Genomic DNA, 56,850 nt, shown 5'->3' on the forward strand with positions numbered 1-56,850 from the left:
GGCATCCGCCTCGCCCGGTCCCGCGTCGCGTACCGCACCGGAGGCCCCTGCGGTGTCGGGTACTTCGACGGCGTCCCCGGCCGTGCCCGGGTTCGGCGTGGCCGGGCCTGCCTCGGCCGGTGCCGTGTCCGGTGCGCAGACGGTGGCCCGGGCGGGGGCCGCGCCCGGCGCAACGCCTCGCCCCTCGGCGGTGGCCGCCTCCCGTACGGGGCCGACCGCGGCTGCGTCCGGTGGGCCTGCGGCTTCGGTCCCGGCGGGCCCCGCGGCCGGTTCGGATGCCGTGCCTTCGACCGGGGCCGGGCCCGGCGCCACTCCGGGTCCCTCGGCGGGGGCCGGCTCCGGCTCGGTGCCGGGTGGGTCCGATACCGGTGCGGCCTCGGGCCGGCCGGCCGGGGCTGCCTCCGGCACCACGACGGGGGGACCGGCCCCCGGTGACGAGACCGCGCTCGACTTCGGGCGGATTCGTGAGGCCCGGGTCGCATCCCTCGCCGTGCCCGTCGCCGGCGTCGTGCGGGTCGCGCGGCGGAAGAACGTGATCGGGTCCGAGACCACCGGCTCCATCCCGGTACACCTGCTCTTCCGGGACGAGCCGGGAAGCCCCGTCGCTGCGGGCGACGACGGGGGCCCCGACACCATCGCCATGGCCGCGCCCACCCCGCCGCCGGCGTCCGCCCGCCGGGCCGCCATCCCCGCCCCGTCGAAGGTCCAGGCCCTGGCCACGCCGGACCCGCAGTCCGCGACCAAGTCGAAGTCCAGGGCGCAGGGCAAGTCCCAGGCCAAGGCGCAGCCCAAGGCGCCGCCCCAGCCCAAGAACGTCTCCCGCCCCGCTCCCACCGCCGACCCCGCTCTCGTCGAGCGGCACGGGCCGGTGCTGCCCGGGTGGGTCGGCGTGGTCGTCGGCGCCCTGGCGGTCGCCTGGTGCGCGGCGGTCGTGTGGTGGACCGGGGCGGTGCCCGCCGAGGCGGCGCGGATGCTGCGGCTGCCGGCGCGCCCGTACAACGGCATCCCTCTCGGACAGTGGGCCCTTCTCGCCCTCGGCGTGGTGCTCGCCCTGTTCTCGCTGGGCGGTCTCGGCCGCGGCCGGGTCGGCTACGCCTGGGTGCTGACCCTGTTCGGCGACTACCGCGGCACGGTCCGCCGTACGGGCCTGCTGTGGGTCAGCCCGCTGCTGCTGCGCCGCCGGGTGGACGTCCGGCTGCGGCACTGGCGCAGTGAGCCGCTGTCGGCGGTGGACGCGAAGGGCACCGCGCTCGACGTGACCGTCCTGGTGGTGTGGCGGGTGCGGGACACGGTCCGGGCGTCGCTCGGGGTCGACGGGCACGAGGACTATCTGCGGGAGCAGGTCGAGGCGGCGATGGCCCGGGTGCTGTCGCAGCTGCCGGCGGACGCGTTCCACGAGGACGCGCCGACGCTGCGGGACGCGGAGGCGGTCGGCGAGGCCCTGACGCGGATGCTGTCGGCGGAGTGCGCCCCGGTCGGCGTGGACGTGTTCTCGGCGCAGCCGACGCGCATCGAGTACGCCCCGGAGGTGGCCGCGGCGATGCGCCGGCGCCGGATCGCGGCGATCGACGCGAAGCACCGGGACAGCGTCCTGACCTCGGTGGTGGACGCGGTGGACGACGTGGTCCACCGGCTGACCAGTCGTGGTCTGGTGGAGCTGGACGACTACGAGCGCAAGGCGCTGGTCAAGGACCTGACGGTGGCGTTCTACACGGGCAGGACGGGGCCGGTCGAGGGCGCCTGAGGGGATGGACAGCGTCAACTTCCGTCCCTACCTTGATACTTGGTCCAGACCAAAAGCAGTCCCCAGGCATCACCCGTACGCGCGCGCACGGCCCCACAGAACTCCCCACGTTCTCCAGGAGCGACAGCATGCGCAACAAGGCACTCGGGGCGGCGGTGGTGGCGCTCGGCATAGCCGGCGCCACCGTCCTCGCCACCGGCACCGCCGGCAGCCATGGTTACACCGACTCGCCGATCAGCCGTCAGAAGCTCTGCGCCAACCGCACCGTGACCAACTGCGGCGACATCCAGTGGGAGCCGCAGTCGGTCGAGGGGCTCAAGGGCTTCCCGGCCGCGGGCCCCGCCGACGGGAAGATCTGCGCCGGCGGGAACTCCCGCTTCGCGCAGCTCGACGACCCCCGCGGCGGCGCCTGGCCGACCACCCGGCTCACGGCGGGCCAGAGCTACAGCTTCCGGTGGCAGTTCACCGCTCGCCACGCGACCACGGACTTCCGCTACTACATCACCAGGAACGGCTGGACCGGCACCAGGGCGCTGACCCGGGCCGACCTCGACCCCCAGCCGTTCCTGACCATCCCCTACAACAACCAGCAGCCGCCGTCGACGCTCACCCACTCCGGGACGATCCCGGCGGGCAAGACGGGCCGGCACCTGATCCTGGCGGTGTGGACGATCGCGGACACCGCGAACGCCTTCTACGCCTGCTCGGACGTCTCGTTCTGACCGTTCAGTTCTGACGGTACGTCAGTTAAAGTCCGGCCCATGAGGAGCGCGGACACCGTCGCGGAGCTCGTACGGCGCCAGTGGGGCGACCACCGGACCGGCCTGAGGGACGAGCACCACACCCTCACCCACCACCAGGTCGCCGCGGGCGCCGCCGCGCGGGCCGCACTGCTCGTGGACCTGATGCCACCCGTGCCGGGGGGCGAGCCGCACCTCGGCATCCTGCTCGACAACACGCCGGAGTACCCGCTCTGGCTCAGCGCGGCGGCCCTCGCGGGGGCCGCCGTCGCCGGGATCAACCCCACCCGGCGCGGCGCCGAGCTCGCCCGCGACATCCGGCACACCGCCTGCCGGGTCCTGGTCACCCAGCGCGCCCACCTGCCGCTCCTGGACGGGCTCGCGCTGCCGGGCGTACGGATCCTGGTCACCGACACCGAGGCGTACCGGGAGCTCCTCGCCCCCTACGGGGACGCCCGGCCGGGAGACGCCGTCCTCGGTCCCGTACGCCCCGACAGCCGCTTCCTGCTCTCCTTCACGTCCGGTTCGACGGGCGCGCCGAAGGCCGCCCTGTGCAGCCAGGGGCGCCTGGCGGCCGCCGGAGCGTCACTCGTCACCCACTTCGGGGTCGGCCGGGACGACGTCCACTACATCTGCATGCCGATGTTCCACGGGAACGCCGTGATCGCCGACTGGGCGCCCGCACTGGTCGCCGGTGCCGGGGTGGCGCTGCGGTCCCGCTTCTCGGCTTCCCGCTTCCTCCCCGACGTACGCCGCTTCGGCGCCACGTACTTCACCTACGTGGGCCGGGCCGTCCAGTACCTGCTCGCCACCCCGCCCGGCCCCGACGACCGCGCGCACCCGCTCCGGCTCGGCTTCGGCACGGAGGCGGGGGCGGTGGACGCGGCCCGCTTCCGGGAGCGGTTCGGGGTTCCGCTCGTGGAGGGGTACGGCTCCTCCGAGGGCGGCGCTGCCATCCAGCGGACCCCGGACACGCCGACGGGCGCGATCGGGCGGGCGGCACCGGGGGACGACCTGGCGGTGATCGACACGGAGTCGGGCGAGGAATGCGCCCCGGCCCGCTTCTCGCCCACCGGCCGGCTCCTCAACGCCACCGAGGCGGTCGGCGAGCTCGTCAACCGGGGCCGCTCGCCCTTCGAGGGGTACTGGCGGAACCCGGAGGCGCAGGCGGCGCGGCTGCGCGGCGGCTGGTACTGGACGGGCGACCTCTTCTACCGGGACGCGGACGGCTTCCTGTACTTCGCGGGCCGTACGGACGACCGGCTGCGGGTCGACAGCGAGAACCTGGCGGCGGCGATGATCGAACACATCCTGGCGCGCTGGGACCAGGTCGCGGGGGTCGCCGTCTACGCGATACCGGACCCCGTGGCGGGGGACCAGGTGATGGCGGCACTGGCCCTCCGGGAGGGCGCGGTCTTCGACCCGAAGACCTTCGCGGCCTTCCTGGACGCGCAGGCGGACCTGGGCACGAAGATGCCCCCGCGCTTCGTCCGGGTCATGCGGGACCTTCCCCTCACGGCCACGAACAAGATCCACCGCGTGGCCCTCCGCCGATCCGCCTTCCACTGCGAGGACCAGGTGTGGTGGCGCCCGACCCCAGGGGCCCCCTACGAGCCCCTGACACCCGAGTCCAGGGCCACCCTGGAATCCCTGTACGCCCACCACGGCCGCTCCCCCCGGGGGTAGGTCCAGCACCACCCCCGGTGCGCCCGCCAGGGCCATGGCAGGGGCGCGGGTCCCGGCCTACCGTTGGCCCCCATGGACCCCCGTACCCCCTGGCAGGCCCTCACCCGCCCCCGATTCCCCCTCGGACCCTGGCCCTGGCGCGCCGGTGGATACCTCCTGTCCGGCGGGCTCCTCGGGGCCGCGGTCGGGTTCGTGTTCCTGGTGCTCGGGGTGTTCTCCCTCTTCCTCGTCGGGCTGCCGCTGCTCCTGCTGTCCGGGATCCCCCTCGGCCGGGTCGAGCGGCTCCGGACGAGGATCGTCGAGCTCGACCCCGTCCCCGACCCGCACCGCCTCCCCACCGCGCCCGGCCTGGCCGCCTGGCTCCGGACCCGGGCGACGGAGCAGGCCACCTGGCGGGAGTTCGCGTACGCCCTGCTGCTCGCCACCGTCCTGTGGCCGCTCGACCTCCTCGCCCTCGCCGTCGGCATCGGCCTGCCCGTCGCCCTCCTCAGCGCGCCCTTCCGGCTGGCCGTGGACGGCCACGAGACCAAGGTCGTCAAGGCGTACCTGGTCACCTCCTATCCGGAGGCCCTCGCCACCGCCCTCCTCGGTGCCGTCCTCCTCGTCGCCCTCGCCTATCCGCTCGCCGCCGTCGCCGGTGCCCGCGCCGCCCTCGCCCGGGCCCTGCTCACCCCCCGCGAGAGCGAGCGTCAGGACGGCATCGGCGAGGTCATCGCCTCCCGCGCCCGGCTCGTCGACGCCTTCGAGGCCGAGCGGCGCCGCATCGAGCGCGACCTCCACGACGGGGCCCAGCAGCGCCTCGTCGCCCTCACCATGACCCTGGGCCTGGCCCGCCTCGACGCCCCGCCGGGCGGCCCGCTCGCCGAGCAGCTGGCGAAGGCCCACGCGGAGGCCGGGCAGGTCCTCACCGAGCTGCGGGAGCTGATCCACGGCATCCATCCCCAGGTCCTCGCCGACTACGGGCTCGGCCCGGCGCTCGCCGACGCCGCCGACCGCTCCGCCGTCCCCGTCGACACCGACACCGACGCGCTGCCCCGGCTGCCCCGTGCCGTCGAGAGCGCCGCCTACTTCGCCGGCTGCGAGGCCCTCGCCAACGTCGGCAAGCACAGCGGCGCCCGCCGGGCGCGGATCACGGCCGGGCACACCGGCGGCGTCCTGCGCCTCGACGTCGAGGACGACGGGCGCGGGGGCGCCGATCCGGCCCGCGGCTCCGGCCTCACCGGACTGGCCGACCGGATCGCCGTCCTCGATGGCACACTGACGATCACGAGCCCGCCGGGCGGGCCGACCCTCCTGCGAGTGGAGATCCCGTGTCCCGCACTGCCGACAAGCTCCGCGTCGTCCTCGCCGAGGACAGCGTCCTCCTCCGGGAGGGGCTGATCGGACTCCTGGCCCGTTTCGGCCACGAGGTCGTCGCCGCCGTCGGTGACGCCGACGCCCTGCGCGAGGCGGTCGGGGCGCACGAGCCGGACATCGTCGTGACCGACGTCCGGATGCCGCCCGGTTTCCAGGACGAGGGCCTGCGCGCGGCGGTCGCGCTCCGCGCCGAGCGGCCGACCCTGCCGGTCCTGGTCCTCAGCCAGTACGTGCAGCGCAGCTACGCCGCCGACCTCCTCGACGCGGGCGACGGCACCGGCGTCGGCTATCTCCTGAAGGACCGGGTCGGGCAGGTGGAGGAGTTCGCGGACGCCCTGGCCCGGGTCGCGGCCGGCGGCACGGTCGTCGACCCGGAGGTCGTACGGCAGCTGCTGCGCCGGCACCGGGACCCCCTGGAGGCGCTGACCCCGCGCGAGCGCGAGGTCCTGGGCCTGGTCGCGGAGGGCCATTCCAACGGGGCGATCGCCCGCCGCCTGGTCGTGACGGAGGCCGCCGTCGGCAAGCACATCGGCAACATCCTGGCGAAGCTGGATCTGCCGCCGGCCGAGGACACCCACCGCCGGGTCCTGGCCGTCCTCACGTACCTCCGGGCGTGACCGCCGGGCCACGCACTCAGGGCAAGCAAGAAGGCCCCCTCACCGAAGTGAGGGGGCCTTCCCTGTCTGTGCGCCGCCAGGGACTCGAACCCCGGACCCGCTGATTAAGAGTCAGCTGCTCTAACCAACTGAGCTAGCGGCGCCTGCTGACAGAGAAAATACTACCTGGTCCCGAGGGGTGCTCATGACCACCCCGCGGGACCAGGTCCGTCGACGGCCTCAGATCGCCAGGGAGAGCACCACCGGAGCGGCCCGACGGTTCAGCGTGTCGGCCGCCGCGCGCAGCCGGTGGGCGTGCTCGATCGGCAGGGACAGCGCCAGGCAGCCCACGGCCGAGCCCGCCGTCAGCGGGACGGCCGCGCAGACCGTGCCCACCGCGTACTCCTGGAGGTCGAGCACGGGGACGGTGGCCGGCTGGCTGTCGAGCTTGGAGAAGAGGATCCGTTCACTGGTGATCGTCCGGGAGGTCAGCCGGGCGATCTTGTGCCGGGAGAGATGGTCCCGCCGGCCGTTCTGGTCGAGCTGCGTGAGCAGACACTTGCCGACCGCGCTGGCGTGCGCGGCCGAGCGGAAGTCCACCCACTCGTTGACTTTCGGTGTGCGCGGGCCGTCGGCGAACTGGGTGATCTTCACTTCGCCGTCGATGTACCGGCTGATGTAGACCGCTGCTCCGACGGAGTCGCGGAGCTCGGTCAGGGTCTCCTGGAGCTTGGCCTCCAGGGCTTCGCGGCGGGTCAGGCCGGAGCCGAGGAGGACGAGGGAGTCCCCGATTACATACGCCCCGTCGGCGACCTGCTCGACGTACCCCTCGCGGCGAAGCATGAGGAGCAGTGAGGTCAGGTGGGCGACGGGTAGGCCGGTCTCGCGCGCGATCTGGACGTCTGTCACTCCGCCACCGTGCCGTGAGACCGTCTCGAGGACGCGAAGGGCGTACTGCACCGAATGGAACGGCGCGGTGGGCTCGGGCTTCAGCGCCACGGTTTCCCCCTACCAGGTTGTGACCGCAAGCTTTCGTACCACGATAGCCGCCAAGGACCCTTTACGGGGCGGCTGTTGGCAAGAATGATGCGGAGGACCGGGCCTCTGGGCTGGGCTTCGCCACTCTGGCATATGCCCATGTCATGGGTGGTGCGCAGAGCATCAGGTCAGGGGCGTGCGCCGGGGTGCCGGGCGTCGGTGTTCGGCCACGGGCCGGGTGCAGAAATTTTCGCCGGAATAAGCGGAGACACCCTCCTGTTGTTGCTCGGATGTATCTGGCCGGATGTATCCGGACGCATCTGCCCGTGTGCCGAGGAGGGTCCCGACGGTGACCGACGCTATTCGAGGAGAGGCGCGGGGGACCGCGCCCGTACCCCTGTCCGTACTGGACCTGGTGACCGTCGGCAGCGGGCGGACCGCGACCCAGGCGCTCGCCACCAGCGTCGAGCTGAGCCGGCTCGCCGAGCGGCGCGGCTTCCACCGGCACTGGGTGGCCGAGCACCACTCCATGCCCGGGGTCGCCTCCTCCTCCCCGGCCGTGATCCTCGCCCACCTCGCGGCGCACACCCGCCGCATCCGGCTCGGCTCGGGCGGCGTCATGCTGCCCAACCACGCCCCGCTCGTCGTCGCCGAGCAGTTCGGCACCCTGGAGGCCTTCGCCCCCGGCCGGATCGACCTCGGCCTCGGCCGCGCGCCCGGCACCGACGGGGCGACGGCCGCCGCCCTGCGCCGCAGCGACACCCTCAACGAGGGCGCATTGGGGTCTCCCCTGCTCGAGCGAAGCCGAGAGCTTGGGGAAGACTTTCCCGAGCAGCTCGCCGAGCTGACCCGGTTCCTGGACGACGACTTCCCGGACGGGCACCCGTACGCCCGGATCCACGCCGTGCCGGGGCCGGTCCAGGGCCCGAAGGGGCGCCCGCCGATCTGGCTGCTCGGCTCCTCCGGCTTCAGCGCCCGCCTCGCGGGCCTGCTGGGGCTGCCGTTCGCCTTCGCCCATCACTTCTCGGCCAGGAACACGATCCCGGCGCTCGACCTCTACCGGGACTCGTTCCGGCCCTCGGGGGTGCTCGACGCCCCGTACGCGATGATCGGCGTCTCGGCCTTCGCCGCCGAGGAGGCGGCGCAGGCCCGCCGCCAGGTCCTCGCCGGCGCGCTCGCGATGCTGCGGCTGCGGACCGGCCGGCCCGGTCTGGTGCCGACGCCGGAGGAGGCGGCGGCGTACGGATTCAGTCCCGCCGAGCGGGAGTTCGTGGACGGCTGGCTCGCGAACATCGTGTACGGCACCCCGGACGAGGTCCGCACGGGCCTGGACGACCTGCGGAAGCGGACGGGCGCGGACGAGCTGATGATCACGGCCAACGGGCACGGCGGCGCGGAGCGGGTGCGGAGCTACGAGCTGATCGCCGACGCGTACGAGCTGCCGGAGCTGCCGGAGGTTCCGGAGCCGTAAAACCCTGATTTCGGAGGCCGGTTGGTTCACTCCCGAACGAACCACCGTCCTCCCCTAAGTGAACCTTAAACCGCTCGTCACCGATGGTGGCGAGCGGTTCCGTTTTATGCTTCACGGCTCTGACAAGGGCTTTCTTGCTCAAATTGGTCTAGTCCTCAATCTGGTTCAGACCATTGACGCGCTGTTCATGCGGCGGATATCACTGCTCCAACTTCCGTACCGCCACCCCCTTCCGGAGGCAGCACGTGCACCCCCGTAAGCCCTTGATCGCCGCGCTCCTCAGCTCGGCCCTCGCCGCCGGCGCCCTCGCCGCCACCGCCGGACTCGGCTCCGCCCAGGCCGCCGAGACCACCACCACCGCCTCCACGGGCGGCGTGAAGATCGCGTACTACGACCAGTGGAGCGTCTACGGGAACGCCTTCTACCCGAAGCACCTCGACGAGCGGGGCATCGCGGCGAACCTCGACGTCATCAACTACTCGTTCGGCAACATCCACCCCACCGACCTCACCTGTTTCGAGGCCAACAAGGCCGCGGGCGACGACAACAACCCCAACGCGGGTGACGGCGCCGGCGACTCGTACGCCGACTACCAGAAGTCCTTCTCCGCGGCGGACAGCGTCGACGGCGTCGCCGACAAGTGGGACCAGCCGATCGTGGGCGTCTTCAACCAGTTCAAGGAGCTGAAGGCGAAGCACCCCCAGCTGAAGATCAACATCTCGATCGGCGGCTGGAGCTACTCCAAGTACTTCTCGGACGCGGCCAAGACCGACGCGAGCCGCAAGAAGTTCGTCGCCTCCTGCGTCAAGCAGTACATCCAGGGCGACCTGCCCGTCGAGGGCGGCTTCGGCGGCGCCGGCTCCGCGGCCGGCATCTTCGACGGCATCGACATCGACTGGGAGTACCCCGGCTCGGCCGACGGCCACCTCGGCAACCACTACGCCCCCGAGGACAAGCAGAACTTCACGCTCCTCCTCGCCGAGTTCCGCAAGCAGCTCGACGAGTACGGCGCGGCCCACGGCGGCAAGAAGTACCTCCTGACCGCCGCGCTCCCGGCCGGCCAGGACAAGATCAAGAACATCGAGACGGACAAGATCGGCGCGTACCTCGACTACGCGAACATCATGACGTACGACATGCACGGCGCCTGGGACGGCGACGGGCCGACGTACCACCAGTCCCCGCTCTACTCCGGCACGAACGACCCGACCGACGTCATCAAGCCGGGCACCGAGAAGTACTCGATCGACAACGCCATCGACTCCTGGATCGACGGCAAGCCCGCCTACGGCATCACCGGCGGCTTCCCGGCGAACAAGCTGACCCTCGGCTACGAGTTCTACTACCGCGGCTGGAAGGGCGTCCCCGCCGGGACCACCAACGGCCTCGCGCAGACCGCCACCGGCGGCTCCAACGCCCGCCCGCTGAGCCAGGCGGCCGGCATCGCGTACTACAAGGAGCTCGGCGGCATCGTCGACAACGCGGCCAGCACCTTCTGGGACGGCCAGGCCAAGTCCGCGTACTTCTACAAGGACGGCGAGTTCTTCACCGGTCTGGACAAGCGCACCATCCAGGCCCGCGCCGACTACGCCCACCAGCGTGGTCTCGCCGGCGCGATGATGTACTCGCTCCTCGGCCTCGACGCCAACGCGACCCTCTTCAAGGACATCGTGACGGCGGTCGGCTCGTCCCCGACGACCCCGACCACGCCTCCCACGACCCCGCCGACGACGGAGCCCACGACCCCGCCGACCACCACGCCGCCCACCACCCCGCCGACGACGCCGCCCACCGGCTGCACCGCCCCGGCGTACGTGGCCGGCACCGTCTACACCGGCGGCAGCCTCGTCTCCCACAAGGGCCACACCTGGAAGGCCCAGTGGTGGACCCAGAACGAGGAGCCGGGCACGACCGGCGAGTGGGGCGTCTGGAAGGACCAGGGCGCCTGCTGATCCTCCGCTGAATCCCGTGTGACCACTGCCCCCGCCCGGAATGTCCCTCCGGCCGGGGGCAGTTCCACGCCCGCGCGCCTCACGCCGGCTGCGGCTCCGTGCCGATCAGTTCGGCGATACGGTCCGGGGCCACCGCCCGCGAGTACAGCCAGCCCTGCCCGGTGTCGCAGCCGATCCGGCGCAGCCGGCTGGCCTGCCCGGCGGTCTCCACGCACTCGGCGGTCACGGTGAGACCGAGCCGGTGCGCGAGGTGCACGAGCGCCTCGACGATCAGCTCGTCCGCCGGGTTGGCGTGCTCCTCGTCCTGGAAGCCGCGGACGAAGGAGCCGTCCAGCTTCAGCACCGAGACCGGCAGCCGGCTCAGATAGGCGAGGTTCGAGTAGCCGGTGCCGAAGTCGTCGATCGCGATCCGCACCCCCATGTCGCTCAGCGCCTGGAGCGCCTGGATCGGCCGGCCGTTCGAGCCCATCACGGCGGACTCGGTCAGCTCCAGCTGGAGCAGGTGCGGCGCGAGACCGGTCTCCGCGAGGATGCCGGCCACGTCCGCGACCAGGTCGGAGTCCCAGACCTGACGGACCGCCACGTTGACGCTGACGAAGAGGGGGCGCTCGCGCGGATGGTCCTTCTGCCACTGCCGGGCCTGCCGGCAGGCGGTGTTGAGCACCCACCGCCCCAGCTCCACGATGGAGCCGTCCTCCTCGGCGATCCCGATGAACCGATTCGGCGAGAGCGCGCCGAACTGCGGGTGGTTCCAGCGCACCAGCGCCTCCACCCCGCGCACCGCCCCGTCGGCCAGGTCCACGAGCGGCTGGTACTCCAGGGCGAACTCCCCGCGCTCCACGGCCGGCCGCAGGGTGGAGGAGAGCGCCTGCCGGGTCATCCGGTGGGCGTTGCGCTCGGGGTCGAAGAGCGTCCAGCGGGCCTTGCCGTCCGCCTTCGCCCAGTACAGCGTGGTGTCCGCGGCCTGCATGAGGGCGGTCGCCGTCGTCCCGTGACCGGTCCGCTCGACGACGCCGATGGAGGCGGAGACCGAGAGCCGCCGGCCGCCCAGGTCGAAGGGGCGCTGGAGCGCGTCGAGCACCGAGCGGGCCAGGTCGGCCAGTTGTTCCGTGCCGGTGGAGTCCTCGACGAGGATCGCGAACTCGTCGCCGCCGAGCCGTGCCACGAGGTGGCCGCCGTTGCGGGTGTAGCCGTCGCTGTCGGCGCACTCCGTCAGACGGGTGGCGACGGCGGCGAGGAGCCGGTCGCCGACCCGGTGGCCGAGGGTGTCGTTGACCGCCTTGAAGCCGTCGAGGTCCAGATAGCAGAGACCGATCCGCCCTGTTCTGCCATAGCCGTACGACTCGTATGACTCATGGGATTCATGTGACGGGAGGACCGGTTCGGTCCGCGCGGCGGCGTCCTGGGCCGCGGCCTCCAGGGCGGCGGAGAGACGCTCGAAGAACAGTGCGCGGTTGGGCAGCCGGGTCACCGGGTCGTGCATCTGGAGGTGACGCAGCCGGGCGTGGAGCTCGCGCCGGTCGCTGATGTCCGCGATCGACAGCAGCACGCGCCGGCTGTCGGGCACCGGGGCGACGGTGACCTCGGCCCACAGCGAGCGCCCGTCGGCGTGCTTGAGGCGGCGGGTGCAGCGGAAGCGGGAGCGGCGGCCGCCGAGCACCTCGCGGTAGGCGTGCCAGGTGCGGCCGTCGGACGCGAGGTCGACGAGGTCGGCCGCGGCCTGCTGCCGGAGCGCCGAGGGATCGGCGCCGAGGAGGGTGCCGAAGGAGTCGTTGGCGAGGACGACGACGCCGTCCTCGTCGACGACGGCCATGGCGAGCTGGGCGACCCGGAAGGCGGCACGGCAGTCGCTGAGTTCGGCCGCCCGGCGCGCGGGGTGACGCTCCGTGAGTGCGGGCTCGGCCGTGTGTGTCTCCGCCGGCTCTGGGTGCACCGGTCCTTCGGGGGTTCCGTTCACCGCTCGCTCCCGTGTGCAGTCGGGCCGGTCACATGTGGTCGGGATGGTCGGCCAAGGAAGAGTGAGCCGATCATAGAGCCAGCCGGGGGAGCGTTCCAGCTCCGAGACCGCGGTGAGGGGGCCCGGCTGCTGTGAGGCCGCCCACCGGGACAGCCCGCCCGATCGTTTCTGCGCAGGTCTGACACGGGCCGTCGAGGGCATGACCGAATGTGACTTTCCGTGAGTTGAAGCGCGCCCGTGTCGCGTCGACCCCGTGCAGGGCCCTCACCCGACCGGGGCAGCGGAAACATGCGAAACGCCGCGAACCGTCACAAGGTGGGTGGGGTATCCCGCATTCCCGATCCGGAGGTCCACGTGAGGGCTCAGCAGCCACCCGGGGGAGTGGAACGCCCACGGCTGCGTGCCGGCGCGGCGGCCTTCACCTCGCTCGCCGCCCTGGCCGCCACCGGGCTCGTCGCGGGCCCCGCCGTCGGCGCGTCCTCGGCGAGTCCCTGCGCCCTGCCCCGTACCGCCGCCCACCACTCGCTCGGCCTCGACACCTGGAACGGCGCCTACACGCGCCCGAACCAGACCCTCGACGCGGTCATGATCTTCCTGTCCTTCCCGGACTCCGCCCCGCTCACCGAGCCGGCGCAGCTCGCCGCCGACCACTTCCCCGCCACCAGCGAGTTCTTCGACCGCGCCTCCTACGGGCGCTTCAGCCTGCGTCCGCACCCCCGGGCCGAGTGGACCCCGATGCCGCACGAGTCGGGCGACTACGACATACGGCGGGACTGGGACGCCGGGAAGCGGGCCGCCTACCTCCGCGACGCGATCGCCGCCGCCGACAAGGACGTCGACTTCTCCCGGTACGACATCGTCTACCTGGTCGCCGACCCGGACGCGCCCGGCGTGGACTCCGACGCGACCAAGGTCGTCAACCTGGAGCACCCGCTGGAGGTCGACGGCACCGAGATCAAACGCGTGGTCACCGTCTTCGAGCGGCACCCGCCCGACCGCAACGTCCTCGCCCACGAGACCGGCCACGTCTTCGACCTGCCCGACCTCTACCACCGCCCGGTGGACGGCAAGGGCGACTGGGACACCCACGTGGGCGACTGGGACGTCATGGGCAGCCAGTTCGGGCTCTCCCCGGACCTCTTCGGCTGGCACAAGTGGAAGCTCGGCTGGCTCTCCCGCGCCCAGGTGACCTGCGTCCAGGGTGCCGGGGCCCGGCTCGTCAGCCTGGAGCCGACCGACGCCCCGCCGGCGGCCGGCGGCACCCTCGGCACCCGGCTCGCCGTCGTCCGCACCGGCCCCGACAGCGTCCTCGCGATCGAGGCCCGCAGCAGCGCCGGGAACGACGCCGACACCTGCACCGAGGGCGTCCTGGTCTACCGGGTCCGCAACGGCGCGGCCTCCGGCGAAGGCCCGGTCGAGGTCGTGGACGCGCACCCGGCCACCGAGGCGTGCGCCGAGCGCTCCGTCTACCCGCCGCTCGCGGACGCCCCCGTCGAGGAGGGCGAGACCCTGACCGTGCCCGGGACGGGGGTCCGCGTGGAGGTGCTGGAACGCACCGAGTCCGGCGTCTGGTCCGTGAAGATCACCCCGCCCGGCAGGGGGTGACCCGGAACACGAAGAAGCCCCCCGCTTCCGCGAGGGGCTTCTTCCGTCTGTGCGCCGCCAGGGACTCGAACCCCGGACCCGCTGATTAAGAGTCAGCTGCTCTAACCAACTGAGCTAGCGGCGCCTGCTGACGTCGTAGACATTAGCATCCGGATCGGCGGGAGGAAAAATCGATACCCGCACGTCGGCGGCGGAGGCCGCCCGGACGGCCCGCACACAGGCCCAGAGCACGACCTCGGGGCCGGGCAGCCACGGGCTCCGGGAGTCGGGGGCCACCAGCCAGCGGGGTCCGGAGGAGCCGGACGGCACGAGCGGCGGCACGGTCACCGCGTCTCCGAGACCGTGACAGAGCGGCCGGGGGACCGCCTCCCCCCACTCCTCCCAGTCGAGCAGGGCCGGAAGCCGCTGGGCCGTCCCCGGTGCGGCGAACAACATCATCCGGCCCCGGTGCATCGCCACGGGCCCCGAACCGGGGCCCTCCTCCCACAGCCGGTCCAGCATCCGGCGCCCGAAGACCGGGTCCACGTTGACGACGTCGAAGACCGTCCCGCAGGGCAGCGCCGCGGGAGAGGCCGGCCGGGACTCCCAGCGGGTCAGCGTGGAGCCGTCACGGCCCCCGGCGGCCGAGGCGAGCCAGGCGGCCCCGTCGGCGGTCACCCGGGCCGTCTGGTGGCGTCCCTCGTCGCCCTCCCGGAGGAACCGGAAGATGTCGTGCGGGGTCTCGTCGCGCAGCCAGGTCGTCATGGAGCCAGGTCTACCGGGCGTGACGTCTCGATTGCCGAGTGTTCCCGGAATCCCGGACAGGAGGGGTGGGCGAGGAGTATCGTGCCCCCTCGGCATATGCCAGGGGGGCTTTTTCGGTCAGATGTACGTCTCCGAGCCAGACCCGTGCGGCCTCGCACGGAGGGCCGGTCCGACGCGGCTCAGTCCTCCGACGGGCGGCCGTTCGTACGGATCAGGTCCCGGCCGAACTCGATCATCTTCCGGGCGTAGTCCTCGGTCCACTCCGCCCGCTCGGCGACGTCCGCCGCCGTCAGCCGGTCGAACCGGCGCGGATCCGCCAGCTGCGCGGCCGCGATCGCCTGGAACTCGGTCGCCCGGTCCGTCGCCGCCCGGAACGCGAGCGTCAGCTCCGTCGCCCGGGACAGCAGCTCGCGGGGATCCTCCATCGACTCCAGGTCGAAGAAGTGCTCCGGATCGGCGGTCGCCTCGGCAGGCTCGAAGATCAGCGGTGCCGGCCGAAGCCGCCGCTGTGTGCTCCGCTCCGCGGGTTCCGCCATCTTTCTTCTCCTCCTCGCACAGGCACGGCCCGGAAACCCGGGCCACCTTCCATTGTCCCGCGCCCCGCAAGAGCGCGAAGTCCTCCCCGTACGCCCCCGGAGTCCCCCGAGCCCCGGTTTCGACGACCACGGGGCTCACGGCGTCCAGGTCACCCGGTGTTCCTCCAGGTGGGAGAGGACCGCGTGGTTCGCCTCCCAGCCGTCGGGGAACGACACCGCGACCCCCAGCCGCACCGGATCCGTCGACGGGTGCTCGTCGAGGAGCTCCGCCACACCCGCCCGGCACACCACGATGCACGCGTGCCGGTGCCGGGAGGCCAGCACGCACAGCCGGCCCGTCTCCAGGTGGAAGGCGGTCGCGTCCGGGCGCCCCGACAGCGGGTGCAGGACGACCGTCACGTCGTACTCGCGACCCTGGAGCCGGTTCGCGGTGTCCACCGTCACGCCCGTCACCCCGAGGCCCGCGAGCGCCGCCCGGACCGCCGCCGCCTGGTCGCGGTGGGCGGTGCCGACGGCGACCCGGTCCGGGGTGAGCGGGACCGGGGTCTCCGAGCGCTCCGAGACCGCCGCGCCGCCCCGGTCCAGGAGTCGGCGCACGACCAGGGCGATCGCCCCGACCGCCTCCGGGTCGGTGCGCGGGGTGTGCCGGGCCGGGAGTTCGAGCAGGCCCCAGCCGGACTCGGCCGCCTCGTCGAGGACCCGGTCGGTCCCCGAACCGTCCGAGGCCACCCCGAAGGACAGCTTCCGGTCCCCGTGCCCGGTGCCGCTGCGGAACGGCGTGTACGGGTAGAACGCGTCCGACACCAGCGGCGCCGCCGAGGCGGGCAGCCGCCAGGAGACCGGCAGCCGGTGCTGCGGCAGCTCCGGATTGTGCGCCAGCAGCGTGGACACGGCGCTCGCCGACGGGTCGTACGAGAGCCCCGCCCACTGGTCCGCGCCCACCACCGAGAAGGGGTCGAGCTGCCCGGGGTCGCCCACGAACAGCGCCCGCTCGAAGAGGCCCGCCACCGCGAGCAGCGCGTCCGAGCGCATCTGGTACGCCTCGTCGACGATCGCGTGGGCCCACGGCTCGACGTTCTTCACGTGCCCCCACTTGGCGGCCGTGGACAGCACGACCGGCAGCCCGGCCAGCTCGCCCGCCTTCGCCGACTTCCGTACGTTGGCCAGGTCGTCGAGCGCCTTGTCGTACGGGTCGGAGTCGTTCGAGTGCAGCCGGCCGACCTCCAGGTCCGGCTCCTTCTCCGCGAGCCGCAGCACCAGATCGTCCACCTGCGCGTTCGTCTGGGCGACCACCATCAGGGGCCGGCCGGCGGCGGCCAGTTCGAGGGCGGCCCGCACCACGAGCGTCGACTTCCCGGCGCCGGGCGGGGAGTCCACGACGACGCCGCGCGCGCTGCCGTGCAGGGTGTCCGCGAGGATGGCGGACGTCGCGCGGGCGGCCTCGGCGGACGGGTCGAACACGGGGGCGTCGCTCACGGAGGGGCCGAACGCGGTCGGGGTCACAGCACGTCCTCGGGGGTCACGGCGTCGGGCAGTTCCACGGCGTCCGTACGCGGCGGGCCGCCGTGCGTCCAGGGCGTCTCCTCCGGATCCGGCAGCTTCGGCCCCACCCGCTGGTCGTGCTCGAACAGCGTCCAGGCGATCCGCTCGCCCTTCTCCGGCACCGAGCCCTCCGCGGGCTCCTTGGAGCGTCCCATCCGGTCCAGGATCCGCAGGAGCAGCGAGCCGTCCTCCTCGTACCGCACGAACTCGGCCGTCTGCGGCTTGCCGTCCAGCGAGCGGTACACCTTCACCTTCTCGCCCAGGTGCGGACGGTCGTCCGTGCGGACCGTGACGAGCGGGCGCGGCGCGGGCCGCTTCGACTCCGTCCACGCCATCGTCACCTCGACCACCTCGGCCGTGAACGCCTCGCCCGCGAGCCGCCGCCCCGCCAGGACCAGCGGGTCGTCGAGGGCCTCCTGCGCCTCCAGCTGGCCCTGCGCCTGCTCGCGGGCGGCCAGCTTCTGCGCCGCCGTCACGGCGTCGTCCCGGCGCGGCTGCGGCGGCTCGCCGGCCGCGACCCGGTCGCGGTGGCCGGTGAAGGACCAGCGGTCCCGGGTCCAGCGGTCCTCGACCCTGGCGCCCTCCGGCAGCTCTCGCAGCAGCCCGATCGCCTGCCAGACCGCGTCCCAGGTCGGCTTCAGCTGCGAGGCGACCAGCCGGCGCAGCTCCCGCTCGGCCGCGTGCAGCTCGCCGAGGCCCGTGTCGGCGCTCTCCCCGTCCTCGGCCGCGCCGAGCGCCTGCCGGGCCCGGTCGTACCGCTCGATCGCGGGCGCCAGAAGCCTGTTGTCGAAGGCCGGGTCCGTGGCAGGACCGGCCGGCGGGCAGAGCAGCTGCCCCTGGGGGTCCCGGCCGGCCTCGGCCCGCAGCGCCCCCTCCGGACCCGGCTCGCCGTCGCACGGGTCGATCCAGGCGAGCAGCGCGCCCAGGTGCTGGTCCTCCAGGGACGACTGGCCGGTCGCCCAGTGCCGGTTGAGGAGGTCGGTCGCGGCGAGGAGCAGCGAGGAGCCGGGCACCCGGGCCCGCTCGCCGAAGTGCGTCAGCCAGCGCCCGAGCAGCGGCACCCGCGGCGGGGCCGGGAACGGCGTCTCCGGGTCCTGCTCGGCCGTCCGCCGGAACCGCGTGGACCGCCCGAGCAGCCGTACGTACTCGATGCCCGCCCGGCTCGGCACGATCAGCTGGGGCGCGTCCGCGCACAGCTCGACCTCGACCTTCACCTTCTTGCCGGTCTCGGCGTCGACCTCGCTCTTCTCGGCCGCCTCGACGACGTCCGTGAACGAGTCGACGTACGGCAGGACCTCCTCGGCCAGGTCGGCGAGGAACGCGAAGCGCAGGTCACGGTCCCGGGGCTGCGACACCACCAGGAGCCGGGGCTCCTCGGGGTCGGTGCCGACGAGGGCGCCCAGCGGGGCGCCCGCCTCACCGGCGGTCGTCAGCGGCACGAACACGAGCGGCCGCTCCGACAGACGCCGGTGCCGGACGGTCGCGAGCGGCTGCGCCCGGCCCGACTCGACGGCCTCCATCCGGGCGAGCGTGGAGATCAGCGACATGCCGCCACCCCCGCCAGGGCCTCCTCGCGCAGCGCCCGCGCCCGGCGCAGCGCCGCCACCGCCGGGTCCTCCGGGTCGCCCTCCTCGCCGCGCGCCGCCGCCAGGACCGCGCCGACCGTCGTCAGGCCGCCCAGCTCACCCCGTACCGAACGGCCCAGGGTCTCCACCGCGCCCGCCTCCCGGGAGCGCGACCGGCAGTGGAAGGCCAGCTCGCAGGCGGCCAGGCACTCCGGCGCGTACTGATGGGGCACGCACTCCACGGCCGCCGTCAGCTGCTCCGCCGTCCGCTCCACCACGTCGAAGCTGATGCCCTCCGGCAGCGCCCGCGCGATCTCGTCGATCCGGGTCAGCCGGGCCAGCTGCCGCCGGGTCACCGACCGCTGCTTGCGCACGTCGACCACCGAGGCCGCCGGCACGTTCGAGAAGTCCTTCGGACAGACGAGGAGCACCGACTGCGCGACCCGCGCCCCCTCCGTACGCGCCGCGACCCGCTCCAGGGCGAGCACGTACACGGCGGCCTGGCGGGCCGCGGCGCCCACCTTCGACGCGTCGGCCGAGCCGTCGATCATCGGGAACGACTTGATCTCCACCACCGTCCACCCGCCGTCGGGGTGCACGACCACCGCGTCCGGCTCCAGATAGACGGGGGATCCTGCGACCTCCAGGGCGAGCAGCGGATGGTCGAGCAGCGCCCACGCCCCCGCCTCGGTCGCCTCCCGCAGCGCGAGCGCGGTGCGCGCCACCCGGCCCTCGGGCCCGGCCGCCGCGAGGTCCGGCACGGACACCTCGCCCGGCTCCTCGACGCCGATCAGCCGCAGCAGCTCACGGCCGCCGTCCGCCTTGACCTTCGCCTCGAAGGAGTTGCCCCGGACTATCGCGAACTGCGACTGCCCGAACGGCGCGGGCGAGCCGAGCTTCGCGGCGAGCGCCGACTTGTCGACCCCGGCACCGTCGAGGATGGCCCGCCGCTTGCAGCCGGGGTTGGCGGCGAGCGCCGCGAGGGCCCGGGCGTCCAGCGGACGCGGTGCGACCGCCGGTCCGCGCAGCTCAGCGAGCAGCTTTCGGCTTGTCGTCTGCGGTGGTGCGGACAGACCGCTGTCCAGGGATGCGCTCACCCGTGGAAGTCTCGCATCCGCCACTGACAACCGAGGGTGCTTCCGCCCTTCCGCGGATCCGGTCGGCGAGCCGCAGCACGTACGGGGCGAGGAGCAGCCCGGCGCCCATCACCGCCGCCCCGGCGACCGCGTCGAGCAGATAGTGATTGGCGGTGCCCATCACGACCAGCGCGGTGACCAGCGGATACGCCACCCCGAGGGCCTTCAGGAGCGGCGTGCGCCCGTACCGCCACAGCATCACCCCGCACCACAGCGCCCAGCCGACGTGCAGGCTGGGCATCGCCGCGTACTGGTTCGTCATCCCGCCGAGCCCGCGCGGCGCGCTGGCCTCACCGCCCCACCAGCCGTACGCGCTGAAGTGCGCCATCGTGTCCGTGAAGCCGTGGGCCGCGTCGAGCAGCCGGGGCGGGCAGGTCGGAAGGAGCGTGAAGCCGACGAGCCCGAGGAGCGTGGAGACCATCAGCCAGGTCCGGGCGGCCCGGTACTGGGCGGGGCGGCGGCGGAAGAGCCAGATCAGGACCGCCGGGGTCACCAGGTAGTGCAGCGAGGCGTACGCGAAGTCCGCCGGGATCCCGAGCGCGGGGACGTCCGTGAACAGCGGGTTCAGAGCGTGCTCGGCGTCGATCCCGAGGCTCTCCTCCAGCCGCAGGATCGCCAGCCCGTGCTCCACGGCCGAGGCCTCGTCGCCCCTCACCAGGAGCCGCCCGCCCGAGTACGCCGCGTACACGACGGCGATCAGGGACAGCTCCGCCCACCAGCGTGGCCTGCGCATGAATTCGGTCCCCCCGTCGGTGATCGCCCCGGGGGAGGGACGCCGGACGGCCCCGGGGGGTTGCCCGGAGGCCACCCCGAATTCACCAGTGTTCCCCCGAGGAAGCCCAGGGCTTCGGCCCCGATCGGAGTCGGCTCCCTGGGGTGGAGCCGCGCGGGGGCAGGGCTCGCTTCGAATCACCCTAGAGGGTGACCAGTTACCGGCAGTCACTCTCCGTAGAGTTTCCTACGTGAAGATTATCGCGCAGGTGAAATTGCTGCCCGTGTCCGCGTATGACGCGGACGCGCTGGCGGCGACCCTGCGTGCCTGCAACCGGGCCGCGAACCACGCTTCCGAGGTGGCGTTCGCCAAGGACCTCAAGCGGCGGAATGTGCTGCAGAAGGAGGTGTACTTCGCTCTCAAGGCGGACTACGGCCTCGGGGCCCAGCCTGCCGTGCGGGTCGTGAAGAAGGTCTGCGACGCCTACGCCACTTTGAAGGCGAACACCAGGGCCGGGAACCTCGGCCGGGAGGGCTCGAAGCGCTGTCTTCGGGCGGAGTCGAAGCCGATCGTCTTCCGTGAGGACGCGGCGCAGCCGTTCGACGACCGCATCCTGACGTGGAACCTCGGCGCCCGTACGGTGTCGATCTGGACCGTGGCCGGGCGCATCAAGCACATCCCGTTCGCCTGCTCCGACCAGGCCATGGGGCTGCTCGCCTCCCGCAAAGGCGAATCCGACCTGGTGATGCGGGACGGCATGTTCTTCCTGATCGCCACCGTCGACCTGCCCGAGCCCGAGGCGTTCGAGCCGGACGGCTTCCTCGGCGTGGACCTGGGCATCGTCAACATCGCCACCACCTCGGACGGCGAGATCATGGCCGGCCGCAGGCTGAACCGATACCGGCGGCGGCACCGTGATCTGCGGCAGAAGCTGCAGAAGAAGCGCACCAAGTCCGCGAAGCGGGCACTGAAGCGTCTCCGGCGCCGTGAGGCGCGGCACGCCGCGAACGTCAACCACATCATCGCCAAACAGCTCGTGACCACCGCTGAACGCGCCTTGCGCGGGATCGCCCTGGAAGACCTCTCGGGCATCCGGCAGAGGGTTACGACCAAGAAGGACCAGCGGACACGACTGCACTCCTGGGCGTTCGCCCAGCTCGGCGCCTTCGTCGAGTACAAAGCACGCCGGGCGGGGGTGCCCGTGGTCTTCGTGGACCCGCGCAACACCTCCCGGCAGTGCTCGGAGTGCCGGCACACCCACCGAACGAACAGGGTGACTCAAGCACGGTTCGTCTGCCGGTCCTGCGGGACCGTCCTGCACGCGGACCACAACGGCTCCCGCAACATCGCCCACCGCGGCGATGCTGTGTGGAAGCGGGGCGCGGTCAACCGCCCCAGAACCAGCACACGCTGATTCCGGACGCAGGGGACCACGCGACAGCCGGCCGCGCTCCACTTGCCATCACGGCCCCGCACGAGCGAGCCGACAGGCTCGGTCCGTCCGGGCCGAGAAGTTGACGTCGGCGATGATGGGAGAAGTACGTCCGCACCCGTGAACCCCTGGAGCGTCCTTCTCATGGCACCGCGCATCCTGCTCGCCCGGCACGGCCAGACCGAGTGGTCACTTCTCGGCCGGCACACCGGCAGGACCGACATACCGCTGCTCGACGAGGGGCGGCGCGGCGCGAAGCTGCTCGGCGAGCGCCTGCACCGGGGTCCCTGGCAGGGACTGCCCGGGGTGGAGGTGCGCACCAGCCCGCTGGTCCGGGCGAGCGAGACCTGCGAGCTCGCCGGCTTCGGGGACCGGGCCGAGCCCTGGGACGCGCTGATGGAGTGGGACTACGGGGCGTACGAGGGGCTCACGCCGCCCGAGATCCAGAAGATCCAGCCGGGCTGGCTCATCTGGCGCGACGGCGTCCCCGAGGGCGAGACCCTCGCCCAGCTGTCGGACCGGGCCGACGAGATCGTCGAGTGGGCCCGCTCCGCCGACCGTGACGTGCTGATCTTCGCCCACGGCCACATCCTGCGGTCGATCGGCGCGCGCTGGCTCGGCGAGGACGTCTCCTTCGCCTCCCGCATCCGCCTCGACCCGACGAGCCTCTCGGTCCTCGGCTGGGCGTACGGCGCCCCGGCGATCGAACGCTGGAACGACACGGGGCACCTGGAGGCCTAGGGCCCGTCCTTCGGATCATGCCGGGCTCGCGGGCCCAGGCCCCGGTCAGCGTGTGGCGGCCAGTACCCGGCTCGTCTCCGAGAGCAGGTCGCGGATGCGGGCCGAGGCGATGCCGTCGAGGGAGTCCGCGACGCGACGCGCCTCCGCCGCCGCCTCGTCCGGGCGGCCCGCGTGGGCCAGGGCCTTGGCGAGGTGGGCCCGGTAGAGGGCGAGGTTCCGGGCGAAGTGCGGGTTCTGCAGGACCGCCGCCCGCTGGGCGTGCCGGGCCGCGCGGCCCCAGTCGCCGAGCGCCGCCCAGCACCCGGCCTCCAGGGCCTCCCGCTCCGGCTCGCCGAAGAAGGACATCCACTCGGGGTCGCCCTCGGCCGGGCCCCGGTCGAACCAGCCGTGCGCGCGGCCGAGGGCCTGCTCGCAGGCGGACCGGTCGCCGAGGCTCGCCCATGCGCCGGCCTCCCGCAGCGAGAGCAGCGAGAGCAGCCGGGCCGAGTCCAGCGGCTGCGCGGCCCGCAGCCCGGCCTGCGCCGCCCGCACCGCCTCGCGGTGGCGTCCGGTGTCGCGGGCCAGGAACGAGGTGTTGCAGAAGGCGTGCGCCTCCAGGGCCGCGTTCCCCGCCACGCGCGCGGTGGCCAGCGCCTCCGCGTAGTGCGAGCGGGCGTCCTCGTGCCTCCCCGAGTCGTGGGCCAGCCAGCCGACGGAGAGGGAGAGCTCGCCCGCGCCCGCGTGCAGCCGGTCCTCGGTGGAGCGGCGGGTCATGGTGCCGGTGTCGAGGAGCGCGTACGCGGTACGGAGCGGCTGGGCGGCCACCTTGTAGAGCCCGTCGGCGCCGTGCCGGTCGTCCAGCAGCCGGATCCGCCGTACGGCGTCCTCGACGGCCCGCACCTCGGACTCGCCGATCCGGTGGGTGCCGCGGGGGGAGGGGATCGCGACGGTGGGGCCGCCGAGTCCCAGCGAGGCGGCCGCCAGGGTGGCGGAGCCGCTCGTCATGAATGCGCGACGCAGCACGTCGCTCTCCTCATCGTTCCGGGTGGTGATGGCGGCGGGAGGCGCTGCCCCGGCCGGGACGGCCTGCCGCCGGCCACGCACCGTCTCCCGCGCGGAGAACCCCAGGTCGGAGAGGCCCAGACCGGGGAACATGTGCAGGAAGACCCGTTCGTACGCGTAGTTGGGGCAGCGGATCTCGCCCGCCTCCACGCGCCCGATGTAGCGGGCGTCGCACGCGACCTGTTCGCCGATCTCCCGTGCCGCCCGGCGGACCGCCGCGGCGAACTCCGCCGGCGAATGCTGTCCGCGGAGCCGACGGAAGGCGAGATTGGGAACTGCCCGTGACATCGCCATGGCCGAGCCCTCTCCTGGTGCTGCCGGGTGTCCGGCGGGCATGAACGTACCTGCTGTGACCGGATGCGTACGCTGAGTTTGGCTACAAATCGGATATCTCGCCTGTGATCTGCCATGAACTGCCATCCTTTGCGGCTGCATCCCGCCGTAGCCGTTGACGCGCACGGGCGTTGAACCGTAAGGGAGAGACGGAACGTGTCTCCTCTGGAGCGAGGAGGGGTCCCCATGTCGGAGATCGGTTCGCAGTCGGCCACGCGGCACGTGCCCACCCCGGAGGCCGTGCGCCCCACACCCGCCCCGGAGGCCGACGGGCCCAGGCCCGCCGCCGGACCCTGGGACCTGGTGACCGTCCCGGTCCGCCAGGGCCTGGAGGCCGTCGACATCCTGCGCCGCGCCGCCGCCCCCGCCGTCGGCCCCGTCGTCCACGACGGCACCTGCGACACCCTCGGCTTCCTGGTGCCGCCGGGCACCGCCGCCGCCTGGGACATGCCGGGCAGCGCCTGTACGAGGACCTCGGGCCGGGGCCTGCGCCTCCCCGAGCTGCCGGAGCTCCCCGAACCGGCGGGCGACGCGCCCCGGCCGGCCGGCTGGCTGCTGCCCCCCGGCGACACCGATCCCGTCACCGACCCCGTCGTCCTGCGCGAGGCGCTCGGCGAGGCGGCCCGCCTCATCGAGGCGGCCGACGGCTGCCACTGAGCTGCTGTCCGGGCTTGCCCGGATAATGGGCCCGTGGCCAGGAACAAACAGCGTGACCGGGCGGCGGCGGCCGTCTCCGTCGTCGAGACCGTCGACGGCGGTCTCGCGGAACTCATACCCGACCGGGAGCGCCCGCGCGCCTGGACGCTGCTCATCGACGGCGCCCCGCAGTCGCACGTCGACCTCGACGACCCGGCCCGCCTCACCTTCGAGTACCAGCGTCGCCTCGGCCACATCGCCGACCTCGCCGCCCCGCCGAACCGGCCGCTCCAGGTCGTGCACCTCGGAGGCGGCGCCTTCACCCTCGCCCGGTACGTCGCCGCGACCCGGCCCCGCTCCACCCAGCAGATCGTGGAGCTCGACGGGCCCCTGGTCCAGCTGGTCCGCCGCGAACTTCCCCTCGACGCGGGGGCCCGCATCCGGGTCCGCTCCATCGACGCCCGCGCCGGCCTCGCCAAGGTCCAGGACGGCTGGGCCGACCTCGTCATCGCCGATGTGTTCAGCGGGGCCCGCACCCCGGCCCACCTGACCAGCACCGAGTTCCTCACCGAGGTACGGCGGGTGCTGACGCCCGGCGGTTTCTACGCGGCGAACCTCGCCGACGGTCCGCCCCTGACCCATCTGCGCGGCCAGATCGCCACCGCCGCCGCGGTCTTCCCCGAGCTGGCGCTCACCGCCGACCCGACGGTGCTGCGCGGCCGCCGCTTCGGCAACGCCGTGCTGCTCGCCTCGGACCGGGCACTGCCGGTGGCCGAGCTGACCCGACGGGTCGCCACCGACCCGCACCCGGGCCGGGTGGAACACGGCCGGGCCCTCGCCGACTTCGCCGGCGGAGCGTCCCCGGTCACCGACGCGAGCGCCAAGCCCTCACCCGTACCGCCGGCGTCCGTCTTCCGCTGACCCGGAGGACCCGGAGGACCCGGAGGGCCCGGGTGACCCGGGGGATCAGGTCTGCCGGTCGTCGATCTCCACGCGGGGCGCGGTGTCGTGCCACACGCAGAAGACCGACAGTTCGCGGCCGTCCTTGGTGAAGGTGACCCGGATCCAGGTCGGCTGCTTCCACACCTGCATCTGCCAGCCCGACGCGGGCGTCGCCGAGACCAGTTCGGCCGAGGTCTCGCCGAGGTCGAAGGTGACCAGGCCGCCGTCCACGGGGTAGCTCTTCACGCCCGAGCCGGCGTCGGGGTCCGCGGGCGGGGCGGTGGGCGCTTCCGTCGTGGGGCCCGGGCGGCGCGACGGGGTCGCGGACGGGGTGGCCGGGGACGTGCGGACCTGGCTGGGCGACGGCTTCGGAGTGGCGGGCGGGGCCGTCTCGGGCCGCCGGGTGGCGGAGGTCTGCGGGTCGCCGCCGGACGCGGGCGTTCCGATGGTGGTGCCGGCCGGGAGGGGCAGTGCGCGCGGCGGGTCGTACACCGTGCCGGACAGCACCGTGTGCACTCCCCACCAGGACAGGGTGACCGCCGCGCCGGTGGCGAGCGACCAGGCCAGGGCGTGAACGAGTCCTCTTCGCACCGGGACATAGTGCACCACCCGGATCAGGTCCGTACCGGAGGGTGGACATTGCCCGGGGCCTCACTCGAATGGCGTACGGTGCGGCCCATGGCAAGTGTGCTCGTGGTCGAGGACGACCAGTTCGTGCGCTCCGCCCTGATCCGGCAGCTCTCCGAGGCCTCCCACACCGTACGGAGCGTCGGCACGGCTCTGGAGGCGCTGCGCGAGGTCGCCCATTTCCGCTTCGACGTCGTGATCCTGGACCTCGGTCTGCCCGATCTCGACGGGTCCGAGGCGCTCAAGATGCTGCGCGGGATCACCGACGTCCCGGTGATCATCGCGACCGCCCGGGACGACGAGGCCGAGATCGTACGGCTCCTCCACGCCGGGGCCGACGACTACCTCGTGAAGCCCTTCTCCGTCGACCACCTCTCGGCCCGGATGGCCGCCGTCCTGCGCCGCTCCCGGGCCGGCGCCGGCGAGGTGCCGCCCTCCCAGGTCATCCGGGTCGGCGGGCTCACCGTCGACCCGCTGCGCCGTCAGGCGGAGCTCGACGGGGCGCCGTTGGACCTCACCCGGCGCGAGTTCGACCTGCTCGCCTTCCTCGCCGGGCGGCCCGGCGTCGTCGTCCCGCGCAAGGAGCTGCTCGCCGAGGTCTGGCAGCAGTCGTACGGGGACGACCAGACCATCGACGTACATTTGTCATGGCTGCGGCGGAAACTGGGTGAAACGGCCGCCCGGCCCCGCTACCTCCACACCCTGCGCGGGGTGGGCGTGAAGCTGGAACCGCCCCGCGAGCAGGAACCGGGGTCGCAGCCGTGAGATGGGCGCTCGTCAAGGTGTCGCTGGCCGTCACCGCCATGGTCGTCTTCGCCTTCGCCGTCCCCCTCGGGCTCGTCGTCAAGGAGATGGCCCGCGACCGGGCCTTCTCCAACGCCGAACGGCGGGCCGCCGGACTCGCCCCCGTCCTCGCCATCACCACCGACCGCGACGAACTCGACAAGGCCGTCGCCACCACCGAGGACGGCGCCGCCGGCCGGCTCGCCATCCACGTCCCCGCCGCCGAACCCGGCGGCACCGCCCTGGAGATCGGCACCCGCCGGGCCGACCCGGCGGAGCTCGCCGCCACCCGCAGCCTCGGCCGCGCCTCCATCGCCGAGGTCCCCGGCGGCTTCGCCCTGCTCCAGCCGACCGCGCTCAGCAACGCCCAGGTCGCCGTCGTCGAACTCTTCGTCCCCGAGGGCGAGGTCAGCAACGGCGTCGCCACCGCCTGGCTCGTCCTCGCCGGCGTCGGCATCGCCCTGATCGTCGGCTCCGTCGCCGTCGCCGACCGCCTCGGCGTCCGTATGGTCCGGCCCGCGCAGCGGCTCGCGGGCGCCGCGCACGACCTCGGCGAGGGCAGGCTCGGCGCGCGCGTCCCCGAGGAGGGCCCGCCCGAACTCAAGTCGGCCGCCGTCGCGTTCAACTCGATGGCCGACCAGGTCGTCCAGCTCCTCGCCAACGAACGCGAGCTGGCCGCCGACCTCTCCCACCGGCTCCGCACCCCGCTGACCGTCCTCCGGCTCAACGCGGCCTCCCTCGGCTCCGGCCCCGCCGCCGAGCAGACCCGCGCGGCCGTCGAGCAGCTGGAGCGCGAGGTCGACATCATCATCCGCACCGCCCGCGAGGCGAAGCCGCAGACCCAGGCGACCGGACCCGGTGCCGGCTGCGACGCCGCCGAAGTGGTCCGCGAGCGGATGGAGTTCTGGTCGGCGCTCGCCGAGGACGAGGGCCGCCGGGTACGGGTCGCGGGCGTCGAGCGCCCGGTCCGCATCCCCGTCGCACGCCCCGAACTCGTCGCCGCCCTCGACGCCCTGCTCGGCAACGTCTTCCGTCACACCCCCGAGGGCACGGCCTTCTCCATCGACGTCCACAACGGCGACGACGCCGTCATCGTCCTGGTCTCCGACGCGGGCCCCGGCATCGCCGACCCCGCCGCCGCGCTCGCGCGCGGCGCGGGCAGCGGACGCGACGGCTCGACCGGCCTCGGCCTCGACATCGTGCGCCGCATGGCCGAGTCGACGGGCGGCGACGTCCGCATCGGCCACTCGGTCCTCGGCGGTACCGAGGTACGGATCTGGATCAGCCTCGACGGACGCGGAGCCGGTACGGGCGGAGGCGGAGGCCGCCGCGGCCGCCGTCGCAAGACCTGACCCACCGGTCTCGACCCACCCGGTCTCGACCCGCCCGGTCTCGACCCGCCCGGTCTCGACCCGCCCGGTCTCGACCCGCCCGGTCTCGACCCGCCCGGTCTCGACCCGCCCGGTCTCGACCCCCCCCCCGGTCTCGACCCCCCGGTCTCCACCCACCCGTCTCCCGCGCTCAACCTTTTGCCGTCCCGATGCCTTCCTTAAGCGGAGCCTAAGAATCCCACCCCCGGCCTCCGTCAAGGCATTTGTCCGTTTCCCGCTCGCTAGCGTGCTGCCGCACCCCACCCCCACCCCCGGCACACAGAGGCAGGCACGCCATGGGCAGCAGTTCGCACCGGCGCAGGACGAGCACCCGGACCAAGGCCGTCGGAGCGGTCGTCACCGCGGCCGTCGTCGGCGGCGCCGCCTTCTGGCTCACCGGCACCGCCCAGGCCGCCGCCGTCGGCGCCGCCTACACCCGGACCAGCTCCTGGACCGGCGGCTACACCGGCCAGTACGTCGTCACCAACGAGACCTCCAGCGTCCAGTCGGGGGGCTGGACGCTGGAGTTCGACCTCCCGGCCGGCACCACCATCGGCTCCCTCTGGAACGGCGAGTACACCGTCTCCGGCACCCACGTCACCGTGAAGCCCGCGAGCTGGAACAAGCAGCTGGCGCCCGGCCAGTCCGTCACCGTCGGCTTCGTCACCTCCGCCGCCGGCCAGGCCGGCGACCCCGCCAACTGCCTCATCAACAAGGCGGTCTGCTCCGCCGGAGGCCCCGCCCCCACCCCCAGCGGCCGCCCCACGGAGACCGCGTCCCCGTCGGCGACCGCCACCGCGAGCCCCAAGCCGACGGCCACGGCAACGGCCACCGCGAGCCCCCGGCCCACCGCCACGGCGACCACGGCCCCCACGCCGACCCCGACCCCCACCACGACGGGCAGCCCCGCCACCGCCGCCAGGTACGCCCCGTACGTCGACACCTCGCTCTACCCGGCGTACGACCTGCTCGCGACCGCCGACGCCACCGGCGTGAAGGAGTTCAACCTCGCCTTCATCACCTCCGGCGGCTCCTGCGCCCCGCTGTGGGGCGGCGTCACCGACCTCGCGAACGACAAGGTCGCGGCCCAGATCGGCGCCCTGCGCGCCAAGGGCGGTGACGTCCGTGTCTCCTTCGGCGGCGCCGCCGGCCACGAGCTGGCCCTGAACTGCTCGACCTCCTCGGCGCTCGCCGCCGCGTACGGCAAGGTCGTCGACCAGTACAAGCTCACCAAGGTCGACTTCGACATCGAGGGCGCGGCCCTGCCGGACACCGCCGCCAACACCCGCCGCTCCCAGGCGATCGCCCAGCTCCAGAAGTCCCACCCCGGCCTGAACGTCTCCTTCACCCTGCCGGTCATGCCCGAGGGCCTCACCCAGCCCGGCGTGGACCTGCTCGCCGACGCCAAGCGGAACGGGGTCCGCGTCGACGCCGTCAACATCATGGCGATGGACTACGGCCCCGCGTACAGCGCCGACATGGGCACCTACGCCATCCAGGCCGCGACCGCGACCCAGGCCCAGATCAAGGGCGTCCTCGGCCTCTCCGACGCGGCCGCCTGGAAGGCCGTCGCCGTCACCCCGATGATCGGCGTCAACGACGTCAGCAGCGAGGTCTTCAAGGTCGAGGACGCCACCCAGCTGGTCGACTTCGCGAAGTCCAAGGGCCTCGGCTGGCTCTCCACGTGGTCCGCGACCCGCGACAAGCAGTGCGCGGCCGGCGCGGTGACCTACGCCGACCCCACCTGCTCCTCGGTCCTCCAGCAGCCGCTCGCCTTCACGAAGGCCTTCGGCGCCTACAAGTAACGGACTCCTGTGTCCCCCCACACCGCGCGCCCCGGTCGGAACCACCCCACCGCCGACCGGGGCGCGCCCCCTTTTCCGCCGCGCGGACTCAGACGACCCGCGTGGCCTTCCACTCCTCCGCGTAGTCGTTGAAGATCGCCCGCAGGTGGTGGCCGATCTTCAGGTAGTCCAGGTCGTCGAGGTTGGCGAGCGAGACGCGGACCGACCACTCCGGGCCGTCGAAGCCGCCGCCGTTCAGGAGCACCACGCTCGTCTGCTCGGCGAGCCGGAACAGCGGGTCGACCGGCTCGTAGTCCTTCTCCAGGAGCGCAGGCTCTTCTTGTTCAGGTGGGCGAAGAACTGCGGACCCGCCAGATAGCCGAACGAGAAGATGAAGAGCGCGAAGAAGATCGTCTTCACGTCGTCGGAGACGGTGACCTTCGTCCAGGCGCCGAGGAGCAGGGAAGGGGAAGCTAACAGCGGGTCGGCTGGAGTGGATCACTGCCTCGTCCGTACGGGTGAAGCCCGCCGGCCGGGCGGGAGCGCTCCCATCTGCGGAGATCGCCCGGAGAACGACTCAGGCCCCGGTTCTTTCGAACCGGGGCCTGAGTCATCAGGGTGAGTAACGGGACTCGAACCCGCGACATCCTGGACCACAACCAGGTGCTCTACCAGCTGAGCTATACCCACCACGACCGGCGGTTTTCCCGAAGGTTTCCCCGACCGGCCGAGAAGAAGTCTACAGGGTTCTGAGGGGTGCTCGCGCACGCATTGTTCGGCGGGCGCGAGCGGACCCCTCGTTCGGCTGTTCGGCCGACTATTCGGCGGGCAGGACGTGACGCGCCGCGATCCGCTTCGCGGTCTCCGAGTCCGGGCCGGGCTGCGGGACGAAGATCGCCTCGCGGTAGTAGCGCAGCTCGGCGATGGACTCGCGGATGTCGGCGAGCGCCCGGTGGTTGCCGTTCTTCTCCGGACTGTTGAAGTACGCCCTCGGGTACCAGCGGCGGGCCAGCTCCTTGACCGAGGAGACATCGACGATCCGGTAGTGCAGGTGGTTCTCCAGGGCGGGCATGTCGCGCGCGAGGAAGCCGCGGTCCGTGGAGACCGAGTTCCCGCACAGCGGCGCCTTGCCCGGCTCCTTGATGTGCTCGCGGATGTACGCGAGGACCTGGGCCTCCGCGTCGGCGAGCGTCGTGCCGTCGGCGAGCGCGTCGAGCAGCCCCGAGGCCGTGTGCATCTGGCGCACGATCTCGGGCATGGTCTCCAGGGCCGCGTCCGGCGGGCGGATCACGATGTCCACCCCGTCGCCGAGCACGTTCAGTTCCGAGTCGGTGACCAGCGCGGCCACCTCGATGAGTGCGTCGTCCGTCAGCGAGAGCCCGGTCATCTCGCAGTCGATCCACACCATGCGATCGTTCATGCGTCCTACCTTAGGGGCTCCCGTGCCTGCCCGAGCAGGCCTACGGGCCCCCGGGGGAGGTGTCCCCGAGGGCCCGTAGGTCCTGCATCGCACCGCTTGTGGCGGCGGCGGTCTTGTTACGGCGCGCTGCGCTGGCCCGGCAGGGCCGGGCGGCCCGGCGCGTACGCGTCCGACTGCGGCTTGCCCGGCTCCAGCGGCCTGCGGAGCCCCGCGGAGCCCTGGGCGGGCACCGCCGGTTCCAGCACCGCCGTGCCGGCCTCACCCTGCGGCCGCCGGGCGCGGTACGCCGCGCGGTAGGCGGCCGGCGAGGAGCCCAGCTGGCGCCGGAAGTGGCCGCGCAGCGCCACCGGCGAGCGGAAGCCGCACCGGCCGGCGACCTCGTCGACCGAGTAGTCGGAGGTCTCCAGGAGCCGCTGCGCCTGCAGCACCCGCTGGGTGATCAGCCACTGGAGCGGGGCGGAGCCCGTCAGCGAGCGGAACCGGCGGTCGAAGGTCCGCCGTGACATGTAGGCGCGCGCGGCGAGCGTCTCCACGTCGAACTGCTCGTGGAGGTGCTCCAGCGCCCAGGCGACGACCTCGGCCAGCGGGTCGGCGCCGATCTCCTCGGGTAAAGACCTGTCGAGGTAGCGCTCCTGACCGCCGCTGCGCCGCGGCGGGACGACCAGCCGGCGCGCCAGCGCGCCAGCGGCCTCGGTGCCGTGGTCGGTCCGCACGATGTGCAGACACAGATCGATTCCGGCCGCGGTGCCCGCGGAGGTCAGCACGTCCCCGTCGTCGACGAAGAGCTCCCGCGGGTCCACGTGGACCGACGGGTAGCGCTTGGCGAGCGTCGGCGCGTACATCCAGTGCGTGGTCGCCGGGCGGCCGTCGAGCAGTCCGGCCGCGGCCAGGACGAACGCCCCGGTGCACAGCCCGACGATCCTGGCCCCCTCCTCGTGCGCACGGCGCAGCGCTTCGAGCGCCTCCGGCGGCGGCGGCGAGGTGATCGACCGCCAGGCGGGCACCACGACGGTGCCGGCGCGGCTGATCGCCTCCAGGCCGTACGGCGCGGTGAGTTCGAGCCCACCGGTGGTCCGCAGCGGGCCCTCCTCGCCGGCGCAGACGAGCAGCCGGTAGCGGGGCACCCCGGCGTCCTGCCGGTCGATGCCGAACACGGAGAGCGGGATGGAGCTCTCGAAGATGGGGCCGCCGCTGAACAGCAGCACCGCGACGACTTCGCGACGGCGGCGCCCGGACAGCTTCCGTGCGACCTCCGGTGCGGCGGAGTCCTGGCTCATGACGCTAAGCCCCCCTCGGTGTTCGCGTCTCCCTGGTCGTGTCGCTCCTGCACGTTTCCCCTCGGTTTTGCACGAGACCCCAGTCTTCGGTACCCATGATCGAATCTACTGTGTCCCGTGGCGCCGGCGTGACAAGTTCTCCATCCGGTGGATTGTCGACAAGGCAACTTGGCGTGAAGCGATCGATCGCGAAGTCTTGCGCCCGGCGGCCGCCGGGGGGAAGCGCGGTGCGGTCAACGCCCCCGTACGTGGGGGGTGTGGGCCCCCGGGGCAAGGCTTCCGCGGCCTTCGACGCCGGGGTTGGCCAACCGTTCCGCCAAGGACTCGCCGGCGGCCGGAAGTTGGCTGAAAACATATGGGGTCGAGTGTACGAACCTGTCAACTCGAAGGGGGGCGGGGGCGGCTCCGGGCCCCTCGGAGGCTAGTTCCGGCGCCTCGGGCGGACCGTCTCCGCGTGCAGTCCGCGCTCCGAGCGGCGCAGCAGCAGCCGGCAGGCCGCCGTCACCGACACGAGTCCGAGCGCGGTCCCGGCGGCCCCGCCGAGCGAGGTGCCGTAGACGACGAGCACCACGGGGACCAGGACACAGCAGAAGGCCGCCCAGCGGACGACGTCACCGGCCTGCTCCGCCGCGCCCGCGCCCGCCGATGTCCCCGCCGCAGTCCCCGGCTCCGGGTCCGCGCCGGCGGCCGGCGGGAGGGCGGGCGCCCGGCGGCGGCCGCGGGGCGCGCCGAGCGCGGAGGCGGGAGCGGGGGCGGCGGAGGTCTGGCCGGCGGCGGTCGATGGTGCGGGCACGGGCGGTCTCCCTGCGACGGTGGGACGGGTCTGCGGCGACGGCGGGGCACGGTCCGCGGCGATGGCGGGGTGGCGGTCCGCGGTGATGGTCGGGTGGGTCTGTGGCGGCGGTGGGCCGGACCTGTGGCAACGAGGAGCGGAACGTTCCGGTCACTCTCGGCGACGTCCGTTTGGCCCCCGTACGGACGCCTGTAGGGCGCATCCGGCATTGCCAGATCCCGAACCCCTCGTGCATGCTCCCTGGAACGCCGCGCGCGAGCGGCGGGCACGCCAGGTGTGGCACGGCGGGCTCTGGGCAGGAGAGGAGTGTCGCCGTACCCTTGGGGGTATGGGCTTGGGAAGATGATTCCCGGACACAGCTCCGCCGCCACCCGTCGTTCGTCCCCTCCTTTCCCCGTCCCTTCCCACGAGGACCTTCTTCGCCGAGACACCGATGGCCGGTCACGAATTCCCCGAACCCGCGGACCGCAAGCGCGTCGCCGATTCCACGGTCGACCCCCTCGCGGTAGAACAGCCACGTCATGCCTGCGACCCGGCCTTCCGGCACGGGGTGGTCGTCGGCTTCGACGGCTCGACGTCCAGTGAGCGCGCCCTCGCGTACGCCATCGGCATGGCCCGCCGCTCCGGATCGGGCCTGATCATCGTGCATGTGGCCAACCGGCTGCCCACCACGGTGTGGGCCGGCTGCGAGCCCCCGGTCTTCGTCGACGTCCCGGACCACCGCACCGAGGTCCTCGGTCTTGAGCTGGCCTGCGCCGAACACCTCTCCGAGGTGCCGTGGATCCTGGTCGAGCGCGGCGGGGACATCTGCCACGAGCTGGAGGAGGTCGGCCGGGAGTACTCGGCCGACGCGATCGTGGTCGGCTCCACGCACGGGATCGTCGGACGGATCTTCGGCTCGGTCGCCGGCCGTCTCGCGCGCCGCGCCCAGCGGCCCGTCATCGTCATCCCGTAACCCCACGGGTCCCCACGGTCCGTCAGGTCTCTCCCTCAACTGCCGTCATCCGGCCATAATTTCGGCCTTCCTCAGGTGAATTGTGCGCTTGTGAAGGGTACATAAAGCTCACGGAACACAGCAGCTCACGCAGGACAACTGCACACCTGAAGGGAGCCCGCCGTGAACAACGAAGTCGCCGCGGGAAACACCACCTCCACGCTCGGCCACCTGGCACTCGGACTGACCCTGCTGGCCTTCGGCCTGGGCGGAACCGGTGTCATCGACAACGTCGCGGCAGCGGATGCCGCGGGTCTCGCCACCTGGGTCGGCGGCGTGACGCTCTTCCTCGTCGGACTGCTCGCCCTGCGCGCAGGCGACAAGGGTGAAGGCACGGCGTACGCGGCGCTCGGCGCCTTCTGGTTCACCTGGGGCAGCGGAGCCGGCGGACACGCCTCGGCCGACGCCATGGGGCTCTTCCTGCTCCTGTGGGCGCTCCTCGCGCTCACGCTGACCATGGCCGCCTCGGGCAGCGGACTCTTCGGACAGGGCGTGTACGGGCTGCTGTTCGTCGCGCTGCTGCTGCTCGGCATCGGCGCCCTCGCCGACAACAGCGGCCTCGGGAAGGCGGGCGGCTGGGTGGCCGCCGTCGCGGGTCTGGTCGCCTGGTACGGCGCCACGGCCGCGGTCGCCGGCTGGCCGATGGCCCTGCGGCGCGCCGGTGGCAGCGCTCCGGCCGCCGGCTGAGCCGGATCTCCGGAAACACAGCGGTCCCCGTGCACGGGAGGTGTGTGCACGGGGACCGCTGCTGTGTCCGGCCGAGGCTCCGGGGGACAGGCCCGGAGGGGTGCGGTGTCCGGGGGACAGGCCCGGACACCGCACCTCGGCCGCGACGGCCGGGGAGACCTACTCGACGGTGACGGACTTCGCCAGGTTGCGCGGCTTGTCGATGTCACGGCCCATGGCGAGCGCCGTGTGGTAGGCGAGGAGCTGGAGCGGGATGCCCATGAGGATCGGGTCCAGCTCGTCCTCGTTCTTCGGGACGACGATGGTGTGGTCGGCCTTGGCCTGCGGCTGGTGCGCGACCGCGAGGATGCGGCCGCTGCGGGCCTTGATCTCCTCCAGGGCGGCGCGGTTCTTCTCCAGCAGGTCGTCGTCGGGGACGATCGCGACGGTCGGCAGGGCCGGCTCGATGAGGGCGAGCGGGCCGTGCTTCAGCTCGGAGGCCGGGTACGCCTCGGCGTGGATGTAGGAGATCTCCTTCAGCTTGAGGGAGGCCTCCAGGGCGACGGGGTAGCCGCGCACACGGCCGATGAACATCATCGACTGGGCGCCGGCGTACTCCGCGGCGATCTCCTTGATCTGCTCCTCGGTCTTGAGGATCTCCTCGATCTGCGAGGGCAGCTTGCGCAGGCCCTCGATGATCCGCTTGCCGTCGGTGACGGACAGGTCGCGGATGCGGCCCAGGTGCAGGGCGAGCAGCGCGAAGGCGGTGACCGTGTTGGTGAAGCACTTGGTGGAGACGACGCAGACCTCGGGGCCGGCGTGGACGTACACGCCGCCGTCGGCCTCACGGGCGATGGCGGAGCCGACGACGTTGACGACGCCGAGGACGCGGGCGCCCTTCCGCTTGAGCTCCTGGACGGCGGCGAGCACGTCGTAGGTCTCGCCGGACTGGGAGACGGCGATGTAGAGGGTGTCGGGGTCCACGACCGGGTTGCGGTAGCGGAACTCCGAGGCCGGCTCGGCGTCGGCGGGGATGCGGGCCATGGACTCGATGAGCCCGGCGCCGATGAGACCGGCGTGGTACGAGGTGCCGCAGCCGAGGATCTTGATGCGGCGGATGGTGCGGGCCTCGCGCGGGTCCAGGTTCAGGCCGCCCAGGTGCACGGTGGAGAAGCGGTCGTCGATCCGGCCGCGCAGCACGCGGTCGACCGCGTCGGGCTGCTCGGAGATCTCCTTGTGCATGAAGGTGTCGTGGCCGCCCATGTCGTAGGAGGCGGCCTCCCACTCGACGGTCTCGGGGGTGGCCGTGGTGGAGGCGCCCGAGGTCGTGTAGGTGCGGAAGTCGTCGGCCTTGAGGGTGGCCATCTCGCCGTCGTCGAGGGTGACGACCTGGCGGGTGTGGGCGATCAGGGCGGCGACGTCGGAGGCGACGAGCATCTCCTTCTCGCCGATGCCGAGGATGACCGGGGAGCCGTTGCGGGCCACCACGATGCGGTCGTTGAAGTCGGCGTGCATCACGGCGATGCCGTAGGTGCCCTCGATGACCTTGAGCGCCTCGCGGACCTTCTCCTCGAGGGTCTCGGCCTGGGAGCGGGCGATGAGGTGGGTGATGACCTCGGTGTCCGTCTCGGAGGCGAAGACGACGCCGTCGGCCTCCAGCTTGGCGCGGAGCTCCTGGGCGTTGTCCACGATGCCGTTGTGGACGACCGCGACCTTGTTCTCGGGGTCGAGGTGCGGGTGCGAGTTGATGTCGCTCGGGGCGCCGTGGGTGGCCCAGCGGGTGTGCGCGATGCCGGTGGTGCCGGTGAAGCGCTTGGGGACCTTGGCCTCCAGGTCACGGACGCGGCCCTTGGCCTTCACCATCTTCAGGCCGGTGGCCTTCGGGCTGGTGACGACCATGCCGGCCGAGTCGTAGCCGCGGTACTCCAGGCGGGCCAGGCCCTCCAGGAGCAGCGGGGCAACGTCGCGCTTACCGATGTAACCGACAATTCCGCACATAAAGGTGAAACCCCTCCAGGTTGGTGGATGTACTCGGACGTACGGAGCTCAGCCGTAGACGATCCGGCGCAGCTGCCGGAGCGAGAGCTCCGGTGGCGCCACCGCCCGGTGCGGCAGCTCCGCCGCGATCCGTTCGAAGATCTCGGCGTTCACGGCGCCGCCGGACTGCAGTTCGCGGTGGCGGCGGCGGACGAACTCCTCGGTCGTCTCGTCGAAGTACGCCAGCACGTCGAGCACCACCCGGGCGGCCTCACCGCGCTGGAGCGCGGTGCTGCGGACCAGGTGGTCGATGAGGTCGTCGTGCGACGGGCGGCGTTCGAGCACCCGTGAATACTGAGGGGTCCCCCCTGTTCTACGCAAGAATCCTGCCCGAATTCGGGCAAGCTTGCCAGGGTCCATGCGAAGAGCCACCCTCTTGGTCCAGACCTTGACCCGGAGTAGGGGTCGCGGTACGCATGGTGGCCGAAGGGATATACAGAACGACGGACGTGTAGATCTCACCCGAAGGGGAGCCCGCCTGTGAGACAGCGCCTGACGATTCCGCGCCTGATCGGATCCCTGCTCCTGTTCGCCACCGCCGGAGTCGGCTGCGGCGAGGCCGCCGCCGACAGCGACAGCGTCGACGGCAAGGCGCCCGGCCGGGCCGCCACCGAGCCCGAGGTACGCCCGCTCGGCCGGATCGTGCCCGTACCCGCCTCCGTCACCCCCGAGGGCGAGCCCTACACCCTCACCACCGCCACCCGCATCGGCATCGACGAGACCTCCGGCGAGTCCCGGGCCATCGGCCGCTACCTCGCCGGACTCCTCCGCCCCGCCACCGGCTTCCCGCTGCCCGTCGTCGACGACCGCGCCGCGGGACGCGGCATCCGGCTCCGCCTCGACCCCGAAGAGACCGCCCTCGGCGAGGAGGGCTACCGGCTCCGCTCCGCACCCGAGGGCCTCACCCTCACCGCCCGCGAACCCGCCGGCCTCTTCCGCGGCGTCCAGACCCTCCGCCAGCAGCTGCCCTCCGCCGTCGAACACAAGAGCGTCCAGCCCGGCCCCTGGAAGATCGCCGGCGGCACCGTCACCGACACCCCGCGCTACTCCTACCGGGGCGCCATGCTCGACGTCGCCCGTCACTTCTTCACCGTCGACGAGGTGAAGCGGTACATCGACCAGCTCGCCCTCTACAAGGTGAACACCCTCCACCTGCACCTCTCCGACGACCAGGGCTGGCGCATCGCCGTCGACTCCTGGCCCCGGCTCACCACCTACGGCGGCTCCACCGAGGTCGGCGGCGGCCCCGGCGGCTTCTACACCAAGGCCCAGTACCAGGAGATCGTGGAGTACGCCGCCTCCCGCTACCAGGAGGTGATCCCCGAGATCGACATGCCGGGCCACACCAACGCCGCGCTCGCCTCCTACGCCGACCTGACCTGCGACGGCGTCGCCCCGCCGCTCTACACGGGCACCAAGGTCGGCTTCAGCTCCCTGTGTGTGCCGAAGCCCGTCACGTACGACTTCGTGGACGACGTGATCCGCGAGATCGCCGCGCTCACCCCCGGCCGCTACCTCCACATCGGCGGCGACGAGGCCCACTCCACCAGTCACGAGGACTACGTGGCCTTCATGGACAAGGTCCAGCCGATCGTCGCCAAGTACGGCAAGACCGTCGTCGGCTGGCACCAGCTGACCGGCGCCACCCCCGCGGAGGGCGCCCTCGTCCAGTACTGGGGCCTCGACCGCACCCCCGCCGCGGAGAAGGAGCGGGTCGCAGCGGCCGCGCGGAACGGCACGGGCCTGATCCTCTCCCCCGCGGACCGCACGTACCTCGACATGAAGTACACCAAGGACACCCCCCTCGGCCTGGCCTGGGCGGGCTACGTCGAGGTCCGCAGGTCGTACGACTGGAACCCGGCGACCTACCTGGCGGGCGCCCCGGAGAGCGCCGTCCGCGGCGTCGAGGCCCCCCTGTGGACCGAGACCCTCGCCTCCACCGGAGACCTCGACGTGATGGCCTTCCCGCGCCTCCCGGGCGTGGCGGAACTGGGCTGGTCCCCGGCCTCCACCCACGACTGGGACACCTACAAGGAACGCCTCGCCGAACAGGCCCCCCGCTTCGACGCCCTCGGCATCCCGTACTACCGCTCACCGCAGGTGCCCTGGCCGGCGGAGTAGGGCATGACGACGGGCCCCGGCGGAGGACCGTACTCCGCCGGGGCCCGTGTCGGTTCCGGAAAGGTCAGGCGAAGCGGGCGATCGGGTTCACCAGGTCGCCGACCAGTTGGAGGGCCGCCGACGGGTCCGCCAGGTCGACCATCTGCTTGTTGTTGCGGAGCTGGAGGCGGTTCAGGGCCGACAGGGCGAAGGTCTCCGCGAACATGTCGTACTGGGCGAAACGGTCCGCCAGCTCCGGGGTCCCGGCCTGGTAGCCCTTCACGCATTCCGCGACCGTGCGCCAGAAGTCGTCCTCGTCCAGGACGCCCTCCGCCGCCAGGGTCGCGCCCAGGAAGCGGAAGAAGCAGTCGAAGACGTCCGTGAAGACCGAGAGGAGCTTCATGTCCTCCGGGACCTCGGCGCGGATGCGCTCCACCGCCGGCGGGAGGACCGCCGACGGGTCCATCACGCAGATCTCCTCCGCGATGTCCTTGAAGACCGCCCGGGCCACCGCGCCCCGCTCGTCCAGGACGAGGATCACGTTCTCGCCGTGCGGCATGTAGACCAGGTCGTACGCGTAGAAGCAGTGCAGGATCGGCAGCAGGTACGCGTCCAGGTAGCGGCGGAGCCACACCGTCGGCTCCAGGCCCGACTCCTTGATCAGCGCACCCGCGAACGACGCCCCCGTGTGGTCCACGTGCAGCAGCGACGCCATCGTCGCCAGGCGCTCCCCCTCGGCGAGGGTCGGCACCGGGGACTCGCGCCAGAGCGCCGCCAGCATCTTGCGGTAGGGGGAGTAGCGGTCCGTGGCGGCCTCGTACTCCAGGTGCCGGTAGCCGACGGCCGCCCGCTCCCGGATGATCGAGAACCGCGCCGACCGGAGGACCGGATCCGCCCCGATCAGGCCGTGCAGCCAGTCGTTGATCGCCGGCGTTGCCTCCATGTACGCGGCCGAAAGACCCCGCATGAAGCCCATGTTGAGGACGGAGAGGGCCGTCTTCACGTAGTGCTTCGTCGGGTCGGAGGAGTTGAAGAACGTACGGATCGACTGCTGCGCCAGGTACGCGTCGTCGCCCTCGCCCAGGTACACCAGGCGCTGCTGCGCGACCTCGGCGGCGAAGGTGACGGACAGCTTGTTCCACCACTGCCAGGGGTGGGCCGGCATGAGGAGGTAGTCCGACAGGTCCAGGCCCCGGGCGGCCAGGGTCGCGGCGAAGCCGTCCACCGCCGCGTCGCCCAGCTCGGCGCGGATGAACGTCTCGTACGCGATGTCCGCGCCGGCCGTGAAGGTGGCGCGGTCGCGGTGGGCCGCGAGCCAGATCAGACGGATCTCGCTCGCCGCCTCCGGGGCGTACGCGCGGTACTCGTCGACGCCGAAGCCCAGCCGGCCGTTGTTGGCGACGAAGCAGGGGTGGCCCTCGGTCATCCCGGTCTCGATCGCCTGGAAGCCGGCGCCGGCCAGCTCGGCGGAGGTCACGGGCGGCTTCGTCGCCTTGTAGGCCGTACCGGCAAGGGTGGAGGAGATCTCCTCCAGGTAGACCGGCAGGATCTCGTCGCTCAGGCCGAGGGAGCCGCGCAGCTCGGTGATGAACCGGAGCGCGTCGAGCGGGAGCTGCTCGTCGCCGCGGTGGCGGCTGATCGAGTCCGGGTAGACCTGCCAGTGGTCGAGCGCGAAGCGGTCGGCGGTGAAGCGGTACTCGGTCGTGCCGTCGTCGCTGAGGACCTGGTAGCGGCTCTCGCCCAGCTCCTTGGGGTTGAGGAGCCGCTCGTGGGCGAACTCGGCGAGGCCCTTGCGGATCAGGGCGCGGTTGGCGGCGGCCCAGCGCTCGGGGGTGAGGTGTGCGACGGGGTTCATGTCCTGGCTCCGGACGTTCATATCGCGGCTCCGACGGCGGTCTCGAACTGGGCGCGGGTGCAGAAGCTCAGCAGGGCCCTCTTCTCGGGCTTCTGGATCTCGCGCTCGGGCACGAAGCCGACGGCCTCGTTGAGCGCGTGCACGGCCTTGTTGCGGACGTCGGGCTCGACGACCACGCGGGCGGTCGCCGGGTCGGCGAACAGCTCCGCCATCACGGCGGTGATCACGGTCCGGGTGAAGCCGTGCACGGGGGTGTCGGTGGGCGCGACGAGGAAGTGCATGCCGACGTCGCCGGGAACCGGCTCGTAGAGCCCGACCAGTTCCAGCTCCGACGGGTCGTACCGCTCCATGAGGAAGGCCGGCTCGCCGTCGACCAGGCCGATGTACGCGTCGTGGTGCGGGTGCGCGGCGATCGCCATGTACTCGCGCTCGACGTCCTGGAGCTTCGCGTCCTGCATCATCCAGAAGGCGGCCTTGGGGTGGGTGACCCAGGGGTGGATCAGCTCGGCGTCCTCTGTGGGGTCGAGCGGGCGGATCTCGATGGTCTGGGCGGTCATGCGGCGAACTCCTGGAACGCGATCGTCTTCTCTACCGGGTAGTACTCGGAACCCAGCATCTCCCCGATGATGTACGCGTTGCGGTACGGGCCCATGCCCAGGTCCGGCGACGTGATCGAGTGGGTGTGCACGCCGGCGTTCTGCAGGAAGATCCCGCGGCCGGTGGTGTCGATCGCGTAGTTGCGGGCCACGTCGAAGCGGCCCCGGCTGTCGTACCGGAGGCGGTCCTCGACCGGCTTCAGGAAGGCGGGGACGGTGTACTTGTAGCCGGTGGCGAGGATCAGGCCCTCGGTCTCGACCGTGAAGTCCTTCTCCTGCTCCTCCTGGCGGAAGCCGAGGGTGTACGTGCCCGTGGCGGAGTCGTACGCGGCCGTGTTCAGGGACGAGTTGGTCAGGAGGCGGGTGGGGACCGGGCCGTTGAGGTTCTTCTGGTAGAGCAGGTCGAAGATGGCGTCGATCAGCTCGCCGTCGATGCCCTTGAACAGGCCCTTCTGCTCCGTCTCCAGGCGGTACCGGGTCTGCTCGGGCAGCGCGTGGAAGTAGTCCACGTACTCCGGGGAGGTCATCTCCAGGGTGAGCTTGGTGTATTCGAGGGGGAAGAAGCGGGGGGAGCGGGTCACCCAGTTCAGCCGGTAGCCGTGGGTGTCGATCTCGCTCAGGAGGTCGTAGTAGATCTCCGCCGCGCTCTGACCGCTGCCGACCAGGGTGATCGACTTCTTCTTCTGCAGCTCCTCCTTGTGCGGGAGGTAGCGCGAGTTGTGGATCAGGTCGCCGCCGAGGTCGCGGCAGGTCTCGGGGACGTACGGCGGGGTGCCGGTGCCGAGGACGATCCGGTGCGAGTGGAACGTTTCTCCGGCTTCCGTGGTGATCACGTACAGCTCGGCGGACTCGTCGTACGCGACCGACGCGACGGTCGTGGAGAAGCGGATCGAGGTGAGTTTCCCGGCGGCCCAGCGGCAGTAGTCGTTGTACTCGGTCCGCAGCGGGTAGAAGTTCTCGCGGATGTAGAACGAGTAGAGCCGGCCCTTCTCCTTCAGGTAGTTGAGGAAGGAGTACGGCGAGGTCGGGTCCGCGAGGGTGACCAGGTCCGACATGAACGGGGTCTGGAGGTGGGCGCCTTCGAGGAACATCCCCGAGTGCCACTCGAAGTCCGGCTTGGACTCCAGGAAGACGCCGTTCAGCTCGGCGATGGGCTCGGTCAGGCAGGCGAGTCCGAGGTTGAACGGACCGAGCCCGATCCCGATGAAGTCGTACGGCTCAGGCGTGGACAAGGTTCTCTCCCAGGTACTGCTCGGCGTGGCCGGCTATCAGATCGAGGACGGCGGCGATGTCGGCCGCGGTGGTCTCGGGGTTGAGCAAGGTGAACTTGAGGTACTGGCGGCCGTCGACCTTGGTGCCGGCGACGACGGCCTCGCCGGAGGCGAACAGGGCCTTGCGGGCGTGCAGGTTGGCCCGGTCGACGTCGGCGGGGGAGGCGGCGGCCTCGGGGACGTAGCGGTAGACGAGGGTGGAGAGCTGCGGCTCGACCACGACGTCGTAGCGCGGGTCGACGGCGAGCAGTGCGTATCCCTCGCGGGCCAGGTCGCAGACCTCGTCGAAGAGCTCGCCGACGCCGTCGGCGCCCATCACGCGCAGCGTCATCCACAGCTTGAGCGCGTCGAAGCGGCGGGTGGTCTGGAGGGATTTGTCGACCTGGTTGGGGATCTTCCCCCACAGTCCTTCGGACGTGGGAGGTGCCCCCACGGCGAGTGTCTGACGAGGGTTGAGGTAGTCCGCGTGGTAGGTCGCGTGGCGCAGCGTGGCGCCGTCGCGGACCAGGACGGCGGAGGAACTCACCGGCTGGAAGAAGGACTTGTGGTAGTCGACGGTGACGGAGTCGGCCTGCTCGATGCCGTCCAGGAGGTGGCGGCGGGTCCGGGAGGCGAGCAGTCCGCAGCCGTAGGCGGCGTCGACGTGCATCCAGGCGCCGTACTCGGCGGCGAGGGCGGCGATCTCGGGCAGCGGGTCGATGGAGCCGAAGTCGGTGGTGCCGGCGGTGGCGACGATCGCCATCGGGACGAGGCCCTCGGCGCGGCAGGCCTCCAGCTCGGCGGCGAGGATGACGGACTGCATCCGCTTGTTCGGGTCGACCGGGACGGCGACGACGGCGTCGCGGCCGAGGCCGAGCAGCTGGGCGGACTTCTGGACGCTGAAGTGGCTGCACTCGGAGGAGAAGATCCGCAGCTTCGACAGGTCGGTGCAGCCGGCCTCCTCGCGGGCGAGGAGCAGGGCCTGGAGGTTGGACTGGGTGCCGCCGCTGGTGAACACGCCGTCGGCGAGCGGGCCGAGGCCGATGCGGCCGGTGGTCCAGTCGATCAGTTTCCGCTCGATGAGGGTGCCGCCGGCGCTCTGGTCCCAGGTGTCGAGGGAGGAGTTGACGGCGGAGAGGACGGCCTCGCCGAGGACGGCGGGGATGACCACCGGGCAGTTGAGGTGCCCGAGGTAGCGGGGGTGGTGGAAGTAGACGGCGTCGCGGAGGTAGACGCTCTCCAGCTCGTCGAGGGCGGCGGAGGCGTCGCCGAGCGGCCGGTCGAGGTCGACGGCGTCGACGACGGGGGCGAGCTCGGCGGGGGTGATGCCGGTGAACGGACCGCGTGCCGTGGCGAGTTTCCTCGCCACCCGCTCGACTCCTTCGGTGACGGAGCGTCGGTATGACTCCGCCGTCGTGTCGTTGAGCAGGTGGGAGCGCATGTGGGGGCCCTTCCGGGAGCGGACTCGGTCGGTCTTGGTTAGGTTAGCCTAACCTAACCAAGACGCACAACGGCCCCCGACCCGTTGAGGTTGGGGGGCCGTCGGCCCTGTGGGGGGTTCTGGTGGCTACGCCGCGTCCTGAGCCGTCTCGTCCGGGACCTCGCGCAGGGCGTCCTCGGACAGGCCCTTGCGCCAGTAGCCGACGAACGTGACCCGGCGACGGTCGAGCCCCCGCTCCCGTACGAAGTGCCGGCGCAGCGCCTTCACGGAGCCCGACTCGCCCGCGATCCAGACGTACGGGGCCTCGCCGGGCAGCTCGACGCCGGACACCGCGTCCACGGCGGACGGCGCCCCCTCCTCCCGTACGAGCCAGGTGACCGTGGCGTCCGCCTCGGTCGCGAGCTCCGTCCGGTCGCCGGAGAAAGGCACCTCCAGGAACACCCGGGCGCGGGTCTCGGCCGGCAGCCACTCCAGGATCGCGGAGGCGGCGGGGAGGGCCGTCTCGTCGGCCCAGATCAGTACGGAGTCGGCGCCCTCGGGGAGTTGGAAGCGGACGCCCGTGTTCTCGGCGATCGCCGGGCCCAGGACCACCACCCGGTCGCCGGGCTCGGCGCGGCCGGCCCAGCGGCAGGCCGGCCCGCCGTCCTCGTGGAGGGCGAAGTCGATGTCGATCTCGTGCGCGGGGGCCGTGCGCTGCGCGCGGACGGTGTACGAGCGCATCACGGCCCGCTCGTCGTCGGGCATCGCGCGCCAGGCGCCCAGGATCGCGTACATGTCCGGGTTGTCCAGGGGTGGCAGCACCGGCGCTTTCTGGCCAGGATGCGGCAGGAAGAGCGAGAGCGACTGGTCGCGGCCCCCGGCGGCGAAGTTCTTCAGGTCGTCCCCGGTGAAGGTGATCCGGACCAGGGAGGGGCCGAGTCGCCGGGTCCGGTCGACCTGGAGGGAGAAGAACTGGAAGGGGGCGGTCTCGGCGTTCGTCATGAGAACAAAGGTTAGCCTAACCTCATCTTGATCAATAGGGGGCGATTCTGCGCTAGGGTCTGGCTGAATTTGGAGAGGGGGCTCCTCGTTTCGGCGACGGCGTGACGCCTCTCCGCGTGCGTTGCCACAGAACGAAGGAGATCCATGGCCGACGCTATGGTCGAGAGGGCCCAGCGCTTCATCAACTCGACCTATAACAACGGGGCGATGCTGGGCATATCCAAGCTGGAGGAGGACGGCAAGACCGGCTGGACGGTCATGTACGCCCTCACCCGGGCCCTCCAGTACGAGATGGGCCTCACCAGCCTGTCGAACGCCTTCGGGCCCACCACGCTGTCCACGCTGCAGTCGAAGTACCCGAGCCTCAACGCCTCCACGATGCCGTCGGCGAACTTCTGCCGCATCATCCAGTCCGCCCTGTACTGCAAGGGCTACGACGGCGGCGAGATCGACGGCATCTACAACAGCCGGGTCCAGAGCGCCGTGGCACAGCTCAAGCTCCACATGGGCGTGGACGGCGCCTACGCCGGCACCTCCCTGGAGCCGAAGGTCGTCAAGGGCCTGCTCAACATGGACGCGTACGTCAGCACCGCCGGTGCCAACGAGCAGATCCGCACCGTCCAGCGGTGGCTGAACGCGCGTTACGTGAACCGCCGGGACTTCTACATCATCCCCTGCGACGGCCACCACTCCCGCGACGTCGCGAAGTCCATGCTGTTCGCGATCCAGTACGAGCTGGGCATGGCGGACGGCGTCGCCAACGGCAACTTCGGCCCCGGCACCCAGTCCGGCCTGAAGTCCCACACCGTCGGCCTGGGCAACAGCAGCACCTGGGCGTACCTGTTCACGGCCGCGATGGTCCTGAACAAGCGCAACGTCCTCTTCGGCGAGTTCACCGGCGGGGTCCAGAGCGAGGTCGAGTCCTTCCAGGCCTTCTCCATGCTGCCGGTCACCGGCGTCGGCGACTACTCCACCTGGTCCTCGCTGCTCGTCTCCTACGGCGACCAGACCCGCAAGGGCAGCGCCTGCGACTGCGTCACCAAGATCACGCCGGAGCGCGCCCAGACCCTCGTCAACGCGGGCTACACGTACGTCGGCCGGTACCTCTACAACCCCTCGAAGACCAGCCTGCCGGAGAAGCAGATCCAGCCGGGCGAGCTCGAGACCATCAAGGCGTACGGGCTCCGCTGCTTCCCGATCTACCAGACGTTCTCCGACTCGGCGAGCTACTTCAAGTACGGCCAGGGCTGCGTCGACGCGTCCAACGCCGTCGAATGGGCCCAGGCGCACGGCTTCAAGCCGGGCTCGATCATCTACTTCGCCGTCGACTACGACGCCATGGACGGCGAGGTCACCGACTTCATCCTCCCGCACTTCCGCGGCATCTCCCGTACCGTCAGCGAGAACTCGGGCTATCGGGTCGGCGTCTACGGACCGCGCAACATCTGCCAGCGCGTCACCGACGCCGGGTACGCCGAGACCGCCTTCGTCTCCGACATGTCGGCCGGCTTCTCCGGAAACCTCGGCTACCCGCTGCCGACGAAGTGGGCCTTCGACCAGATCTCCACGATCACGGTCGGCTCCGGCACCGGCGCCATCAACATCGACAACGACATGGCCTCCGGCCGGGACGAGGGTCAGAACGACTTCTACCCGCCGGCGGGCATCGTCTCCGGCCTGGACAAGGACTTCGACAAGACCAAGTACCGGGCGTCCATGCTCGCGGACGTCCAGTCCTACCTCACCTCCATCGGCGTCCCGGAGACGGGCGGCGAGGGCTGGGTCGACGACGACTGGGTCACCTACGGGATCAACAGCACCACCGAGGCCTTCGACGCGGTCCTCAGCTACGACTGGCTGTTCACCAACCTCGCCAGGACGCTCAAGATCCGCAAGGCGCTCATCCAGGCCCCCGTCCTGTGGGAGCTGCGCAAGCTGAACCCGCTCGACCCGCTCGCCGACGAGGCCGTGCAGGCCGGCCTGAAGGAGGACTGCAGCACGGGCTGGGGCCAGATCTTCGCCTGGGTGACCATCGAGGCCCGGAACTACTGCATCCAGCAGGGCTACCTCAACGCGACCCCGCTGACCACCGCCGACAAGAAGGCGGTCTGGGACCAGCTCTACCAGGACGTCGAGTACAACCTCCGCTCCGTCGCGTACCTCACGATGTACAACTCCTACCAGCTGAGCATCCCCTCGCCGTCGCTGACCACCAGCCTCGCCGACACGCAGGCGCTGCTCGCCCGGTACAACGGCACCAACAGCGACGCCCAGCAGTACGGGCAGCAGCTCATCGGCCTGTACCAGGTCCTGGAGAACTACAACGCGCTCTGCCGCGTCTAGCGGCCCCCACCGATCGCGAAGAATGTGCACATGAGGAAGCTGCTCGTGCCGGCCGGGGTGAACCTGCTGCTCGGCGTGCCGGGAATCGTTCCGGTCTTCCTGGTCTGGTACGTCCTGGCCAACGGGCCGCTCGCCGCCCTCGGGTGGACGGAGCGGGACCCGAACGAGAACGACGGCATGTGGCTGTGGCTGGTCATCGTCGTCCCGGTCGTCGGGCTCTACGGCCTCGTCTGGGGCCTGGTGAACGTGCGTCTGAGGCGCCGGACGCCGGTGTCGAGGGCCGTGTTCTGGACGGTGTGCGCGGTGGCTTCCCTGGCGCCTTTCTTCGCGATCGGGCTGTTCTGAGAAGACTTGAGAGGAGAACGAAGCACATGCAGCAGAAGATGACGCGGCGTGCGGTCGTCCGGACCGCCGCCGTCGTGGGCGCGGCCGCCGCCCTCGGCCCGGTCCTGTCCGCCACCGCCACGGCCGCGCCGGGCACCGGCGCCGCCGCGGCCGCCGTCGCGGGGACCCGGAAGCCCAAGCGCCCGGCGACGTCCGCGAACGGCTGGACGATCCAGACGAACGTCGACCGCGACTCCCAGGTGTGGACGCGCTCGGTGTCCGGCGCCGGACTGACCGTGCCGGTCTGGATCGGCGACGTCGAGACCGTCCTGCTCCACGTGGTGCGCCGCTTCCACTACGAGGTGGAGGAGCTCCACACCGGAGACCTCGTCGGCTGGCGTCCCGCCAAGGAGGTGCGCCGCCGCCACCCGGAGTCGAACCTCGCCTCCGGCACCGCCGTGCGGATCCGCCCGGGGATCGGGGCCACGCAGGGCTCGCTGTTCCCGCTCCAGCTCGACACCGTCCGCGCCATCCTCGCGGACTGCGGCGGCGTGGTCCGGTGGGGCGGTGACGACAAGCCGGTGGACGAGTCCCTCTTCTACATCGCCGTCGGCCCGCTCGACACGCGGCTCGTCGACCTGGCCGCCCGGATCCGCGAGTGGAACGCCACTCCGGGCCAGGGCGCCGGAGTGACGGCCGGCTAGCAGGACACAAAGAAGGGGCGCGCGGCTCGGGCCGCGCGCCCCTTCTCTTCTTCGCCTGTCCCGTCGGGCGGGCTCTACTCGTCCCGTCAGGCGGGCAGGCCGAGCTCGCGGGCGATCAGCATCCGCTGGACCTCGCTGGTGCCCTCGCCGATCTCCAGGATCTTCGAGTCGCGCCACATGCGGGCCACCGGGTACTCGTTCATGAAGCCGTAGCCGCCGTGGATCTGGGTCGCCTCGCGGGCGTTGTCCACGGCCACCGTGGAGGAGTACAGCTTCGCGATCGCCGCCTCCTTCTTGAACGACTCGCCGAGGACCAGACGGGAAGCAGCGTCCCGCCAGCCGATGCGGGCCATGTGCGCCTTCATCTCCATGTCGGCGATCTTGAACTGGACGGCCTGGTACGTGCTGATCGGCGAGCCGAAGGCGTGACGTTCCTTCGCGTACTTCACCGACTCGTCCACACAGCCCTGCGCGAGGCCCGTCGCGAGCGCCGCGATCGCGACCCGGCCCTCGTCCAGGATCCGCAGGAACTGCGCGTAACCGCGGCCCTCCTCGCCGAGGAGGTTCTCCACCGGGACGCGGACGTCGTCGAAGGAGAGCTCACGGGTGTCCGAGGCGTTCCAGCCGACCTTGGAGTACGGGGCGGCGACCGTGAAGCCCGGGGTGCCGGAGGGCACGATGATCGAGGAGATCAGCGGACGGCCGTCGTCCTTGCGGCCGGTGACCGCCGTGACCGTCACCAGACCCGTGATGTCCGTACCGGAGTTGGTGATGAAGCACTTCGAACCGTTGATGACCCAGTGGTCGCCGTCGCGGACGGCCGTCGTCCGGGTGCCGCCGGCGTCGCTGCCCGCCCCCGGCTCGGTCAGACCGAACGCGCCGAGCATCTCGCCGGAGCACAGCTTCGGCAGCCACTCCCGCTTCTGCTCCTCCGTGCCGAAGCGGTAGACCGGCATGGCGCCGAGCGAGACACCGGCCTCCAGGGTGATGGCCACGGAGGAGTCGACCCGGGCCAGCTCCTCCAGGGCGATCCCGAGCGCCAGGTAGTCGCCGCCCATGCCGCCGTACTCCTCGGGGAACGGCAGCCCGAACAGGCCCATGCGGCCCATCTCGCGGACGATCTCGTACGGGAACTCGTGCCGCTCGTAGTAGTCGCCGATCTTCGGCGCCACGACGTCGTGGGCGAACTCCTCGACGGTACGGCGGAGTTCCTCGTGCTCTTCGGTGAGCCGGTGGTCGAGGGACATGTCTTTCGTCACTCCTTGTGGGAGAGGGCGCGGACGGTACGGGAAGGGCTGGGCCGGCCCAGCTGTTCGGCCATCCACACGCTCGTGGCGGTGAGGGCGGCCAGATCGACCCCGGTCTCGATGCCGAGACCGTCGAGCATCCACACGAGGTCCTCGGTGGCGAGATTGCCGGTCGCGCTCTTCGCGTACGGGCAGCCGCCGAGGCCGCCGGCGGAGGCGTCGACCGTGGTCACCCCGTGGCGCAGGGCCGCGAGGGTGTTGGACAGGGCCTGCCCGTAGGTGTCGTGGAAGTGCACGGCGATACGGGAGGTGGGGACACCGGCCTCGTTCAGTCCCGTCAGCAGGGCCTGGACGTGACCGGGGGTGGCGACCCCGATCGTGTCGCCGAGGCTCAGCTCGTCGCAGCCCATGTCGGCGAGGGCCTTCGTGACCCGGACGACCTGCTCGACGGGGACGGCACCCTCCCAGGGGTCGCCGAAGCACATCGAGAGGTAGCCGCGGACCTTCAGACCGGCCTCTATGGCCCGGGTGACGGTCGGCGCGAACATCGCCAGCGCCTCGTCGACGGTCCGGTTCAGATTGGCCTTCGCGAAGGACTCGGTCGCCGAGGCGAACACCGCGACCTCACGGGCGCCGAGGGCGAGGGCCCGGTCGAGACCGCGCTCGTTCGGCACGAGGACGGGGAGCCGCACGGGGAGGTCCCGCACGCGCGGGAACAGCTCCTCGGCGTCGGCGAGCTGCGGCACCCACTTCGGGTGCACGAAGCTCGTCGCCTCGATCGTCGTCAGCCCGGCGGCGGCGAGCCGCCGCACGAACTCGGCCTTCACCTCGGTCGGGACGGCCGTCTTCTCGTTCTGCAGCCCGTCCCGGGCACCGACCTCGTGGATCCGGACGCGGGCGGGGAGCGCGGGGTCCGGGACGGTCATCGGCAGACTCATTCCGCGGCCTCCTCGTGCGGGGTCACCACGGCCAGGATCTGGTCCATGGCGACGGTGGTGCCGGGCGTGACGTCGAGCTCGGTGACGGTGCCGGCGTGCGGGGCGGAGATGACGTGCTCCATCTTCATCGCCTCGACCACGAGCAGACTCTGCCCGGCCTCCACCTCGTCCCCGACGGCCACCTTCACGACGGTGACGGTGCCGGGCATCGGAGCGGCGAGCGTGTCGGCACCACCGTGCCGGGCGCCGCTCAGCGCGGCCTCGACGGGGTCGTGGTCCATGACGTGCCAGGAGTCGCCGTCACGGCCCAGCCAGTCGCCCGAGCGGTGGAAGGTGTGGGTGATGCCGTCCACGGTCACGGTGACGTCGGTGTCCGTGACCCGGGACCCGGTGGGTGCCTCCCCCGTCACGGGTTCGAGTCCCGGTACCCGGAACGGGAAGCCGAGCGTCTTCGCGGTGCCGCCGAGGCGCCAGCCGCTCGGCACCGAGAAGGGGTCCGTCCAGCCGTCCCGGGGCACCGGGGCCAGCTCCGCGCGCCGCACGGCCGCCGCCGCCGCGTACACCTCGGCCGGGACGCCCGTCGGGATCAGGCTCTCCGCGTCCCGTTCCACCAGGCCCGTGTCCATGGCCCCGGACACGACGTCCGGGTGGGCCAGCAACCTCCGGAGGAAGCCCGCGTTGGTGGGGACGCCCAGGGTGACCAGGTCGGCCAGCGCCGCGCGCAGCTTCCGCAGGGCCGTCGGCCGGTCGGCCGCGTGGACGATCACCTTCGACAGCATCGGGTCGTAGAGGGAGGAGACCTCGCTGCCTTCGAGCAGGCCGGAGTCCGTCCGTACGCCGTTCCCCTGCGGTTCGCTCAGCGCGAGGACCGTGCCGCCCGAGGGCAGGAAGCCGCGCGACGGGTCCTCGGCGCAGATGCGCGCCTCGACCGCCCAGCCGTCGAGCCGGACGTCTTCCTGGCCGAAGCCGAGCGGCTCACCGGCGGCGACCCGCAGCTGCCACTCCACCAGGTCGAGCCCGGTGATCAGCTCGGTCACGGGGTGCTCGACCTGGAGACGGGTGTTCATCTCCATGAAGTAGTACGCGGACGGGTCACCGCCCGGGACGATGAACTCGACCGTTCCCGCGCCGACATAGCCGCAGGACCGGGCGGCCTCCACGGCCGCCGCGCCCATCGCCGCGCGGGTGGTCTCGTCGAGGAGGACGCTCGGCGCCTCCTCGATGATCTTCTGGTGGCGGCGCTGGAGCGAGCACTCGCGCTCGCCCAGGTGCACCACGTTCCCGTGGGCGTCCGCCAGGACCTGGATCTCGATGTGCCGGGGACGGTCGATCCACCGCTCCACGAGCAGCGTGTCGTCGCCGAAGGACGCCCGCGCCTCCCGTCGGGCCGCCGCGATCTCCTCGTCCAGGACCGCCAGGTCCCGCACCAGGCGCATGCCCTTGCCGCCGCCGCCCGCGCTGGGCTTCAGCAGGACGGGTGCGCCCAGTTCACGGGCCGCGGCGGCGATCTCGGGGTCGGCCGCGCCGGGCACGACCGGCACACCCGCGGCCTGCACGGTCTCCTTGGCACGGATCTTGTCGCCCATGAGGGCGATCGCCTCGGCGGAGGGCCCGATGAAGACGAGCCCCGCCTCGGCGCACGCGCGCGCGAAGCCCGCGTTCTCGGCCAGGAATCCGTACCCCGGGTGGACGGCCTGGGCGCCGGTGCGGCGGGCCGCGTCGAGGAGCGCCGGGACGGACAGGTACGACTCGGCGGCCGGCGGCGGACCGATCCGTACCGCCGTGTCCGCCTCCCGTACGTGCCGGGCGTCGGCGTCCGCGTCGCTGTAGACGGCCACCGAGCGGACGCCCATCTCCCGCAGGGTGCGGATGACGCGGACGGCGATCTCGCCCCGGTTGGCCACGAGGACGGTGTCGAACATGCTCTGCATCTCCTGGGGGCCCCTCACATCCGGAAGACGCCGAACTGGGGGTCACCCAGGGGCGCGTTGGCACAGGCGGTCAGGGCGAGGCCGAGGACCTGCCGGGTCTCCAGCGGGTCGATGACGCCGTCGTCCCACAGCCGGGCACTCGCGTAGTAGGCGCTGCCCTGCGTCTCGTACTGCTCGCGGATCGGGGCCTTGAAGGCCTCTTCCTCCTCGGCGCTCCACCCGTCGCCGAGCTGGTCGCGCTTGACGGTCGCGAGGACGGACGCGGCCTGCTCGCCGCCCATGACCGAGATCTTGGCGTTGGGCCACATCCACAGGAAGCGGGGGGAGTACGCCCGGCCGCACATCGAGTAGTTGCCCGCGCCGTACGAACCGCCGACGACGACCGTCAGCTTCGGCACCCGGGTGGTGGCCACGGCCGTCACCATCTTGGCGCCGTGCTTGGCGATGCCGCCGTGCTCGTACGCCTTGCCGACCATGAAGCCGGTGATGTTCTGCAGGAACACCAGCGGGATCCCGCGCTGGTCGCACAGCTCGATGAAGTGCGCGCCCTTCTGGGCGGACTCGGCGAACAGGATGCCGTTGTTGGCGACGATGCCGACCGGGTGGCCGTGGATCCGGGCGAAGCCGGTGACCAGCGTCTGCCCGTACTCGGACTTGAACTCCTGGAAGCGGGAGCCGTCCACGATCCGGGCGATCACCTCGCGCACGTCGTACGGGGTGCGGGAGTCCACCGGCACCGCGCCGTACAGCCCGTACGGGTCGACCTTCGGCTCCTCGGCCGGCTCGACCGACCAGGGCAGCGCGCCGCGCTCGGGGAGCGTGGCCACGATGTTCCGCACGATGCGCAGCGCGTGCGCGTCGTCCTCGGCGAGGTGGTCGGTGACGCCGGAGATCCGGGAGTGGACCTCGCCGCCGCCGAGCTCCTCGGCCGTGACGACCTCGCCGGTCGCCGCCTTCACCAGGGGAGGACCGCCCAGGAAGATCGTGCCCTGGTTCCGTACGATCACGGCCTCGTCGCTCATCGCCGGGACGTACGCGCCGCCCGCCGTGCACGAGCCCATGACGGCCGCGATCTGCGGAATGCCCGCGCCGGACATCCGGGCCTGGTTGTAGAAGATTCGGCCGAAGTGCTCCCGGTCCGGGAAGACCTCGTCCTGCATCGGCAGGAAGGCGCCGCCCGAGTCGACCAGGTAGAGGCAGGGGAGACGGTTCTCCAGCGCCACCTCCTGGGCGCGCAGGTGCTTCTTCACCGTCATCGGGTAGTACGTGCCGCCCTTGACGGTCGCGTCGTTCGCGACGATCACGCACTCGCGGCCGGAGACCCGGCCGATGCCCGCGATGACGCCGGCCGCCGGGGCCTGGTCGCCGTACATGCCGTTCGCTGCGAGCGGGGCCAGCTCCAGGAACGGCGAGCCCGGGTCGAGGAGCGTGTCCACCCGGTCCCGCGGCAGCAGCTTGCCGCGCGCGGTGTGCCGGGCCCTGGACTTCTCACCGCCGCCCAGGGCGGCCGCCGCGAGCTTGGCGCGCAGGGTCGCCGCCAGCTCGTGATGGGCCGCCTCGTTGGCCTGCCAGGCCGCGGACGCGGGATCCGCCGCGCTCGTCAGCACAGGTGCCTGCTGCATCCCTCGAGCTCCCTTGCTCGGTTAATGAGCGTTAACGTATGTCGCCCAGGTTAACGACCGCTAACCGGGTTGTCTAGAATCGAATCCATGACCACCAGCCCCACACGGATGGACGCGCCGACCCGCCGCGAGCAGATCCTCAAGGAGGCCGCCCGCCTCTTCGCCGAGCGCGGCTTCCACGGGGTGGGCGTGGACGAGATAGGGGCGGCGGTCGGCATCAGCGGCCCCGGCCTCTACCGCCACTTCCCCGGGAAGGACGCGATGCTCGCCGAGCTCCTGGTGGGCATCAGCGAGCGGCTGCTGTCCGGCGGGCGCCTGCGCGTGGCCGAGGCCGACGGGGACCCGCGCGCCCTCCTCGGCTCCCTCATCGACGGGCACATCGACTTCGCCCTCGACGACCGGCCGCTCATCACCCTCCACGACCGCGAGCTCGACCGGCTCAAGGACGAGGACCGCAAGCGGGTCCGGCAGCTCCAGCGGCAGTACGTCGAGCTGTGGGTCGCGGTCGTCCGCGAGCTGTACCCCGACGCGGGGGAGTCCGAGTCCCGCACGGCCGTCCACGCCGTCTTCGGCCTCCTCAACTCGACCCCGCACCTGGCCGCGCTCGGCCGCGGTCCCATGGAGGACCTGCTGCGGAAGCTGGCGCACGGGGCGTTCGGGGCGCTGGGCGGGTAGCGGCGGGCAGGGCGGGTCGCGGCGCTGGGGGTCCAGGGGACCGAACGGCTGCGCCTCGGGGGTCCAGGGGCGGAACCGGCTGCGCCCCGGGGTCCAGGGGGCGGAACGGGTTGCCCAACGCCTCCTGGGCTCCGCCAGAATGAACCCCATGCCGATACTCAGCCGCCCCGCCCTCGTCGAGCACCTCGTCCGCACCCGGATCGCGGGAGACGTCGCCACCCCGCGCGACAACAACCTCTCCCACTACCGCAAGCTCGCCAACGGCGACCGGCACTACTGGCTCGGCCTCGAACTCGGCGACCGCTGGACCGACGAGCAGGACGTGCTCGCCGTCATGGCCGAGCGGTGCGGCGTCGTCGACGACCCCGCGCACCGGGCCGGCCAGGACACCATCGACCCCGAGCTCACCGTCGACGGCCTCGACCGGATGGCCGCCCGGCTCCGCAAGGCCGCCGCGGGCCGCGAGCGGGTCCTCTTCGCGACCGGGCACCCCGGCTCGCTCATCGACGTCCACAGCCGGGTCGCGGCCGCGCTGCGCGCCCAGGGCTGCGACATCGTCCGGATCCCCGGAGGGCTCGTCGCCGACGAGGGGTACGTCGTGCAGTTCGCCGACGTCGCCGTCTTCGAGCGGGGGGCGAGCCTGTGGCACACCCACTCCCCGGAGCCGATGAACGCGATCCTCGACGCGCTCGGCGAGGACGGGCGGCCGGACCTGGTGATCGCCGACCACGGCTGGGCCGGCCGCGCGGGCCAGCGGGGCATCGACTCCGTCGGCTACGCGGACTGCAACGACCCCGCGCTCTTCATCGGCGAGGCGGAAGGCACGATGCAGGTCACGATCCCCCTGGACGACCACGTCCTGGACCCCCGCTTCTACGAACCCCTGACGGCGTACACCCTGAACGCGGCGGGCCTGGCCTGATGCAGGACGGGCCCGGCCTGATTCAGGACGGCTCCGACGGCCGGCCCCGGCGCTGTTCCACGCCCGGCGTCGGGTCCAGGTAGACGCGGCGGATCGCCGGGTAGCGCTCCCGGAGCTGGGACTCCGCGTCCTCGCACGCCCACTCCACCTGCTCCGCCGACGACACGTCCCGGAAGTCGATCTTCGCCGCGACCAGGACCTCGCCGGGCCCCTGGATCAGGGTGATCAGGTCGAGCACGTCGATGATGTGCGGGACCGAGAGCAGTTCCTCGCGGATGCCCTCGCGCATGCGCTGCGGAGCCGGGCGGCCGATGAGGAGTTCGGCGTTGGAGCGGCCGAGCACCCAGGCCACGTACACGAGCAGGACGCCGATGAGGATCGAGGCGACGCCGTCCCAGACGTCCGAGCCGGTGATCTGGACGCCGAGCAGGCCGCCCGCCGCCAGCATGAGGCCGGCGAGGGCGGCGGAGTCCTCCATGACGACCGCCTTGACCGTGGTGTCCGCGGTGTACCGCAGGTACCGGGCGAAGGGGGCCCTCATCCGCTCGGCCTCGGCCCTGACCTGCTTGATCCCGGTCCGCAGCGAGAAGCCCTCCAGGACGAAGGCGACGCCGAGGACGATGTAGGAGATCGTCGGGTCGCCGAGTTCCTCGCCGTGGGTGAGGGTGTGGATGCCGTCGTAGACGGAGAAGACCGCGCCGCCGACGAAGGTGGCGACCGCGGCC

48 protein-coding genes, 3 tRNA genes and 2 pseudogenes (1 of these 53 only partly in view) are annotated in these 56,850 nt (G+C 72.1%); 23 read left to right on the forward strand and 30 right to left on the reverse strand.

All coding sequences use genetic code 11. The features are described from left to right. Nucleotides 1-97 precede the first annotated feature (97 nt). From AC07AW_RS07470 to AC07AW_RS07490, 5 genes are all read left to right on the forward strand, one after another. Nucleotides 98-1,744 (forward strand): SPFH domain-containing protein, encoded by a 1,647-nt coding sequence (locus AC07AW_RS07470; RefSeq protein ID WP_478815304.1) that lies wholly within the window; start codon nt 98-100, stop codon nt 1,742-1,744. A 128-nt stretch (nt 1,745-1,872) separates the two neighbouring features. Beyond that, nucleotides 1,873-2,466 (forward strand): lytic polysaccharide monooxygenase auxiliary activity family 9 protein, encoded by a 594-nt coding sequence (locus AC07AW_RS07475; RefSeq protein WP_478814527.1) that lies wholly within the window; start codon nt 1,873-1,875, stop codon nt 2,464-2,466. A gap of 39 nt (nt 2,467-2,505) precedes the next feature. Next, nucleotides 2,506-4,170 carry a long-chain-fatty-acid--CoA ligase gene (locus tag AC07AW_RS07480; protein ID WP_478814528.1) on the forward strand — a complete coding sequence of 555 codons (1,665 nt, stop codon included), beginning with the start codon at nt 2,506-2,508 and terminating at the stop codon, nt 4,168-4,170. Between the two features lie 72 nt (nt 4,171-4,242). Then, nucleotides 4,243-5,550, forward strand: coding sequence for a sensor histidine kinase (locus AC07AW_RS07485; protein ID WP_478814529.1), 1,308 nt, complete (start codon nt 4,243-4,245; stop codon nt 5,548-5,550). Continuing rightward, the gene (locus AC07AW_RS07490; RefSeq protein WP_478814530.1) at nt 5,481-6,143 is read left to right on the forward strand and encodes a response regulator; all 663 of its coding nucleotides are present in this window, start codon (nt 5,481-5,483) and stop codon (nt 6,141-6,143) included. The genes AC07AW_RS07485 and AC07AW_RS07490 overlap by 70 nt, the downstream gene beginning before the upstream one ends. A 69-nt stretch (nt 6,144-6,212) precedes the next feature. On the opposite strand, the gene AC07AW_RS07495 is transcribed toward AC07AW_RS07490, so the two are convergent. After that, nucleotides 6,213-6,286: transfer RNA gene (locus AC07AW_RS07495), tRNA-Lys, on the reverse strand. Nucleotides 6,287-6,362: 76 nt separating this feature from the next. Further along, on the reverse strand, nt 6,363-7,121 hold the full coding sequence (locus AC07AW_RS07500) for an IclR family transcriptional regulator (RefSeq protein WP_478814531.1): 759 nt from the start codon (nt 7,119-7,121) through the stop codon (nt 6,363-6,365). Nucleotides 7,122-7,404: 283 nt separating this feature from the next. Between AC07AW_RS07500 and AC07AW_RS07505 the strand changes: the two genes are divergently transcribed. Continuing rightward, nucleotides 7,405-8,571 (forward strand): LLM class flavin-dependent oxidoreductase, encoded by a 1,167-nt coding sequence (locus AC07AW_RS07505; protein ID WP_478814532.1) that lies wholly within the window; start codon nt 7,405-7,407, stop codon nt 8,569-8,571. A gap of 245 nt (nt 8,572-8,816) precedes the next feature. Next, nucleotides 8,817-10,523: a glycosyl hydrolase family 18 protein gene (locus AC07AW_RS07510; RefSeq protein WP_478814533.1), complete on the forward strand. Its 1,707-nt coding sequence runs from the start codon at nt 8,817-8,819 to the stop codon at nt 10,521-10,523. Between the two features lie 79 nt (nt 10,524-10,602). Here the strand turns inward: AC07AW_RS07510 and AC07AW_RS07515 are convergent, their stop codons facing one another. After that, the gene (locus AC07AW_RS07515; RefSeq protein WP_478814534.1) at nt 10,603-12,480 is read right to left on the reverse strand and encodes a putative bifunctional diguanylate cyclase/phosphodiesterase; all 1,878 of its coding nucleotides are present in this window, start codon (nt 12,478-12,480) and stop codon (nt 10,603-10,605) included. Between the two features lie 354 nt (nt 12,481-12,834). Between AC07AW_RS07515 and AC07AW_RS07520 the strand changes: the two genes are divergently transcribed. Continuing rightward, the gene (locus tag AC07AW_RS07520; protein ID WP_478814535.1) at nt 12,835-14,085 is read left to right on the forward strand and encodes a M6 family metalloprotease domain-containing protein; all 1,251 of its coding nucleotides are present in this window, start codon (nt 12,835-12,837) and stop codon (nt 14,083-14,085) included. Nucleotides 14,086-14,135: 50 nt separating this feature from the next. Here the strand turns inward: AC07AW_RS07520 and AC07AW_RS07525 are convergent. The 7 genes from AC07AW_RS07525 to AC07AW_RS07555 form a co-directional block, all read right to left on the reverse strand. After that, nucleotides 14,136-14,209, reverse strand: a tRNA-Lys gene (locus AC07AW_RS07525). Next, the gene (locus tag AC07AW_RS07530) at nt 14,200-14,829 is read right to left on the reverse strand and encodes a hypothetical protein (protein ID WP_478814536.1); all 630 of its coding nucleotides are present in this window, start codon (nt 14,827-14,829) and stop codon (nt 14,200-14,202) included. Before AC07AW_RS07530 ends, AC07AW_RS07525 begins: the two co-directional genes overlap by 10 nt. Before the next feature lie 179 nt (nt 14,830-15,008). Next, nucleotides 15,009-15,365 carry a hypothetical protein gene (locus tag AC07AW_RS07535; RefSeq protein ID WP_478814537.1) on the reverse strand — a complete coding sequence of 119 codons (357 nt, stop codon included), beginning with the start codon at nt 15,363-15,365 and terminating at the stop codon, nt 15,009-15,011. 135 nt (nt 15,366-15,500) lie between these two features. Continuing rightward, entirely contained in the window at nt 15,501-16,868 is a 1,368-nt protein-coding gene (locus tag AC07AW_RS07540) for an AAA family ATPase (RefSeq protein WP_478814538.1), read from the reverse strand. Beyond that, the gene (locus AC07AW_RS07545) at nt 16,865-18,454 is read right to left on the reverse strand and encodes a hypothetical protein (RefSeq protein ID WP_478814539.1); all 1,590 of its coding nucleotides are present in this window, start codon (nt 18,452-18,454) and stop codon (nt 16,865-16,867) included. Before AC07AW_RS07545 ends, AC07AW_RS07540 begins: the two co-directional genes overlap by 4 nt. Continuing rightward, complete coding sequence (locus AC07AW_RS07550; RefSeq protein WP_478814540.1) at nt 18,445-19,569, reverse strand: hypothetical protein; 1,125 nt, start codon at nt 19,567-19,569, stop codon at nt 18,445-18,447. The genes AC07AW_RS07545 and AC07AW_RS07550 overlap by 10 nt, the downstream gene beginning before the upstream one ends. Continuing rightward, nucleotides 19,502-20,341, reverse strand: coding sequence for a phosphatase PAP2 family protein (locus AC07AW_RS07555; RefSeq protein ID WP_478814541.1), 840 nt, complete (start codon nt 20,339-20,341; stop codon nt 19,502-19,504). The genes AC07AW_RS07550 and AC07AW_RS07555 overlap by 68 nt, the downstream gene beginning before the upstream one ends. Nucleotides 20,342-20,570: 229 nt before the next feature. On the opposite strand from AC07AW_RS07555, the gene AC07AW_RS07560 reads away from it, so the two are divergent. Together AC07AW_RS07560 and AC07AW_RS07565 are read left to right on the forward strand one after the other, a co-directional pair. Beyond that, on the forward strand, nt 20,571-21,734 hold the full coding sequence (locus tag AC07AW_RS07560) for an RNA-guided endonuclease InsQ/TnpB family protein (protein WP_478814542.1): 1,164 nt from the start codon (nt 20,571-20,573) through the stop codon (nt 21,732-21,734). Between the two features lie 162 nt (nt 21,735-21,896). Beyond that, nucleotides 21,897-22,493: a histidine phosphatase family protein gene (locus tag AC07AW_RS07565; protein WP_478814543.1), complete on the forward strand. Its 597-nt coding sequence runs from the start codon at nt 21,897-21,899 to the stop codon at nt 22,491-22,493. A 45-nt stretch (nt 22,494-22,538) separates the two neighbouring features. On the opposite strand, the gene AC07AW_RS07570 is transcribed toward AC07AW_RS07565, so the two are convergent. Beyond that, nucleotides 22,539-23,828 carry a tetratricopeptide repeat protein gene (locus tag AC07AW_RS07570; RefSeq protein WP_478814544.1) on the reverse strand — a complete coding sequence of 430 codons (1,290 nt, stop codon included), beginning with the start codon at nt 23,826-23,828 and terminating at the stop codon, nt 22,539-22,541. Nucleotides 23,829-24,053: 225 nt separating this feature from the next. On the opposite strand from AC07AW_RS07570, the gene AC07AW_RS07575 reads away from it, so the two are divergent. Further along, a complete protein-coding gene (locus AC07AW_RS07575; protein WP_478814545.1) occupies nt 24,054-24,524 on the forward strand; it encodes a hypothetical protein in 471 nt (156 codons plus the stop codon). A 33-nt stretch (nt 24,525-24,557) separates the two neighbouring features. Then, nucleotides 24,558-25,424: a spermidine synthase gene (locus tag AC07AW_RS07580; RefSeq protein ID WP_478814546.1), complete on the forward strand. Its 867-nt coding sequence runs from the start codon at nt 24,558-24,560 to the stop codon at nt 25,422-25,424. Nucleotides 25,425-25,469: 45 nt separating this feature from the next. Here the strand turns inward: AC07AW_RS07580 and AC07AW_RS07585 are convergent, their stop codons facing one another. Then, nucleotides 25,470-26,036: a hypothetical protein gene (locus AC07AW_RS07585; protein ID WP_478814547.1), complete on the reverse strand. Its 567-nt coding sequence runs from the start codon at nt 26,034-26,036 to the stop codon at nt 25,470-25,472. A gap of 87 nt (nt 26,037-26,123) precedes the next feature. On the opposite strand from AC07AW_RS07585, the gene AC07AW_RS07590 reads away from it, so the two are divergent. From AC07AW_RS07590 to AC07AW_RS07600, 3 genes are all read left to right on the forward strand, one after another. Next, nucleotides 26,124-26,837: a response regulator transcription factor gene (locus AC07AW_RS07590; RefSeq protein ID WP_478814548.1), complete on the forward strand. Its 714-nt coding sequence runs from the start codon at nt 26,124-26,126 to the stop codon at nt 26,835-26,837. Further along, nucleotides 26,834-28,207, forward strand: a complete 1,374-nt coding sequence (locus AC07AW_RS07595; RefSeq protein ID WP_478814549.1) for a sensor histidine kinase — start codon at nt 26,834-26,836, stop codon at nt 28,205-28,207. The genes AC07AW_RS07590 and AC07AW_RS07595 overlap by 4 nt, the downstream gene beginning before the upstream one ends. A gap of 314 nt (nt 28,208-28,521) precedes the next feature. Next, nucleotides 28,522-30,030, forward strand: a complete 1,509-nt coding sequence (locus tag AC07AW_RS07600) for a cellulose binding domain-containing protein (RefSeq protein ID WP_478814550.1) — start codon at nt 28,522-28,524, stop codon at nt 30,028-30,030. A gap of 88 nt (nt 30,031-30,118) precedes the next feature. On the opposite strand, the pseudogene AC07AW_RS07605 reads toward AC07AW_RS07600, so the two are convergent. The 6 genes and pseudogenes from AC07AW_RS07605 to AC07AW_RS07630 form a co-directional block, all read right to left on the reverse strand. Beyond that, nucleotides 30,119-30,334 (reverse strand): annotated as a pseudogene (locus AC07AW_RS07605) (aspartate 4-decarboxylase); the annotation flags it as partial. Nucleotides 30,335-30,336: 2 nt separating this feature from the next. Beyond that, nucleotides 30,337-30,474: pseudogene (locus AC07AW_RS07610) on the reverse strand (aspartate-alanine antiporter-like transporter); the annotation flags it as partial. Nucleotides 30,475-30,626: 152 nt separating this feature from the next. After that, nucleotides 30,627-30,699 (reverse strand) — tRNA-His (locus AC07AW_RS07615). 127 nt (nt 30,700-30,826) lie between these two features. Beyond that, nucleotides 30,827-31,429, reverse strand: a complete 603-nt coding sequence (gene orn / locus AC07AW_RS07620; protein ID WP_478814551.1) for an oligoribonuclease — start codon at nt 31,427-31,429, stop codon at nt 30,827-30,829. 116 nt (nt 31,430-31,545) lie between these two features. Then, complete coding sequence (locus tag AC07AW_RS07625) at nt 31,546-32,706, reverse strand: helix-turn-helix domain-containing protein (protein ID WP_478814552.1); 1,161 nt, start codon at nt 32,704-32,706, stop codon at nt 31,546-31,548. A gap of 421 nt (nt 32,707-33,127) precedes the next feature. After that, a complete protein-coding gene (locus tag AC07AW_RS07630) occupies nt 33,128-33,499 on the reverse strand; it encodes a hypothetical protein (protein ID WP_478814553.1) in 372 nt (123 codons plus the stop codon). A gap of 433 nt (nt 33,500-33,932) precedes the next feature. Between AC07AW_RS07630 and AC07AW_RS07635 the strand changes: the two genes are divergently transcribed. Further along, nucleotides 33,933-34,454 (forward strand): universal stress protein, encoded by a 522-nt coding sequence (locus tag AC07AW_RS07635; protein WP_015033782.1) that lies wholly within the window; start codon nt 33,933-33,935, stop codon nt 34,452-34,454. 162 nt (nt 34,455-34,616) lie between these two features. Continuing rightward, a complete protein-coding gene (locus AC07AW_RS07640) occupies nt 34,617-35,180 on the forward strand; it encodes a GPR1/FUN34/YaaH family transporter (RefSeq protein ID WP_478814554.1) in 564 nt (187 codons plus the stop codon). Between the two features lie 159 nt (nt 35,181-35,339). Here the strand turns inward: AC07AW_RS07640 and glmS are convergent, their stop codons facing one another. Together glmS and AC07AW_RS07650 are read right to left on the reverse strand one after the other, a co-directional pair. Further along, a complete protein-coding gene (gene glmS, locus AC07AW_RS07645; protein WP_478814555.1) occupies nt 35,340-37,157 on the reverse strand; it encodes a glutamine--fructose-6-phosphate transaminase (isomerizing) in 1,818 nt (605 codons plus the stop codon). 48 nt (nt 37,158-37,205) lie between these two features. After that, nucleotides 37,206-37,481 (reverse strand): hypothetical protein, encoded by a 276-nt coding sequence (locus AC07AW_RS07650; protein WP_030210307.1) that lies wholly within the window; start codon nt 37,479-37,481, stop codon nt 37,206-37,208. Between the two features lie 195 nt (nt 37,482-37,676). Here AC07AW_RS07650 and AC07AW_RS07655 point away from each other — a divergent pair, with 195 nt between their 5' ends. Next, nucleotides 37,677-39,317 (forward strand): beta-N-acetylhexosaminidase, encoded by a 1,641-nt coding sequence (locus AC07AW_RS07655; RefSeq protein ID WP_478814556.1) that lies wholly within the window; start codon nt 37,677-37,679, stop codon nt 39,315-39,317. A 64-nt stretch (nt 39,318-39,381) separates the two neighbouring features. On the opposite strand, the gene AC07AW_RS07660 is transcribed toward AC07AW_RS07655, so the two are convergent. The 5 genes from AC07AW_RS07660 to AC07AW_RS07680 form a co-directional block, all read right to left on the reverse strand. Then, complete coding sequence (locus AC07AW_RS07660) at nt 39,382-41,151, reverse strand: IucA/IucC family protein (RefSeq protein WP_478814557.1); 1,770 nt, start codon at nt 41,149-41,151, stop codon at nt 39,382-39,384. 17 nt (nt 41,152-41,168) lie between these two features. Continuing rightward, complete coding sequence (locus AC07AW_RS07665; RefSeq protein ID WP_478814558.1) at nt 41,169-41,708, reverse strand: GNAT family N-acetyltransferase; 540 nt, start codon at nt 41,706-41,708, stop codon at nt 41,169-41,171. Continuing rightward, the gene (locus tag AC07AW_RS07670) at nt 41,705-42,979 is read right to left on the reverse strand and encodes a lysine N(6)-hydroxylase/L-ornithine N(5)-oxygenase family protein (protein ID WP_478814559.1); all 1,275 of its coding nucleotides are present in this window, start codon (nt 42,977-42,979) and stop codon (nt 41,705-41,707) included. The genes AC07AW_RS07665 and AC07AW_RS07670 overlap by 4 nt, the downstream gene beginning before the upstream one ends. Continuing rightward, complete coding sequence (locus AC07AW_RS07675) at nt 42,966-44,438, reverse strand: pyridoxal phosphate-dependent decarboxylase family protein (RefSeq protein WP_478814560.1); 1,473 nt, start codon at nt 44,436-44,438, stop codon at nt 42,966-42,968. The genes AC07AW_RS07670 and AC07AW_RS07675 overlap by 14 nt, the downstream gene beginning before the upstream one ends. 126 nt (nt 44,439-44,564) lie before the next feature. After that, complete coding sequence (locus tag AC07AW_RS07680) at nt 44,565-45,419, reverse strand: siderophore-interacting protein (protein ID WP_478814561.1); 855 nt, start codon at nt 45,417-45,419, stop codon at nt 44,565-44,567. Nucleotides 45,420-45,563: 144 nt separating this feature from the next. On the opposite strand from AC07AW_RS07680, the gene AC07AW_RS07685 reads away from it, so the two are divergent. Genes AC07AW_RS07685 through AC07AW_RS07695 form a run of 3 tightly spaced genes read left to right on the forward strand, consistent with a single transcriptional unit; the run spans nt 45,564 to nt 48,790 of the window. Further along, on the forward strand, nt 45,564-47,762 hold the full coding sequence (locus tag AC07AW_RS07685) for a glycoside hydrolase domain-containing protein (protein ID WP_478814562.1): 2,199 nt from the start codon (nt 45,564-45,566) through the stop codon (nt 47,760-47,762). 30 nt (nt 47,763-47,792) lie between these two features. Next, entirely contained in the window at nt 47,793-48,107 is a 315-nt protein-coding gene (locus tag AC07AW_RS07690; protein ID WP_478814563.1) for a hypothetical protein, read from the forward strand. A 26-nt stretch (nt 48,108-48,133) separates the two neighbouring features. Beyond that, a complete protein-coding gene (locus tag AC07AW_RS07695) occupies nt 48,134-48,790 on the forward strand; it encodes a hypothetical protein (RefSeq protein WP_478814564.1) in 657 nt (218 codons plus the stop codon). Nucleotides 48,791-48,876: 86 nt separating this feature from the next. On the opposite strand, the gene AC07AW_RS07700 is transcribed toward AC07AW_RS07695, so the two are convergent. From AC07AW_RS07700 to AC07AW_RS07715, 4 genes are read right to left on the reverse strand one after another with little or no spacing between them, the layout of a single operon-like run. Next, a complete protein-coding gene (locus AC07AW_RS07700; protein ID WP_478814565.1) occupies nt 48,877-50,037 on the reverse strand; it encodes an acyl-CoA dehydrogenase family protein in 1,161 nt (386 codons plus the stop codon). A gap of 8 nt (nt 50,038-50,045) precedes the next feature. Continuing rightward, nucleotides 50,046-50,975 carry a hydroxymethylglutaryl-CoA lyase gene (locus AC07AW_RS07705; RefSeq protein WP_478814566.1) on the reverse strand — a complete coding sequence of 310 codons (930 nt, stop codon included), beginning with the start codon at nt 50,973-50,975 and terminating at the stop codon, nt 50,046-50,048. Further along, nucleotides 50,972-52,897: an acetyl/propionyl/methylcrotonyl-CoA carboxylase subunit alpha gene (locus tag AC07AW_RS07710; protein WP_478814567.1), complete on the reverse strand. Its 1,926-nt coding sequence runs from the start codon at nt 52,895-52,897 to the stop codon at nt 50,972-50,974. Before AC07AW_RS07710 ends, AC07AW_RS07705 begins: the two co-directional genes overlap by 4 nt. Nucleotides 52,898-52,920: 23 nt before the next feature. Next, nucleotides 52,921-54,528: a carboxyl transferase domain-containing protein gene (locus AC07AW_RS07715; protein WP_478814568.1), complete on the reverse strand. Its 1,608-nt coding sequence runs from the start codon at nt 54,526-54,528 to the stop codon at nt 52,921-52,923. 87 nt (nt 54,529-54,615) lie between these two features. Here AC07AW_RS07715 and AC07AW_RS07720 point away from each other — a divergent pair, with 87 nt between their 5' ends. Both AC07AW_RS07720 and AC07AW_RS07725 read left to right on the forward strand, forming a co-directional pair. Continuing rightward, nucleotides 54,616-55,203 (forward strand): SACE_7040 family transcriptional regulator, encoded by a 588-nt coding sequence (locus AC07AW_RS07720; RefSeq protein ID WP_478814569.1) that lies wholly within the window; start codon nt 54,616-54,618, stop codon nt 55,201-55,203. Nucleotides 55,204-55,351: 148 nt separating this feature from the next. After that, nucleotides 55,352-56,125: a phosphatase gene (locus AC07AW_RS07725; RefSeq protein ID WP_478814570.1), complete on the forward strand. Its 774-nt coding sequence runs from the start codon at nt 55,352-55,354 to the stop codon at nt 56,123-56,125. Nucleotides 56,126-56,147: 22 nt separating this feature from the next. Here AC07AW_RS07725 and AC07AW_RS07730 read toward each other — a convergent pair whose 3' ends face one another. Continuing rightward, a protein-coding gene (locus AC07AW_RS07730) for a cation diffusion facilitator family transporter (protein WP_478814571.1) crosses the window boundary here: on the reverse strand, nt 56,148-56,850 show its 3' portion. It continues 251 nt past the right edge of the window; 703 of the gene's 954 nt are visible here — the last part of the coding sequence; its start codon lies off the right edge, out of view — the gene reads right to left on this strand; the stop codon is at nt 56,148-56,150.

It is taken from the genome of Streptomyces sp. NPDC044003, assembly GCF_056435185.1.

Bases quoted from the DNA above. Each gene is read 5' to 3' on its own strand.
- AC07AW_RS07475 (WP_478814527.1), top strand. From the start codon at position 1,873: ATGCGCAACAAGGCACTCGGGGCGGCGGTGGTGGCGCTCGGCATAGCC.
- AC07AW_RS07480 (WP_478814528.1), top strand. From the start codon at position 2,506: ATGAGGAGCGCGGACACCGTCGCGGAGCTCGTACGGCGCCAGTGGGGC.
- AC07AW_RS07485 (WP_478814529.1), top strand. From the start codon at position 4,243: ATGGACCCCCGTACCCCCTGGCAGGCCCTCACCCGCCCCCGATTCCCC.
- AC07AW_RS07505 (WP_478814532.1), top strand. From the start codon at position 7,405: ATGTATCCGGACGCATCTGCCCGTGTGCCGAGGAGGGTCCCGACGGTG.
- AC07AW_RS07530 (WP_478814536.1), bottom strand. From the start codon at position 14,829: ATGACGACCTGGCTGCGCGACGAGACCCCGCACGACATCTTCCGGTTC.
- AC07AW_RS07535 (WP_478814537.1), bottom strand. From the start codon at position 15,365: ATGGCGGAACCCGCGGAGCGGAGCACACAGCGGCGGCTTCGGCCGGCA.
- AC07AW_RS07545 (WP_478814539.1), bottom strand. From the start codon at position 18,454: ATGTCGCTGATCTCCACGCTCGCCCGGATGGAGGCCGTCGAGTCGGGC.
- AC07AW_RS07555 (WP_478814541.1), bottom strand. From the start codon at position 20,341: ATGCGCAGGCCACGCTGGTGGGCGGAGCTGTCCCTGATCGCCGTCGTG.
- AC07AW_RS07565 (WP_478814543.1), top strand. From the start codon at position 21,897: ATGGCACCGCGCATCCTGCTCGCCCGGCACGGCCAGACCGAGTGGTCA.
- AC07AW_RS07570 (WP_478814544.1), bottom strand. From the start codon at position 23,828: ATGGCGATGTCACGGGCAGTTCCCAATCTCGCCTTCCGTCGGCTCCGC.
- AC07AW_RS07575 (WP_478814545.1), top strand. From the start codon at position 24,054: ATGTCGGAGATCGGTTCGCAGTCGGCCACGCGGCACGTGCCCACCCCG.
- AC07AW_RS07590 (WP_478814548.1), top strand. From the start codon at position 26,124: ATGGCAAGTGTGCTCGTGGTCGAGGACGACCAGTTCGTGCGCTCCGCC.
- AC07AW_RS07600 (WP_478814550.1), top strand. From the start codon at position 28,522: ATGGGCAGCAGTTCGCACCGGCGCAGGACGAGCACCCGGACCAAGGCC.
- orn (WP_478814551.1), bottom strand. From the start codon at position 31,429: ATGAACGATCGCATGGTGTGGATCGACTGCGAGATGACCGGGCTCTCG.
- AC07AW_RS07625 (WP_478814552.1), bottom strand. From the start codon at position 32,706: ATGAGCCAGGACTCCGCCGCACCGGAGGTCGCACGGAAGCTGTCCGGG.
- AC07AW_RS07635 (WP_015033782.1), top strand. From the start codon at position 33,933: ATGGCCGGTCACGAATTCCCCGAACCCGCGGACCGCAAGCGCGTCGCC.
- glmS (WP_478814555.1), bottom strand. From the start codon at position 37,157: ATGTGCGGAATTGTCGGTTACATCGGTAAGCGCGACGTTGCCCCGCTG.
- AC07AW_RS07660 (WP_478814557.1), bottom strand. From the start codon at position 41,151: ATGAACCCCGTCGCACACCTCACCCCCGAGCGCTGGGCCGCCGCCAAC.
- AC07AW_RS07665 (WP_478814558.1), bottom strand. From the start codon at position 41,708: ATGACCGCCCAGACCATCGAGATCCGCCCGCTCGACCCCACAGAGGAC.
- AC07AW_RS07675 (WP_478814560.1), bottom strand. From the start codon at position 44,438: ATGCGCTCCCACCTGCTCAACGACACGACGGCGGAGTCATACCGACGC.
- AC07AW_RS07680 (WP_478814561.1), bottom strand. From the start codon at position 45,419: ATGACGAACGCCGAGACCGCCCCCTTCCAGTTCTTCTCCCTCCAGGTC.
- AC07AW_RS07685 (WP_478814562.1), top strand. From the start codon at position 45,564: ATGGCCGACGCTATGGTCGAGAGGGCCCAGCGCTTCATCAACTCGACC.
- AC07AW_RS07690 (WP_478814563.1), top strand. From the start codon at position 47,793: ATGAGGAAGCTGCTCGTGCCGGCCGGGGTGAACCTGCTGCTCGGCGTG.
- AC07AW_RS07695 (WP_478814564.1), top strand. From the start codon at position 48,134: ATGCAGCAGAAGATGACGCGGCGTGCGGTCGTCCGGACCGCCGCCGTC.
- AC07AW_RS07700 (WP_478814565.1), bottom strand. From the start codon at position 50,037: ATGTCCCTCGACCACCGGCTCACCGAAGAGCACGAGGAACTCCGCCGT.
- AC07AW_RS07705 (WP_478814566.1), bottom strand. From the start codon at position 50,975: ATGAGTCTGCCGATGACCGTCCCGGACCCCGCGCTCCCCGCCCGCGTC.
- AC07AW_RS07710 (WP_478814567.1), bottom strand. From the start codon at position 52,897: ATGTTCGACACCGTCCTCGTGGCCAACCGGGGCGAGATCGCCGTCCGC.
- AC07AW_RS07715 (WP_478814568.1), bottom strand. From the start codon at position 54,528: ATGCAGCAGGCACCTGTGCTGACGAGCGCGGCGGATCCCGCGTCCGCG.
- AC07AW_RS07720 (WP_478814569.1), top strand. From the start codon at position 54,616: ATGACCACCAGCCCCACACGGATGGACGCGCCGACCCGCCGCGAGCAG.
- AC07AW_RS07725 (WP_478814570.1), top strand. From the start codon at position 55,352: ATGCCGATACTCAGCCGCCCCGCCCTCGTCGAGCACCTCGTCCGCACC.